Annotated in this window: 54 protein-coding genes (1 of these 54 running past the window's edge); 22 read left to right on the plus strand and 32 right to left on the minus strand. The window is 62.9% G+C overall.

The window, feature by feature from the left end:
- Positions 1-74 precede the first annotated feature (74 nt).
- From CRO48_RS25110 to CRO48_RS25120, 3 genes are all read right to left on the minus strand, one after another.
- On the minus strand, positions 75-710 hold the full coding sequence (locus tag CRO48_RS25110) for an LbetaH domain-containing protein (protein WP_097142512.1): 636 nt from the start codon (positions 708-710) through the stop codon (positions 75-77).
- Between the two features lie 182 nt (positions 711-892).
- Positions 893-3643 (minus strand): glycosyltransferase, encoded by a 2751-nt coding sequence (locus CRO48_RS25115; RefSeq protein ID WP_097142513.1) that lies wholly within the window; start codon positions 3641-3643, stop codon positions 893-895.
- A gap of 5 nt (positions 3644-3648) precedes the next feature.
- Positions 3649-4617 (minus strand): FkbM family methyltransferase, encoded by a 969-nt coding sequence (locus tag CRO48_RS25120; protein WP_176526887.1) that lies wholly within the window; start codon positions 4615-4617, stop codon positions 3649-3651.
- Positions 4618-4905: 288 nt separating this feature from the next.
- Between CRO48_RS25120 and CRO48_RS32400 the strand changes: the two genes are divergently transcribed.
- On the plus strand, positions 4906-5064 hold the full coding sequence (locus tag CRO48_RS32400) for a hypothetical protein (RefSeq protein ID WP_176526888.1): 159 nt from the start codon (positions 4906-4908) through the stop codon (positions 5062-5064).
- A 710-nt stretch (positions 5065-5774) separates the two neighbouring features.
- Here the strand turns inward: CRO48_RS32400 and CRO48_RS25125 are convergent.
- Complete coding sequence (locus tag CRO48_RS25125; RefSeq protein ID WP_097142515.1) at positions 5775-7856, minus strand: glycosyltransferase family 2 protein; 2082 nt, start codon at positions 7854-7856, stop codon at positions 5775-5777.
- Positions 7857-7914: 58 nt separating this feature from the next.
- Here CRO48_RS25125 and CRO48_RS25130 point away from each other — a divergent pair, with 58 nt between their 5' ends.
- Positions 7915-8781, plus strand: coding sequence for a transporter substrate-binding domain-containing protein (locus tag CRO48_RS25130; protein WP_097142516.1), 867 nt, complete (start codon positions 7915-7917; stop codon positions 8779-8781).
- Between the two features lie 142 nt (positions 8782-8923).
- Here CRO48_RS25130 and CRO48_RS25135 read toward each other — a convergent pair whose 3' ends face one another.
- The 5 genes from CRO48_RS25135 to CRO48_RS25155 form a co-directional block, all read right to left on the minus strand.
- The gene (locus CRO48_RS25135; protein WP_097142517.1) at positions 8924-9337 is read right to left on the minus strand and encodes a tellurite resistance TerB family protein; all 414 of its coding nucleotides are present in this window, start codon (positions 9335-9337) and stop codon (positions 8924-8926) included.
- Between the two features lie 13 nt (positions 9338-9350).
- Complete coding sequence (locus CRO48_RS25140; protein ID WP_097142518.1) at positions 9351-10178, minus strand: thermonuclease family protein; 828 nt, start codon at positions 10176-10178, stop codon at positions 9351-9353.
- 16 nt (positions 10179-10194) lie between these two features.
- Positions 10195-10860 carry a S24 family peptidase gene (locus CRO48_RS25145; RefSeq protein WP_097142519.1) on the minus strand — a complete coding sequence of 222 codons (666 nt, stop codon included), beginning with the start codon at positions 10858-10860 and terminating at the stop codon, positions 10195-10197.
- Positions 10861-10959: 99 nt separating this feature from the next.
- Positions 10960-11850 (minus strand): DMT family transporter, encoded by an 891-nt coding sequence (locus CRO48_RS25150; protein WP_097142520.1) that lies wholly within the window; start codon positions 11848-11850, stop codon positions 10960-10962.
- A gap of 91 nt (positions 11851-11941) precedes the next feature.
- Positions 11942-12376: a hypothetical protein gene (locus CRO48_RS25155; protein WP_097142521.1), complete on the minus strand. Its 435-nt coding sequence runs from the start codon at positions 12374-12376 to the stop codon at positions 11942-11944.
- A 385-nt stretch (positions 12377-12761) separates the two neighbouring features.
- Between CRO48_RS25155 and CRO48_RS25160 the strand changes: the two genes are divergently transcribed.
- Positions 12762-13652, plus strand: coding sequence for a DMT family transporter (locus CRO48_RS25160; RefSeq protein WP_097142522.1), 891 nt, complete (start codon positions 12762-12764; stop codon positions 13650-13652).
- Positions 13653-13717: 65 nt separating this feature from the next.
- Here CRO48_RS25160 and CRO48_RS25165 read toward each other — a convergent pair whose 3' ends face one another.
- From CRO48_RS25165 to CRO48_RS25175, 3 genes are all read right to left on the minus strand, one after another.
- Entirely contained in the window at positions 13718-14071 is a 354-nt protein-coding gene (locus CRO48_RS25165; RefSeq protein WP_097142523.1) for an EF-hand domain-containing protein, read from the minus strand.
- Positions 14072-14088: 17 nt separating this feature from the next.
- A complete protein-coding gene (locus CRO48_RS25170; protein ID WP_097142524.1) occupies positions 14089-14337 on the minus strand; it encodes a hypothetical protein in 249 nt (82 codons plus the stop codon).
- A gap of 362 nt (positions 14338-14699) precedes the next feature.
- Positions 14700-15860 carry an acyl-CoA dehydrogenase family protein gene (locus tag CRO48_RS25175; protein ID WP_097142525.1) on the minus strand — a complete coding sequence of 387 codons (1161 nt, stop codon included), beginning with the start codon at positions 15858-15860 and terminating at the stop codon, positions 14700-14702.
- A 134-nt stretch (positions 15861-15994) separates the two neighbouring features.
- Between CRO48_RS25175 and CRO48_RS25180 the strand changes: the two genes are divergently transcribed.
- The 5 genes from CRO48_RS25180 to CRO48_RS25200 all read left to right on the plus strand — a co-directional run bounded on the left by CRO48_RS25180 (position 15995) and on the right by CRO48_RS25200 (position 19871).
- A complete protein-coding gene (locus tag CRO48_RS25180) occupies positions 15995-16687 on the plus strand; it encodes a winged helix-turn-helix transcriptional regulator (RefSeq protein WP_097142591.1) in 693 nt (230 codons plus the stop codon).
- A gap of 111 nt (positions 16688-16798) precedes the next feature.
- Positions 16799-17845 (plus strand): Tim44 domain-containing protein, encoded by a 1047-nt coding sequence (locus tag CRO48_RS25185; RefSeq protein WP_097142526.1) that lies wholly within the window; start codon positions 16799-16801, stop codon positions 17843-17845.
- Between the two features lie 257 nt (positions 17846-18102).
- The gene (locus CRO48_RS33300; protein ID WP_097142527.1) at positions 18103-18237 is read left to right on the plus strand and encodes a hypothetical protein; all 135 of its coding nucleotides are present in this window, start codon (positions 18103-18105) and stop codon (positions 18235-18237) included.
- A gap of 173 nt (positions 18238-18410) precedes the next feature.
- Positions 18411-18893 carry a DUF6790 family protein gene (locus CRO48_RS25195; protein ID WP_141402122.1) on the plus strand — a complete coding sequence of 161 codons (483 nt, stop codon included), beginning with the start codon at positions 18411-18413 and terminating at the stop codon, positions 18891-18893.
- 51 nt (positions 18894-18944) lie between these two features.
- Positions 18945-19871 carry a hypothetical protein gene (locus CRO48_RS25200; RefSeq protein WP_097142529.1) on the plus strand — a complete coding sequence of 309 codons (927 nt, stop codon included), beginning with the start codon at positions 18945-18947 and terminating at the stop codon, positions 19869-19871.
- Positions 19872-19932: 61 nt separating this feature from the next.
- Here CRO48_RS25200 and CRO48_RS25205 read toward each other — a convergent pair whose 3' ends face one another.
- The 6 genes from CRO48_RS25205 to CRO48_RS33545 form a co-directional block, all read right to left on the minus strand.
- Positions 19933-20268, minus strand: a complete 336-nt coding sequence (locus CRO48_RS25205; RefSeq protein WP_097142530.1) for a hypothetical protein — start codon at positions 20266-20268, stop codon at positions 19933-19935.
- Positions 20269-20450: 182 nt separating this feature from the next.
- Positions 20451-22661, minus strand: coding sequence for a 3-hydroxyacyl-CoA dehydrogenase NAD-binding domain-containing protein (locus CRO48_RS25210; RefSeq protein ID WP_097142531.1), 2211 nt, complete (start codon positions 22659-22661; stop codon positions 20451-20453).
- Between the two features lie 30 nt (positions 22662-22691).
- Positions 22692-22832 carry a hypothetical protein gene (locus CRO48_RS32405; RefSeq protein WP_176526889.1) on the minus strand — a complete coding sequence of 47 codons (141 nt, stop codon included), beginning with the start codon at positions 22830-22832 and terminating at the stop codon, positions 22692-22694.
- A 93-nt stretch (positions 22833-22925) separates the two neighbouring features.
- The gene (locus tag CRO48_RS25215) at positions 22926-24134 is read right to left on the minus strand and encodes an acetyl-CoA C-acetyltransferase (RefSeq protein ID WP_097142532.1); all 1209 of its coding nucleotides are present in this window, start codon (positions 24132-24134) and stop codon (positions 22926-22928) included.
- A 210-nt stretch (positions 24135-24344) separates the two neighbouring features.
- Positions 24345-26141, minus strand: a complete 1797-nt coding sequence (locus CRO48_RS25220; protein WP_097142533.1) for an acyl-CoA dehydrogenase C-terminal domain-containing protein — start codon at positions 26139-26141, stop codon at positions 24345-24347.
- 3021 nt (positions 26142-29162) lie between these two features.
- Positions 29163-29579 (minus strand): IPT/TIG domain-containing protein, encoded by a 417-nt coding sequence (locus CRO48_RS33545; RefSeq protein WP_407071955.1) that lies wholly within the window; start codon positions 29577-29579, stop codon positions 29163-29165.
- Between CRO48_RS33545 and CRO48_RS33550 the strand changes: the two genes are divergently transcribed.
- The 3 genes from CRO48_RS33550 (at position 29464) to CRO48_RS25235 (ending at position 32600) form a co-directional block, all read left to right on the plus strand.
- Positions 29464-30486 (plus strand): peptidoglycan-binding protein, encoded by a 1023-nt coding sequence (locus tag CRO48_RS33550; RefSeq protein ID WP_407071956.1) that lies wholly within the window; start codon positions 29464-29466, stop codon positions 30484-30486. The genes CRO48_RS33545 and CRO48_RS33550 overlap by 116 nt on opposite strands.
- 393 nt (positions 30487-30879) lie before the next feature.
- Positions 30880-31806 carry a sulfite exporter TauE/SafE family protein gene (locus CRO48_RS25230; protein WP_097142535.1) on the plus strand — a complete coding sequence of 309 codons (927 nt, stop codon included), beginning with the start codon at positions 30880-30882 and terminating at the stop codon, positions 31804-31806.
- Positions 31803-32600, plus strand: coding sequence for a TIGR02186 family protein (locus tag CRO48_RS25235; protein ID WP_097142536.1), 798 nt, complete (start codon positions 31803-31805; stop codon positions 32598-32600). Before CRO48_RS25230 ends, CRO48_RS25235 begins: the two co-directional genes overlap by 4 nt.
- Positions 32601-32615: 15 nt before the next feature.
- Here CRO48_RS25235 and CRO48_RS25240 read toward each other — a convergent pair whose 3' ends face one another.
- Entirely contained in the window at positions 32616-33122 is a 507-nt protein-coding gene (locus CRO48_RS25240) for a winged helix-turn-helix transcriptional regulator (protein ID WP_097142537.1), read from the minus strand.
- Between the two features lie 104 nt (positions 33123-33226).
- On the opposite strand from CRO48_RS25240, the gene CRO48_RS25245 reads away from it, so the two are divergent.
- Positions 33227-33787: a dihydrofolate reductase family protein gene (locus CRO48_RS25245; RefSeq protein WP_097142592.1), complete on the plus strand. Its 561-nt coding sequence runs from the start codon at positions 33227-33229 to the stop codon at positions 33785-33787.
- Positions 33788-33809: 22 nt separating this feature from the next.
- On the opposite strand, the gene pdeM is transcribed toward CRO48_RS25245, so the two are convergent.
- The gene (pdeM, locus tag CRO48_RS25250; RefSeq protein WP_097142538.1) at positions 33810-34541 is read right to left on the minus strand and encodes a ligase-associated DNA damage response endonuclease PdeM; all 732 of its coding nucleotides are present in this window, start codon (positions 34539-34541) and stop codon (positions 33810-33812) included.
- Between the two features lie 7 nt (positions 34542-34548).
- Entirely contained in the window at positions 34549-37131 is a 2583-nt protein-coding gene (locus tag CRO48_RS25255) for a ligase-associated DNA damage response DEXH box helicase (protein ID WP_176526890.1), read from the minus strand.
- 160 nt (positions 37132-37291) lie between these two features.
- On the opposite strand from CRO48_RS25255, the gene CRO48_RS25260 reads away from it, so the two are divergent.
- Both CRO48_RS25260 and CRO48_RS25265 read left to right on the plus strand, forming a co-directional pair.
- Complete coding sequence (locus CRO48_RS25260) at positions 37292-37792, plus strand: RrF2 family transcriptional regulator (protein ID WP_097142540.1); 501 nt, start codon at positions 37292-37294, stop codon at positions 37790-37792.
- Between the two features lie 23 nt (positions 37793-37815).
- Complete coding sequence (locus CRO48_RS25265; RefSeq protein ID WP_097142541.1) at positions 37816-38277, plus strand: carboxymuconolactone decarboxylase family protein; 462 nt, start codon at positions 37816-37818, stop codon at positions 38275-38277.
- Between the two features lie 44 nt (positions 38278-38321).
- Here the strand turns inward: CRO48_RS25265 and CRO48_RS25270 are convergent, their stop codons facing one another.
- Entirely contained in the window at positions 38322-38957 is a 636-nt protein-coding gene (locus CRO48_RS25270) for a YitT family protein (RefSeq protein WP_097142542.1), read from the minus strand.
- Between the two features lie 72 nt (positions 38958-39029).
- On the minus strand, positions 39030-39971 hold the full coding sequence (locus CRO48_RS25275) for a class I SAM-dependent DNA methyltransferase (protein ID WP_097142543.1): 942 nt from the start codon (positions 39969-39971) through the stop codon (positions 39030-39032).
- Between the two features lie 96 nt (positions 39972-40067).
- On the opposite strand from CRO48_RS25275, the gene CRO48_RS25280 reads away from it, so the two are divergent.
- From CRO48_RS25280 to CRO48_RS25290, 3 genes are all read left to right on the plus strand, one after another.
- The gene (locus tag CRO48_RS25280; RefSeq protein WP_097142544.1) at positions 40068-40334 is read left to right on the plus strand and encodes a DUF6460 domain-containing protein; all 267 of its coding nucleotides are present in this window, start codon (positions 40068-40070) and stop codon (positions 40332-40334) included.
- Position 40335: 1 nt separating this feature from the next.
- A complete protein-coding gene (locus CRO48_RS25285) occupies positions 40336-40836 on the plus strand; it encodes a CAP domain-containing protein (protein ID WP_097142545.1) in 501 nt (166 codons plus the stop codon).
- Between the two features lie 91 nt (positions 40837-40927).
- On the plus strand, positions 40928-42280 hold the full coding sequence (locus tag CRO48_RS25290) for an MATE family efflux transporter (protein WP_097142546.1): 1353 nt from the start codon (positions 40928-40930) through the stop codon (positions 42278-42280).
- Here CRO48_RS25290 and CRO48_RS25295 read toward each other — a convergent pair.
- The gene (locus CRO48_RS25295) at positions 42256-43338 is read right to left on the minus strand and encodes a quinone-dependent dihydroorotate dehydrogenase (protein ID WP_097142547.1); all 1083 of its coding nucleotides are present in this window, start codon (positions 43336-43338) and stop codon (positions 42256-42258) included. The two genes, CRO48_RS25290 and CRO48_RS25295, sit on opposite strands and share 25 nt — an antisense overlap.
- A gap of 1 nt (position 43339) precedes the next feature.
- A complete protein-coding gene (locus tag CRO48_RS25300; protein ID WP_097142548.1) occupies positions 43340-43684 on the minus strand; it encodes a DUF952 domain-containing protein in 345 nt (114 codons plus the stop codon).
- A gap of 121 nt (positions 43685-43805) precedes the next feature.
- Here CRO48_RS25300 and CRO48_RS25305 point away from each other — a divergent pair, with 121 nt between their 5' ends.
- Positions 43806-44228 (plus strand): hypothetical protein, encoded by a 423-nt coding sequence (locus tag CRO48_RS25305; RefSeq protein WP_176526891.1) that lies wholly within the window; start codon positions 43806-43808, stop codon positions 44226-44228.
- 73 nt (positions 44229-44301) lie between these two features.
- Complete coding sequence (locus CRO48_RS25310) at positions 44302-44955, plus strand: response regulator (protein WP_097142550.1); 654 nt, start codon at positions 44302-44304, stop codon at positions 44953-44955.
- A 137-nt stretch (positions 44956-45092) separates the two neighbouring features.
- On the opposite strand, the gene CRO48_RS25315 is transcribed toward CRO48_RS25310, so the two are convergent.
- The gene (locus CRO48_RS25315) at positions 45093-48596 is read right to left on the minus strand and encodes a hybrid sensor histidine kinase/response regulator (RefSeq protein ID WP_097142551.1); all 3504 of its coding nucleotides are present in this window, start codon (positions 48594-48596) and stop codon (positions 45093-45095) included.
- 202 nt (positions 48597-48798) lie between these two features.
- Here CRO48_RS25315 and mscL point away from each other — a divergent pair, with 202 nt between their 5' ends.
- From mscL to galE, 3 genes are all read left to right on the plus strand, one after another.
- Positions 48799-49230 carry a large conductance mechanosensitive channel protein MscL gene (mscL, locus tag CRO48_RS25320; RefSeq protein ID WP_097142552.1) on the plus strand — a complete coding sequence of 144 codons (432 nt, stop codon included), beginning with the start codon at positions 48799-48801 and terminating at the stop codon, positions 49228-49230.
- Between the two features lie 146 nt (positions 49231-49376).
- Positions 49377-50543 (plus strand): pyridoxal phosphate-dependent aminotransferase, encoded by a 1167-nt coding sequence (locus CRO48_RS25325; RefSeq protein ID WP_097142553.1) that lies wholly within the window; start codon positions 49377-49379, stop codon positions 50541-50543.
- A 71-nt stretch (positions 50544-50614) separates the two neighbouring features.
- Positions 50615-51607, plus strand: coding sequence for a UDP-glucose 4-epimerase GalE (galE, locus tag CRO48_RS25330; protein ID WP_097142554.1), 993 nt, complete (start codon positions 50615-50617; stop codon positions 51605-51607).
- 19 nt (positions 51608-51626) lie between these two features.
- Here the strand turns inward: galE and CRO48_RS25335 are convergent, their stop codons facing one another.
- From CRO48_RS25335 to CRO48_RS25365, 6 genes are all read right to left on the minus strand, one after another.
- Positions 51627-51923, minus strand: a complete 297-nt coding sequence (locus CRO48_RS25335) for a chorismate mutase family protein (RefSeq protein WP_097142593.1) — start codon at positions 51921-51923, stop codon at positions 51627-51629.
- A gap of 887 nt (positions 51924-52810) precedes the next feature.
- A complete protein-coding gene (locus CRO48_RS25345; protein ID WP_141402123.1) occupies positions 52811-53098 on the minus strand; it encodes a hypothetical protein in 288 nt (95 codons plus the stop codon).
- 108 nt (positions 53099-53206) lie between these two features.
- Positions 53207-54376 carry a M20 aminoacylase family protein gene (locus CRO48_RS25350; RefSeq protein ID WP_097142557.1) on the minus strand — a complete coding sequence of 390 codons (1170 nt, stop codon included), beginning with the start codon at positions 54374-54376 and terminating at the stop codon, positions 53207-53209.
- Between the two features lies 1 nt (position 54377).
- Positions 54378-55202: an ABC transporter permease gene (locus CRO48_RS25355; RefSeq protein WP_097142558.1), complete on the minus strand. Its 825-nt coding sequence runs from the start codon at positions 55200-55202 to the stop codon at positions 54378-54380.
- A complete protein-coding gene (locus CRO48_RS25360; protein WP_097142559.1) occupies positions 55199-55930 on the minus strand; it encodes an ABC transporter permease in 732 nt (243 codons plus the stop codon). Before CRO48_RS25360 ends, CRO48_RS25355 begins: the two co-directional genes overlap by 4 nt.
- A 64-nt stretch (positions 55931-55994) precedes the next feature.
- On the minus strand, positions 55995-56093 hold the end of the coding sequence (locus CRO48_RS25365) for a transporter substrate-binding domain-containing protein (protein ID WP_097142560.1). The gene runs 684 nt beyond the window's last position; only the last 99 of its 783 coding nucleotides appear in the window; its start codon lies beyond the right edge, outside the window — the gene reads right to left on this strand; the stop codon is at positions 55995-55997.

Genomic DNA, 56093 nt, shown 5'->3' on the forward strand with positions numbered 1-56093 from the left:
GCCTCGCCAAAACGGACCGGCATCAACGCCAGCGGTGGCCAGCAGGCCAAGCATGCACTAACATTCCAACCGGATCACCCCATGGGGGCAGGCCACTCTCCGATATCAACGTTCTTCATAACCATCGATCTACGCCCCAGCCAAACGTGTCGACCGATGGTTATCGAGCTTCTTTCTTTATTAATGATCTCCCCAGTGGACAAGTCGACTATACCATGCTGATCGGAACCCTGTACGATAACTTCATCAGACCATAGTCCGTTGCAGCCGACGGAAATATCGGAGCTGTTTAGAAATATACGGGCGCCCATTATTGAAGTATTTTCGCCGATGAGCAGCGAGCAGTCATTGATGAGACGGGCTGAAAGTTTCATTGCGGATCGGGAGAGGATTGCGACACGCTGACTTCCGCCACGAATTACAATCTCTACCTTTCCTGCAAGCGGAGAGGAGAGTAGGAATATGGATTTTGAAACTGGACGTATGATTCGGAACCGGTAGTGTTCTGAGAAGGTCTCCACGTCGGACTCCGGTGTCCAGACTTGAATTTCTGACTGATCAAAATTGTCTCGATTGTCAACGATCAATTCATCGGGCGAAAGTCTGCACCATCTTTGCTGGATGGAAAACTGTGCCGAATTGGAATAAATTAACCCCGCCTCCGCGGCGGGGAAGTGGCGCTCCATCAGCGCTTCTAGCGTTTCGTGCATACGACTTCGTTATTCCGCATTGTAGAAAAAACAAACACCACGCTCTGGTGCATATGCCTTAAGGGGGCCAGGTGCAACAAGGTCTGGGTTGTATCGCATTGTGTTTTCTTCTGCGTATCTCATAACGTCAAATTTTCATCTGGCATGCCTCCCCAATTTTCAAAAAAACGGCACTCCCGCCTCTATTTGGTCCTCCTGTATTGAAATATAGTCTCTCCAGCCAAGCGTATCTTCTTAACAATTGAATTCTCATTCGTAACGGTTTTCGCAATTTTTTTATTACTGTCTTCATTTTTTTTCTTTTTGGTCGCAGCGGATTTCTTTAGTTCGGTATAATTTTTCTCAAGGTCCTTGATGGACCTGTAGACCTCATCAACCTTGCCTTTTATGTCGAGCTTCTGGCTGAGAAGTTCGGGAGTAAGGGCTTTTAACTCTGCAAACTCCCTTATTTTCTTTATTTGACTCCTGCTTGCCATGTGCCGGAAACGATGGTCATCATTGACTAGCTCCATGGCGTTGCTGAGCATTTCGAGTTCCGGGGGGATCGGCTTCAATGATTTGAAATTTGCAATTGCCTGTTCGATCACGCCACTGAAAGCAGAGGTATTTCTCTTCGCAGAAAAAATCTCATCTGCCGCGTTAAGGCAAGCATCAGACAATTCTTCGTTTCTGGATTCGTAGAGCACCCAGTTGAGACCGTCCATGAGATCCTTTCGCGCGAACGGGCGCGCAAGGTATCCGGTTTCCTTGTGGCGAAGAAAGCTTTTCAAACCGGACGTTCCAAACGCGACTACCGGTGTCCCGCAACAGATTGAGTCTGACGCCACCACCGAAAGGCTCTCCTGTAGTGCCGGAACAAGGGTGGCATCTACCTCATTGTATATAGCGACCTTTTCTTCCTCCGTCGCCACAAAGCCGAGGGAATGAACGTTAACGCCCTTGGGCCGATGTTTCTCCTGAAGCTTGTCCTGACCCATCGTTAGAAACGTTACGTTGCGGAAGCGATTGTCTTTGGCCAGGGTGTCGAGCGCCAATTTCAGACCCTTGCGGGGATTTGAAAGCGAATGGGCTGCCAGAAGGACCAGTTTGTGGTCCTTACCCAGTCCTAGTCGGCTTCGAATTGTAGACGGTCGGCTTGGTAACCTTCTGACAATTGATAGATCGATTGGATTGCATACAGGGAGAATGTCATTATTTCTAGTAATTGGGGAACTGCGCAGCAGTTCTGCAAGCCAGGGCGAAATTGGAGCCAAAACGATGTCTGAGCGGTAAGACATTACCGCGCGTTTGATTTCGTAACTCGTCCGTGTCTTGCCACTTTCCCTTATGTCTTTCAGTGCTGGACACTCTTGGCAGCCAGCCTTGTAGTGCTCACAGGTTAGACCAGGAAAGAAACCCTCGTATTCCGACGCGAATTCTTCAATTTCGTTAGACGGTAACTTAAAGAGACATCCGCCGGTGTGCGCCCAATTGTCGCGATTAACCCAGACAATTGGATATCGCAATTTCGCGATATCGAACATTGAGAGAATGCCTCGATCGATCGCCCCCAGAACTATGCAGTCTGGGTCAATAGTCGCTACTCTCTCAAGAAGATTGCGAGAGTGCTCCCCATCGGCATAGTTTATCCAAAAGCCCATGTGGGTTCCCGAGCTAGGCTGGTCCACCGGCGCGTCTTTGCGGTCTGGGAAGTCTTCAGTTGCAAGGGTATAGACGTCATATCCGGCTGCCTTTAGCGCCTCTCGAAGACGACTACTGGAGGCGGCAGCACCTGCGCCTATTTTAACATCAAAAGTCGTAGAGATCATCAGAATGCGGGACGCCGTGGTTTTTGCGGCAATGGCCGGTGCCGAACGCAATCTGGCTGACGAGGTCACCAATCTCACCTTGTGAAATGGGGAGAGTTCGTCGATGCGCGCTTGGTCAATCTTAATTCCTGATTGCTTTAGCCACGTGCCTGCATACGGGTCAATCGACGCTATGCGGTCAACTAGAAGCTTGTTCTTGAGCTGCAGGTCGATCTGCAAATTCATTGCGCTTGGGGAAATAAGCTTGTTCGCCTTTTCAAGCGACGCCAAGTGCTTCTTCCCATACACAAGAATATCGTTTTCTGTACAAATTACAGCTTTATCGGCAGCGCTCGCAATGTGCTGAGCCTGTTTCCAGTTGCTTTCCACGAAAAGGTACTCGTCGCGCGATTTGTATACTTCTGCCTTGAATGGCGCGTGCGCTCTAAGGCGTCGACGCTCTTCTGCGCTGGGAAGATCGAGCATTATGAGCTCTCTATATCTCACACCATTTCGCTCTAGCCAGTCTTCAGTTTGCGCCCGATACTTCTCTAGGCGAGATGTTACAATCGCAGAAATTGACTTTGTTGGGATGGTTAGCTGCGCAGCATTGGCAATGAAATTAAGATAAGCTTCGCCATCGTCGTTTTCGTGTTCTTCCGGGTCAACACAAAGGACGCCGTCCATATCAAATAGGGCGTGTTCCGCAACGATGTGGTTGCGGTAGTTCCATTGAAAAAATCTTGGTTGTGGAACGTAACTGAGTATGATGTCAGCGGCACTTGCACGCTCTGTCGGATCGCGGCCATACACTGCACAAAATACAAACTCAAAATCATCATTGAGTGAGCTAAGCCTCGCTCTAACTCTCTCAAATTCGGCGCCCGTGTTGACCGAATCATCAACTACAAGAGCACGCATTTTCGCTGGTGAAGCCGTTCCGTATTTCCGTCTGCCGCTCCGGTTGGAGTAAGCGAATAGGAACGAATCGAGGTCGTAGAATTTAACATTCTTAAACGACGCTATCATTACGGCTGGGACAAGCCCCGATTTCGGAATTCCAACTACGATATCTATTAGCGGCAGCTTTTGTAGATTTCCGGCAATGTCACGGGAAAGGTCATCATAAGACTTATAGTTCAACATTGTTCCTAATATCCGGTGGGAATGCCAATCAGTACGACCTCCTTCATTAGGTCATGAGATACCTTTCTGACAAGGAATTTGTAGTTCAAATTCTCGTTTTCGATGATTGGCTTGATTTCGAAGAAGTCGCGTGCTGTGTGGTAGATTGAAATCAGAAGTACTGGACGGTCACGTTTGAGCGTCTCGAGCGCGCCGAGTACCGCCGCGAGCTCGTTTCCCTCAACGTCGAGTTTTATGAGGCCGACCGATGGAATGGAGAATTCATGCACAATCGAATCAACAGTTGATGAGGGGAGAACATCATACGGGATAGCGTCTTCGCCTTCCTTCTTGAGGGTCGAGGCGCCCACTCCGGTTCCCCAAAGCGCGCCGATTCCTTCGGTGTCGGACAGTAATCTGCGCAACGGCACAATCGCTTCGGATAGATTCCATTGCTCCACCAGTGTGCATAGCGTTTCGTACGATTTCTTCTCCGGCTCGATGGCGTAAATTTTTTCGGGAGAGTAGTAGGTATGGAAAAGCTTCGCGGTGTCGCCAATGTATGCGCCTCCATCGATTACCGCTTTCCCCCCAATTCGATCCCGAGCTATTTGTGAAATATACTTGAGGCCGCTATGAAGAATAAGCTCTGGTAGAGGTTGTTCTGGCAAGTCTAGGTCGCGGTGAAGTTTGTCGAGACATTCCTGCTCTCTCCCAAAGAATCCAGCCTTTTCAAGTGTGTTAGCAGTCTTTATTGGAAGTAATTCTTTTTTGGCGATATCGGAAATGAATAGTTTTTCCAATATCGGATTTGGGAAGAAGTATGGAACTAATTCCACTTGGGTTCGACAGAGTTCTGTAGATTCGGCGTCCAATCCTGATGTGAGCTTGGAAAGGCGAGACTCAATTTGCGCGCGTGTTAGCGCGCCGAAATACTCTTTCCAGGAGTTCCTGTACGCTCCGTTGAACGCGATTGCTTTTTCCAGTGTTCGCATTGTTCTGGAGGCTCCCATTTAGGCATTTTCAACTGCGGTTGGTATTGCAGGTAGATCGGTTGGTTTCCATACGTGGATTTTAGCAGTCTACACATTTTATTGGCTTTGCCGAATGGACAGAGGCGATGCCATTCAAGGAGTTTGTCCGTTGGCGCGGAGTTCGGTTGGCCAGGTGTAAAATGGTCGGGTTTTCGTCGCTGGCGGTGACGCGAATGCCACAATTGTAGGTGTATTTCCGCGGTTATCTACTAGTCTCCGATATGCGGGTCACACCGAAGGAGGGGCGCGATGAGCGAGACACGAGGCGAATACGTTAAGGCGACACTGACCGAGTTGCTGGTCATCGGCCGGAAAGAAGGTGCTAAAGGTGCCATGCTTAACTATCTGCTCTCTATGGCGCTCCAAGAGGCGCATACGGTCTATCGCGGTGAACGAGGGCCAGCCTAACATTAAACCGCCAGGCGTTGGAGGCAGCACGAGCATAAGCGGGTCGTCAGGCAAGAGGCGCTGAAGCCGCTTCGCTTCTTCCCATGGCGCCGTCACCAAGTCTCAGTTTCGTCACCAGGTTGAAGGATCGTAGGCATCGCCCCATCGGCGCTCCCCGTCATATCTCGAAAACATCGGGCCTATCTGCTCGATGTGCTTCCATTGGTATCGGGGGCATGGGCCTTCGTCTGTCATCGCTTCATCCGTGCCCGCTTGATCGACGCGTGCGTCTTCCGGTTTACCTCTATCGCCATCGCCGGCTTCACCGCTAGGTCGGGCACAGCACTACGCCGTCAGCTCGACGCGATTGCGATTTCGAACCTGCCACCGATGTCGGAAAGCGAAAGGGCGTGTTCGTTAAGCCGATCGTCGTGGCGGAGGTGGAGTTTCGAGCGTGGACGGGAAGCTCGTCCACGCTTCATTCAAGGGGTTGAGAGAGGAGGCGGATGCGGCCTCGATCTACCAGATGAAGCAGTAAGCCAGTTTTACAGACGGCTGCTAACCCATTGACGGGACTTGGGGCGCATTTCGACTGTTTTACAGTCAAGCTATTGGCATCATAGCAATGTCCGGAGCTTCCCAAGCTGAACGCGCGGGTTCGATTCCCGCTACCCGCTCCAGCCTCATTTTTCGACAGTTTGGCAGAGGCCGCCCGTTGGCGGAATGAACGGTCACGGGTGGCCTTGCTGTGTCTGTACTGCCTGAGCCCGTGGCGGGGCGGGTATGTCCTGCGTTCCTGAATCTGATCCGGACGGGGCTTTTTCGCAGGGGCAGGTGCCGGCCTCGCTTGCCGTCCGATGGCTTGATTGCGTTTCTCCGCGGACGCCGGTTGCCCTTCCATCGTGGGGCACCGGCCGGTGCGCTGTCTTGTTCCAGAAAAACGGCTTGTTGCGCAGCTCGGCAACGGCCCTCCAGGCGGCGATCGACATCATCATCCAGTAGCCCGCGACCAGCGGCCAGCGACGGCCGACGGCCTTTCGCTCGGCCGCCTTCATCGGAGCGAGCCCGAGCGTGATGAAGACGGCGTAACTGCAGAATATGTTGACGACGTCGATGGTGAACAGGCAGAGCTCGACGGTGCTTGTCATAAACGGGCCGTCGCTGGCCATCGTCCACGCGACGTGGGCGACATAGGCGATCAGCAGCGGATGGGCGAGCGCGGAGAGCAGCATCCCGCCGATCAGCACCTGGAAGACAAGAAACGGCAGAATGCCGATCTCGCGCATGAGCCGCGTCGGCTGCCGCATGTGCACCAGCCACGTCTGCAGCCACCCCTTGAACCAGCGCGTGCGCTGGCCGAGCCATGTGCCTGCGTCCTCCGGCGCGTCTTCGAGCGTCGGCAGGTTCAGCGTGCCGCACGCATAGCCCTGCCGGAAGAGGCGCAGCCCCAGGTCTGCGTCTTCGGTCACGTTGTGCGGATCCCAGCCGCCACAGCGGCGCAGCACGTCGGTGCGGAAATGGTTCGATGTGCCGCCGAGCGGCATGGGCAGGCGGTTTATTGCCAGCAACGGGAGAATTCGCCGGAAGAGACCGGCATATTCCAGCGAGAACATCGCGCTGATCCAGCTCTGCCGCGCGTTGGAAATGACGAGCGGCGCCTGCAGGCAGGCGAGATCGGCAGGGGCTGAGTGGAACCGCGCCCAGGCTTCCTTCAGCTGCCGGGGATGCGGCCGGTCCTCCGCGTCGTATATGACGAGGTATTCGCCGCGTGCTGCCCAGAGCGCGTAGGAGAGCGCCTTGGGTTTCGTTCGCGGCAGCCCGGGCGGCACCTCGACGATCTCGTAGTGTGCCCCCAGATGCAGGCTGCGCAGGACGTTGAGCGTCTCCGCGTCGTCCGCCTCGCAGATCAGCTTGATGTCAAGGCGGGAGTGCGGCCAGTCGAGCTTGTCGAGCATCGCAACCAGCTGTGCGGCGACCGCGCCCTCCCGGTAAAGGGCGACGAAGACCGAATAGACGGGACAGGGCAGTGTGGGAGGCGGAGCGGCGGGCGCCGCCTTGCGCGCGTCGGCGCCGAAGAGCGCCGTGAAACGGACAGACAGGGCGGCAAAGAAAATCGCCGTCAGCACAAGATGCAGGACCAGGACTGCGACGAACGGGGCGAAGGCGAGCGTGAACAGCGTCAGGCACGTCCCGGCCCCGGCATAGAAACCCTGCCGTCCCCAGAAGGTCAGCCTGGCGCTGAACTCCGGCGCGGTGTCGAACAGCCGATTGACGGTGTCGCGCAGGCGGCGCCTGCTTCCAGCACCCCACACGGCCCTTCGGACCGCTTCGGGCGTGGTCGCGGCCATCATGTCACCCATCTCCGGCCTTCGGCATAGCATGTCCTGCAGCCGGGTTATCCGGGCCGCGGCCGGCACGATCGCCACGACCGGCGGCCGGGCCTGCGATGTCACGCGCACCATCTGCGGCTGCAGCAGCTGGCTGTCGATGCCCTCCATGTCGATGACCCGCCCTGGGTCGATATCCGGCATGAAGGACAGTCCGAGCATTTCGGCGAGCGCCTCGTGATAGGTCGCCGAACACGCCGACCCCGAGGCGAGGAGCTCGGCCTCGAGCGAGGTGTGGTTGCGGGTGGCCCTGAGCAGCATCTCGGAGATCAGCGGTTTGCCGAAGCCGAGCTTGCGGAGGATTTTCGCCTCGTCGAGGAGTTCGGGCCGGATGAAGGGCGCCGGATCCGGCATGGCGGGGCCGTCGGCCGCAATCGGGATTGCGGTGGAAAAGGATGCTTGATCGGGATAGTCTGCCAGTCGCATGTGGCTTGCGCCGCATCGTCATGAAGCAGCGTCCCCTCTAAACCCCAAGTTGATATTAATGCGGCAAGCCGGAATTTCTTCAAGGAAAATTTGCGCCGTCATCGCGCTTTGCGTGTCCTGGCTGGCAACTGCGCCTGCCGGGGCGGCCGATGCCGAGGCCCCTGCCGGCCTTCCGGCAAGCTTCGACAGCCGCGAGCGGATCGCAAAGCCGGACCTCGCCGGTGTCGCGCGGCTGCGCTTTCTGACCAGCGTCGATTTCCCCCCATTCAACTTCATCGACCAGGCCGGCAAGCTGACCGGCTTCCATGTGGATCTGGTGCGCGAGATATGCCGCGAGCTCGACCTCACGGCGAAGTGCCAGATCCAGGCGATGCCGTTTGCCGAGTTGCGCGAGAATCTGGAGAAGGATGCGGGGGAGGCGGTCATCGCAGGGGTTGCTGTCACCACCGGCTTGCGCCGCGATTTCATCTTCTCCCGGCCCTATATGCGGCTGCCGGCCCGTTTCATCGTCCGCTCCGACGCCGGACCCGCAAACGTTGCGGTTCTGGCCGGCCGGCCGGTGGGTGTGGCGCGCGGAAGCGTCCACGAGGCAATGCTGTCATCCTACTTCCCAACGCACCGCCCCGTTCCATTCGAAACCCAGGCGGAGTTGCTGCAGGCCGTCAAGGACAAGAAGGTCGATGCCGCTTTCGGCGACGGGCTGCAGTTGGCGTTCTGGAGCACCGGTCCGCTGGCGGACAAGTGCTGCCGGCTGCTTCCCGGCGCCTATCTGTCGGAGACCTTTCTCGGCGAAGGCCTGACGATCATGACGCGCAGGGACGAGCCCGCCATCAGCGGGGCGCTAGACCACGCGTTGCTGTCGCTGTCGCGAAGCGGACGACTGGCTGAAATCTATCTGCGCTATTTCCCCGTCGATATCTACTGACCACCCGTTCCAGGCAGAAGAAGCCCGGGCGGACGGACTCTCCTTGCTCGGATGAGGTTTGACTTGCCCGCAGGACTTTTCGGCGAAGCCCGTCCCCAAGCCGGTTTTTCTTCCGGCGATCATCACCTTGCCGGCGCCGGCTTCAGACTTTCCGGAAGCGGGCGATCGCTGCGCGTTCGATTGCCGCACAGGTGAGTTTGTCGAGGCCGAGCCGGTCGCGCAAGAGCTCGAGCAGGCGGATTTCCTCGTTCCTGATGCGGTGGTCGGCGGCTGCGATCTCCACGGCCAGAGCATAGGCGGTGTCGGCCAAGCGCTTGGGCAGGCGTTCGCGAATGACCTCCAGTGCGACGTCGAGACCCTCCGGTGCAGAAACCAGCGCCGCGCATTCCTGGGCGATGTGCAGGATCAGGTCATCGGCAAAATCTTCGAAGATCGGCAGGCTGCGCACGAGGCGGCCGATGCGTGCAAGCTCTGCATCGGTCATCGCGTTGTCGACGGCGGACATCAATACCATCACCTGGATCAGGGCTTCCTGCGGTGCGTTGTCGTGTGTCATGGGAAGGCTGCTTTCAAGGTTGCTGCTGTTCGTTCGCATCGGCGGGTGTCTCGCCGGTCGCGTCCTGCGAGCGTGCTCTGGTGCGGCGCGGATCGGGGCTGTAGAGGCCGAGACCAGCATTGCGCGCGGCATCTGCCGCCGATTGAAGCGTCGAGCCAGCTTCGACCTCGGCCCAGCCGTTTTCGACGAGCCATTGCGACAGGTCTTTGCCGGCCAGCACGCAGCGTGCCGTGGCCGTCCCGGACCACTGCGCCGAGGGCAGATCGCAATCGATCGTGCGGCCGCGGATCAGGTTGGCAAAGGCCGTACGTGCCATCCGTCCGCAGGGCCAGCCCTCGCCGGTGCTGTCGGTGCACTGCCGTGTCACGGCGACCGGGACGATGCCGTCGAGTTCCAGCACCTTGCCGCCGATGCTGAAGCGGCCCGCCGCAAGCACGATCGGTCGTGACAGGGCGACGGGGTCGGTTACGACGGGAATCTCCGCAGCGTTGAAGGCGGGCGCCGGCGCGGCTGTCGCCGGTTGGGCGGCATTCTGCGTGCCGGCCGCCTGATCGGCGCCACCATCCGTCTGCGGCGCTGGCGGCGTGGAAGGCACGGCATCGCTACCGTCGTCCGACCCATTCTCTCCGGCCGCTGGCGGGTCCATGGGAATATCGTCCTGCGCGCCATCCGGCGGGAACATGCTGGCATCGGGCACTTCGAGGTCGAAATTGCCTCCGCCCGATGCCTCGCGGTCGCGAATCTGGCCGGCGCCAAGCATGACGATCATCACGGTGAACGCGACGCAGGCAATGCCGCCAAGCGCGGCGCGGCGGGGGGAGGCGGTTGCAAACGAGATCACGGCAAGAGGCCCCGCATCATTGGCTCGCCCAGATGATCCGGGCGATCCAGTCGACGTCCTGGATGTCGAACGAGCGATTGGGGTGCTCCGGATTGAGCGACAGGAGTTCGATGGAGCGTGGCGTCTGGCGGTGCAGCACCTTGGCCATGACCTCGCCCTCGCGCGTCCGGACAACGACACGGTCGCCGCGGCGCACCTGCGCACCGGGCTCGACAATGAGCACGTCGCCGTCTCGATAGAGCGGCATCATGCTTTCGCCCTGGACTTCCAGCGCGTAGACCCCCTGCTTTCGTTCAGGCGAGGTGGGGAACTCGACCACGTCCCATCCCTGGCCGGCCGGAAATCCGCCATCGTCGAAGAAGCCGCCGGCACCTGCCTGCGCGAAACCCAGCAGGGGGATCGAGCCTGCCTGCGGCGGGAAGGCGCCCGCGGGCAAGCCGGCATGGCCGTTCGCCGCGCTCTGCAGCCCGATGAACTCGTCGATCGTGGTGCCGGTCGCATCCAGCACCTTGGCGATCGATTCCGTCGAAGGCCAGCGCAGCCGCCCGTCGGCGCCGAGCCGTTTGGACTTGTTGAACGAGGTAGGATCCAGGCCGGCCCGCCGCGCGAGCCCGGAGGGCGAAAGCCTGTGGCGCTCCGCAAGGGCGTCGATCGCCGCCCAGATCCTCTCGTGGGAAAACATCGTCTCTCGTCCTGATCAGAACCCGGACCATATCTTTCCGGTTGCCGCGAGCATAGCGAAGCGTCCGGCGCTAGTAAAGGAAAAAGGAATATAATCCTCTCATCGCGGATCGGTGTCCGCGGACCGGCGGCGGGCGACGACGCTTTCGCGCCAGATGGTAAAGATGCCGGCGCCGACGACGATCATCGAGCCGATGATCATATGGGAGGTGAGGCGCTCGCCGAAGACGGTAACGCCGATCACGGCGGCCAGCACCAGCTGCAGATAGGTCAATGGCTGGACCGCGGCGGCATCGAGGAGGTCATAGGCGCGGATGAGGAAGTAATGGCTTGAGGTGCCCGTGACGCACAGGGCCGCCATCCAGCACCAGTCGATCGGCGCCAGCGGTGCCCAGTAGAAGGGGCCGATGAACGACAAGACAACCGCGCCGGCAACCCCCGTATAGAAGAAGCTCGTCGATGCCGGATCGTCCCGGCTGACGAACCGCGTGGCGATCACATAGAGGGAGAAGATCGCGCCGGCGAAAAGCGGGACCAGCAGTGCCGGGTCGATGCCGTGCGCTCCGGGCTCGAGGATGACGATCACGCCGCAAAGCCCGATCAGGATAGCAGTCCAGCGCCGCCAGCCGACCTTCTCGCCGAGCAGCGGCACGGAGAGTAGCGCCACGAAAATCGGTGTGGCCGCGAAAATCGCCTGGGAATGGGCCAGGCCCACCAGGCTGAACGATGTGATGACCACCACGATCTGCAAGGCCAGCATGGTGCCGCGCAGAATCTGCAGCACCGGCCGCTTCGTCGCGATCGCCTCCCTCAGTCCACCCTTCGCCCGCATCGCCATCAGCAGGCAGAAGACTGCAAAGGCCCAGAAGCGGATCATCGTGATGAAGACCGGCGGGTAGAGCCCGCCGAGATGCTTCGAGATGCCGTCCTGTATGGCGAAGATGCCGATTGCCAGCAGCGTAAAGAGATAGCCGTTGCGTTTTGATTCCATGCGCCCGGCATATACTGCAGCGGACCGTATTGCATCTGCATTCCGTCCCCTGGACTGCTGCGCGGCCCAGAAAATTCCAGCCGGCGCCGCGTCAGCTGCGCCGGTACTCCAGCACGTCGATGCGCATGTTGATGGCATCGATCACCTGGCGGTGCAGCCGCTTGTCGTTGACGCTCATTTTCGACATGCGAACGTCCCCTGCCTGCGCGGACGGCAGGAACTCGCAGCGTGCAATGTTGGCCCCGTCCGGGCCGAAACGCATGATGCGCGTGTTGTCGTCCGGTGTTGCCTCCAAATGGATATTGATGGCGCCAGGCACCAACCGCTTGACGGCATAGGTGCAATAGGCCTCGTGCCGGATCTCCTTCAGGCTGACCTTGCCGCCCGCGATCCTTTCGCCTACCACGCCCGGAAGCCCCGGCCGTGCCGACAGAATGGTGAAGCCGCCGCTGACCGTGACGATCACGGCAAGCAAGAGCCCGCTGACAAGCGCCGCCCTTGCGTCCTTTCTCGAATGGTTTGTCATGTCCGTTCTCCCGCCGCCGGTGGCGCGGAAACGCACCTGCGGATCAATGTTGTTGTTCGATCATGAATCCTGCAATCGGTGATGCCCTCGCGGGGCACGCGTTCATTTGTTTCGCTTTCGGGGCGAAAACCAAAGATGCGAAAGCAATCCGCACCTGCCTTCAACGGGGCTGCCATCGGCTTTATTCGCGTCTTCTAATTTTTATGAAGAGATTTTTTCAGAAATCGTCCATCGATGTTGTTTCCTGAGGAACATTGCGTCAGGAGCATGGCCGGACAAGGTCGAAAATGTAGGTGCGCGGGACATCGGTGCATCTTTCAAAATGCACGCTGCGGCGGTATCAGAATAAAGGCGCCACCATCCTCTGCGCCCGGAGTACCTTCCCGTGAATACCCGAGCGCTTTACGGCATTCTGTTGGCCAGCTTTTCCTTCTTTCTGTTTTCGCTGCAGGACGCTTCCGTCAAATGGCTGGTAGCCGCGCTGCCGGTCTGGCAGGTGCTGTTCGTTCGCAGCGTGACGATCTTTGCAATCTGTGCCGCGTTCGGAAGGGGTTCCGGCTTGCGCCGCGCCTCGACCTCGCCGATCCTCAAGCCGATGCTTGTCCGCAACCTGCTGCTGCTCGCCGCCTGGCTGTCCTACTACACGGCGGCGCGTGATCTGGGGTTGGCGGAGTTGACCACGCTCTACTACGCGTCTCCGATCGTCACGACCTTGCTGGCGGTGCCGTTCCTGCGGGAGGTGGTGCCGCCGAGCCGCTGGGTGGCGGTCGTCACCGGTTTCGTCGGCGTGCTGATCGCCTGCAACATCTTCGCCAACGGCGTCGGCATTTCGCTGCCGGTCTATCTCGCGCTGCAGGCGGCGGTCTTCTGGGGAATTGCCACAATCCTGCTGCGAAAGACGGCTCTCGAGGAGACGACGCTGGTGCAGATGATCATTTCCAGCGGTTTCCTGATGGTGTTCACCGGCGTCGTCGCTCCGTTCGTCTGGCAGTCGCTGGACCTTGCGAGCTTCGCCCTTATCGTCGGCACGGGCGTGTTTGCAGGCGTTGCCCAGTACGCGCTTTTCGAGGCCATGCGCCGGGCCGAGGTGTCGCTGCTGGCGCCCTTCGAATATACGTCGCTGATCTGGGGGTTCGTGCTCGGCTTCCTGATCTGGAACGAGGTGCCAGGCCTCAACGTCTTCGTCGGCGCGGCGATGATTATCTCTGCCGGGCTGATTATCGTTGCCGCAGAACGGCTCGGCCAGAAGGACATGCAGACCACAACCGACGCGTGATGGCGTCGGCCGAAACGTGTTCAAGCGGAGCCGGCCCCGGTTGCGGAGGGCCGGCCCATATCTGCTTACTGCAGCTTCCCGTCGCCGTCCTGGTCGGCAGATACGAAGTCCGCCATGACGCGGTTCATGAATTCGGTCTGGCTGAGGCTCCCGTTACCGTTGACGTCGGTCGCGGTGAACTGCGCCTCGGTCAGGACCGAGCCCATTTCCGACTTGTCGAGCTTGCCGTCCTTGTTCTTGTCAAGATTGGTGAAGGCCGACTGCATGTAGACTTGGTATTCCGAGCGCTCGACGACACCGTTCTTGTTCGTATCGAGCGCATCCTTGTGTCCCTGGCGAAGTGCGGCCGACTGCGCCTGGGCATGCACGAGCGAAATTTGCGACAGCAGAAGTGCCGCGACGAGAACTGCTTTCTTCATCAAAACGTCCTTCCGAATTATCTGCAGGACAGACGGTTGCCGACGACGCCACCGATACCGATGCCGCCGCCGATCGCGGCGATCTGGCCGGTTCCGGCGCCGATCGTGCTGCCGATCAGGCCGCCGACGATCGCGCCGCCTACAGTGCCGGCAACGCAGCCGAATTCCGCGTTGCGGTCGACGACACTCTGGGAGACGGGTTGAGACTGGCAGGCCGACAGGGCGAACGCGGCGCAAACGACTAAAGTTACGGTACGCTTTTTCATGTTACCCTCCAAGTGTACTTCCACATTTCTCACGTGGAGCCGTAGCCGTGCCGCGCTTGTCCGTCTTGGCGAATATTCCTGAATGCGTAGTCCCTATAGCGACGGCATGCGATCGAAAATGTTTGCGGTGAAGCTGGCCGTGAGAAGACTTGCAATACGTGAGCGAACGCTGAGCCTCCACTCTCTTGGCTAGATCCACGCCGGCTGGGCGTGGGTGGAGGCATCCTACAATCGGCCATTGGTGATGGCAACTCCTCCAGAGGGATGCCTTGCACTCCGATTCGTCGACCTTCATCGATCGGCGTCCAACTGGACCCGAGCCCCTCCGGCGCAGGGAGCGGCGAAGGGGCAGGGTGTCCGGGTCAGAAAACGTTTGTGATCGAATGGCCAAGCGCCATTGCGCCGGCATATTGCGCCTGCGGACCAGGCTGAAGCGGATGGAACCGCGCGCCCTGTATGTCGCGGAATCGTCGTTCGAGGCCCGCCGAACGATAGAAGCCGCTGCCGCCGGCAAGCTCCATCGCGAGTTCGACCGCATGGATGGCATGCTGGGCGACAAGCGCACGGCCGATCATCACCTCGTTGACCGTTTCGGCCGAGGGAGCGTTGCGTTCCACCACCTCGATCATCCAGCGGTGGGCAAGCTGGGCTGCCCGCAGTGATGTCTCCAGTTGTCCGGCGAGATCGAGCAGCGTCGAGCGTGGGGCCTTCCGCTTGGCCATTTCGATCGCGATGTCGCGTGCGCTCTCGGCCACGCCGAGGTAGACGGCGTAGATCAGCGGGAAGGCGATCGTGGCGATGATCTGGAAGACCGGGTGCCATTCGCCGGCCCGCCGGGTGAAGGAGACGCCGGCATCGGCGACGAACAGGTTTTCGATCATCACGTCGTTCGAACCCGTGCCGCGCATGCCCATTGCCCGCCACGTATCGATGATGCTGACCTCCGGCGCCTTCATCGGCGCTGCGAAATGGATCACCGCATCCGGCCCTTCGGCCGTTTCCAGCACCGCACCCGTCATCAGCAGGTCGCCGATGTTGGCGCCTGATGTGAACACCTTTCGTGCCGTCACCCGGTATCCGCCCTCGACCTTGACGGCCTTACCCGACCCGCCGATCCAGTCCGAACCGCCGCTGGAAAGCATTATCAGCCTTTCGGCTGCAATGCGCTTCAAGAGCGCCTCGACGGGTGCGACCTGCTGGTGCTTCCAGCGCCAGGCGGGAATGGCGACCTGGTGCGTGTGCATGGAAAACGCCAGCGCAGTCGAAGAGCAGGCATGCGCCATGACGCGCAGCATCTCGGCAAGCATGCGCACATCCGCGCCCCCTCCGCCCAGTTCCTGGGGTACGCCGGCCTCGACGAGGCCGTTCTGCTTGAGAAGTTCGTAGTTTTCCGCGACGAACAGGTCGCCCTCGTCGAAGCGCTCCGCCCGCTCGGCAAGGATGGGCGCGATGGTTTGCACGATCTCCACGGGTGCCGGCCGTGCGCCGGCGTCGGTCGTCGCTGCATTCGTAGCCTTGTTCATGGGTTCCTCCTGTTGATTGTGCTTACGGTCCTCCCAATCGCCGTCATCGTCCAGTTCACGAACTGTACTACCCCTTGGCCGCGGCGCCCAGCTTGCGGTAACATCCCCGCGGAACGATGCTGCCGGTGACGAACATGGAAGAGCATGGAAGCTACGGCCAGTTCTGCCCCGTATCGATGGCCGCCGAAATCCTCTGTACGCGCTGGACCGTGCTGGTCCTGCGTGAGCTTCTGTGCGGAACGACGCGCTTCAACGACCTGCGTCGCGGCGTGCCGCGCATGTCTCCGGCGCTGCTGTCCAAACGGCTGAAGGAACTGGAGCGCGCTGGCGTGATCGAAACGGCCGCCGGCGAAAAGGGAACGACCGAGTATCGCCTGTCGGCCGCAGGCAGGGATCTGCAGCCCATCATCATGGGCATGGGGTTCTGGGGCCAGCGGTGGGTGGAATCGGACCTGTCGCTGAAGAATCTCGATCCGTCGCTTCTGATGTGGGACATGCGACGCAATCTCGATCCCAGGCCGTTACCCGGTCGTCGCTGCACGATTCAGTTTCTGTACCCCGAACTGCCGCCGACGCGGCAGAACTGGTGGCTGGTCGTCGATGGCGACGATGTCGACCTGTGCGGGTTCAACCCCGGCTTCGACATCGACCTGCTGGTGACGACGTCATTGCGGGCGATGACGGCCATATGGATGGGGCTTTCGGCGGTTCGCCGCGAGGTCGAAGTCGGCAATCTCGAACTGGACGGCGATCCGGAGATTGCCCGGGCCATGCAGCAATGGCTTGGGCTCAGCAAATTCGCCCCCCAAGCGCGCACGGTTTCGTGATCGGAACTGTCAGAAATTGTCCGCTTGCCCCTTAGACTCGACATGCCGCGTATCTATATGCAAGCGAGTGTGTCCGCCGTGGGCACGGGATGAGAGAGCGGAAGGTTTGGAATGCAGCGTTTTGGGAAAGTTTTCGCGATGATCGGCGTCGCCATCATGATGATGGTCACCGCGGTGGACGTGGCGGAGGCACGCCGGGGGGGCGGTGGCTTCGGTAGCCGCGGCACCAGGACATTCTCCACCCCGCCCGCAACGCGCACCGCGCCGAGCCAGCCGGCTCCGATTGACCGTTCGATGACCCAGCGCCCGGCCGGCCAGCAGGCGAACCAGCCGCAGGCGGGCCAGCAGACTCCCGGCGTCAATCGTCCGGCCGGCCAGCGCCCGGGCATGTTCGGCGGCCTTGCCGGCGGTCTGCTCGGCGGCCTAATGCTCGGCGGCCTTATCGGCATGCTGATGGGCAATGGCCTGGGTGGCGCCATGGGCTTCCTCGGCCTTCTGTTCCAGGCCGCGCTGATCTTCGGCGTGATCGCGCTTGCCATGCGGTTTTTCCGTCGCTCCCCGCAGCCGGCTTTCGGCGGCGCGGGTGGCTCGTCCGCCCCGACTTACCGTCAGTCCGATAACGCTGCTCCCTCCTTCAGGATTCCGAGCATCGGCGGCGGTGCCGGCCTGGGTGGTCTCGGCGCAGGGGCAGGTGCAGCGGCTGCAAGTGCGCCTGCCGCCACCACTGCATCGGATGCCGATGAAATTGGGGTGAAGCCGGAGGATCTAGAGCGGTTTGAGGCGATGCTGAAGGAAGTCCAGGCGGCCTACGGTGCCGAGGACTACGCCACCCTGCGCAAGCTCACCACTCCCGAGGCCATGTCGTGGCTCGCCGAAGAGTTGAGCGACAACGCCACCAGCGGTGCGAAGAACGACGTACGCGACGTCCATCTCGTCCAGGGCGATGTCGCCGAGGCGTGGCGCGAGGACGATGGTTCCGAATACGCTACCGTGGCAATGCGCTATGAGAGCATCGACGTGATGCGGGACCGTGCAACCGGCCGCGTCATCAGCGGCGACCCGGACAATCTGAGCGAAACCGTGGAGGTCTGGACCTTCGTCCGCAAACCCGGTTCCGACTGGCTGGTGACGGCGATCCAGGGCACTGAAGCCGCCTGATTGGCGAAGGCGGCATTGGTCGCCCGACCGTTCGTCCCGTTGGGGCGAGGATGAGCCACCATAAAGAGGGCATGGCTGCTGCCGTGCCCTTTTTTGCGTTTTGGGTCGCGAACGCTCCTTTCGGCATGGCGTGCTAGTGCGGACAAGTCTGCATCGAGGGTTGCCATTACAGGCGAACTGCCGTCATCTGACAGGGCTGGCGGACGTCGGATATTCTAAACGCGTCCCGTTCCGCCGAGCCTGCATCGGAGACCTCAATGCCGTTGAAATCCCTTCTGACTGCCTCGCTTGTCCTTCTCGCCCTCGCCGGCTGCACCTCAGGTGCCGCAAACAACACCGACTATGCGCGACCTGCCGATACCGGCGGCGGGATCCGTATTCCGATCAACTGATTGCAGACGTAGCCGGATCGCCGCGGCAGGCTTGACCCCGCCGCGCCGACCGGTCTCCGCCTGTTCATCTCGGGCTCGTGCCCTTCAATTCTTTCGCGCGCCCTTGGGGGATTGGCAACCATGGCGCGCTCTGGCACCGTACGCCCATTGATTTGGGTCGTCCGGGGGGCACAATGGCAGACGCGATACGCTTGATATTGACGAACCTGCCAATCGTGCTTTTCGTCGCTGCGATCGGTATCGCCTTCTTTCGAAAGGTCGGGCCAACCGCGCAGCGCTATCTCTCCTGGCTGCTTCTGATTTCGGTCGGTGCCGAAATGATCTGGGGCGGTTTCTTCCATGTCTTCCTGCCGCAGGTGGCCGCTGCGCAGATCGGCTGGCAGGTCAGCCCCTTCCAGTTCGAGATCGGCGTCGCCGATCTGGCGATGGGCATCGTCGCGGTGCTTTCGTTCTGGTGCAGCCTTTCGTTCAAGGCGGCCGTCGTCATTTATATTATCCTGTTCAACTTCGGAGTGGCGATCGGCCACGTCCGCGAGGCGATCGTCAACGCAGATTATGCACCCGACAACTTCGGCGTGCTCCTGATTTTGACGGTCGTAAAGATCCCGCTGCTCGCCTGGCTGCTGTGGAAGGCTTCCGAAGAAAAGCGCGCATAGACCTTCTTTTGTGCGTAACGCCGTTCGTGGAAATTAACCGTCTGTAATACAATGAATTTTGTCGACCATCCCGGCGCCGCGGTCAGCAATCTGCGCGCCTATTCGATCCAGGATCTGCTTTCGATGGAGCGCTTTTTTGATTGCGTCTCCTCAGCCGTCGAGGATCTGCTGGAGACGCATCGCCTTCTGCCGCGCAAGGTGCGCTACGTTGCGGATATCCAGAAATGGATGCTCAGCCAGGCGACGCTGGCATTGCATTTCGAAAACACCCTCGATCCGACGCGCCCGGCCATCACGCCCAGCGATCTCGTGCGCTATTTCGGCAAAACGCCGGCGGCGAGCAAGAACACCGTTCTCGCCTTCCTGATGGAAATGCGCCACTACAGCTTCGTGGAGCCGGTCGAGGTGGGGGACCGGCGGCGGCGCGGCTTTCGGGCGACCGCGGAATCCGAAGCGCTGATCCGGCGCTACTTCGATATTCATATGCGGGCACTGGATCTCCTCGACAACGGGTCGAGATACCGTCTGTCTTCCGCCGAGCCGAAGCTCTTGCACCACGCCCAGCCGAAAATGACGCGACTGCTGTTCCAGCGTACGGAATGGTGGCATCCGCCGGAGACCATCGCCACCTTCGTCAAATCGGACGCCGGCAGCAACATCGTCCATGATCTCGTATCGCGCGTGCCCAAAATCGCCTTGGAGACGGATCGGCTCTGGATCGGTCCAGTCTCGCCGACGGAACTCTCACGCCGCTTTCACCTTTCCCGAACCCATGCCGTTCGGCTGTTCGCCCGCGCGCGCCGGGACGGTCTGCTTGGCTGGCAGCGAAACGACAATCGCGGCGATTGCTGGATCGCGCCGCAGCTGGTGCACGACTATCGGTTTTGGCAGGCGACCAAGTTTGCCGCGATTTCCCAGGCCGTCCACGACGTGTCCGTCTCTGTGGCCGACTTCATAGCGCAATTGCGGATGGAGTGACGTTCGCAATGGGGGCAAGGGGGGTAGAGACGCACGTTGCCATGCGCCTCCTCGATCCGGTTCACTCGTGGATCGTGTAGGAGCCCATTTCGCACAGATCCTGTGTGTCCGTGGTGGTGTCGAGATCGGACTCTTCCTCGAACTCGAACTTCATGTCGTACTTGCACTGCCGGCGACCGTCAGCGATCGTGATTTCCATGCTTTCGCCCGGGTTCAGCACCTGGCGGCCGAAAACGTCGTCTTCCCAGCTGTCGACGCCGACAGGCGACGTATAGAAGTTGGTCAGCACGGACCCGGTGCCGTTCTTCAGGGTGAAGACGAGATCGTCGGCGTATGCTGCGGCCGAGAAGCCGAGGACGGCTGCGGCTGTCGTAATGAGTACCTTAAAATTGCGCATAGTTTTCAGTTCCTTACTGGAATATTGCAACGGCAGATTCCTAAGAGGAGAATCGTGAACGGCAAATGAATTCCAGTACTTGCCGCCGACCCATTTCTGGGTGGAACCATGCGTTCGCAGGCGGACGCGTCGAAACGCGCCCGCAACGCCAGTTCGCAAGCGAAAATCTTGCCGCCCGACCCTTAAGCGGCTTGCGGCTTCGCGTAGGGATCGAAGCGGCTGTAGAACGTCTCGCCCTTCGCCGCCATGTCGAGCAGAAGCGGCGTCGGCTTGAAATGGTCGCCGTATTTCGCCGCCAGCTTCTCGCACAGCGCCACGAAGGCCTTCACGCCCATGCCGTCGATGTAGGAGAGCGTGCCGCCGGTATAGGGGGCGAAGCCGAAGCCGAGGATCGAGCCGACGTCGGCCTCGCGCGGATCGGTGACGATGCCTTCCTCAACCGTGCGGGCAGCCTCGAGCGCGATCGTCGTCAGCAGGCGCTCCTTCAGCACCTTCACGTCGACGTCGTCGGGCTTCTGTTGCGGATAGAGCTCCTTCAGGCCCGGCCAGAGGCGCTTCTTCGCCGGCTTCGGCGGGTAGTCGTAGAAGCCCTTGGCGCTCTTGCGGCCGAGGCGACCGTCCTCGACGAGCTTCGTTACCAGTTCCATATGCCGCGGATCGACCGACTGCGGGCCGAGATCGGCGAGGGCTGCCTTGAAGATCTTGTAGGATAGGTCGACGGCCACCTCGTCGTTCAATGAAAGCGGTCCGACCGGCATGCCGGCCATCTTCGCCGCGTTCTCGACCATCGCCGCCGGCACGCCCTCGATCAGCATGTCGTAGGCCTCGCCGATGTAGCGGAAGACGCAGCGGTTGACGTAGAAGCCACGCGTGTCGTTGACGACGATCGGCGTCTTCTTGATCGCGGCGACGTAGTCCAGCGCGACAGCGAGCGCCTTGTCGCCGGTCTGCTGGCCGAGGATCACCTCGGTCAGCATCATCTTTTCGACGGGCGAGAAGAAATGGATGCCGACGAACTGGCTCGGCCGCCCGGAGTTCTGCGCAAGCCCGGTGATCGGCAGCGTCGAGGTGTTGGAGGCGAGGATGGCGCCTTCGGGCAGAACGGCCTCGATCTTCTCCGTGACGGCCTTCTTCACGTCGCGGTCCTCGAATACGGCCTCGATGACAAGATCGGCGTCGGACAGGGCGGCATAGTCGGCCGTGGGGGTGATCAGCGACAGAAGCTTCTCGCCGTCTTCCTTGCTCATCCGGCCCTTGGAGACGCTGCCGGAAACGAGGCCCTCGCAGACGGACTTGCCCTTGTCGGCCGCCTCCTGGTCGCGGTCGATCAGGACCACGGGGATGCCGGCCGCCGCCGTGACATAGCCGATCGAGGCGCCCATGAAGCCGGCGCCGACGATGCCGACCTTCCTGAACTCGGTCTTCGGCACGCCGGCCGGCCGGCGCGCGCCCTTGCCCAGCTCCTGCATGGAGATGAACAGCGAGCGGATCATCGAGAAGGCTTCGGTCGTCTGCAGGATATGGGTGAAATAGCGCTGTTCGATCTTGAGCGCCGTATCGAACGGCACCTGCAGGCCCTCATAGACGCATTTGAGGATCGCCAGCGCACCCGGATAGTTGCCGGCGGTTTCTCGGCGCAGGATGGCGGGTGCTGCCGGCCAGAGCTGGGCCGCAGCCGGCGTCCAGATGCCGCCGCCGGGCACCTTGAAGCCTTTTTCGTCCCAGGGTGCGACAGGCTTCAGGCCGTCGAGGATCATCTTCTTCGCTGCCGGGATCAGTTCCTCCGGCGCGACCACCTGGTGAACGAGGTTCATCGCCTTGGCGCGCGCGCCCGTGAGAGACGATCCGGTGGTCATCATCTGCAGGGCGTCCTGCGCGTTTGCCAGACGCGGCACGCGCTGGGTGCCGCCGGCACCGGGGAAGATACCGACCTTCACTTCAGGCAGCGCGATCTTCACCGACTTGGCGTTCGAGGCGACGCGGCCATGGCAGGCGAGCGACAGTTCGAAGGCACCGCCCATGCAGGTGCCGTTGATCGCCGAAACCCAGGGCTTGCCGCAGGTCTCCAGCTTGCGGAACAGCCCGCTCATCCGCCCGGTCAGCGCAAACAGCTTCTCGGCTGCCTGTGCCGGGTCCTTGGCCCTCTCCTCGGCCTGCAGCGTAAACATCGACTTGATCATCGAAAGGTCCGCGCCGCCGGAGAAGGTCGATTTGCCGGAGGTGATCACCACACCCTTGACCGCGGCATCGGCGACGGTGGCATCGATGATCGCCTCGAGTTCGTCCATCACCTCTGCCGTGATGACGTTCATCGACTTGCCGGGCATGTCCCAGGTGAGAAGCGCAATGCCGTCGGCGTCGGTTCCCAGGGTGAAATTCGTGTATGCACTCATAATGGGATTCCTCTCCCTTGAACATTGTCCCTACCAGAGGAGGACGATCGCGACACCTGTGATGCCAACGACTAAGGCGGTGAGAAGCATCAAGCCACGAAGTTCGGCTTGGTGCGCACGGACCTCCTCCTTGGTTTTCGGCTTGATGAAGGCCTCATAGTCGTCCTTCATATCTCTCTCTCGATAGATATGGGCGAGTTCTCGCTGCCATCCCTCCCGCTCTCTCCTATAGGTCTCGCGATCCGGCTGCGGGGCGGTCATAAATCACACACGCTCGATGACCGTGGCCGTGCCCATGCCGGCGCCGATGCAGAGCGTCACCAGCGCGGTGTTCAGGTCGCGCCGCTCCAGCTCGTCGAGTACGGTGCCGAAGATCATCGCGCCGGTGGCGCCGAGCGGGTGGCCCATGGCGATGGCGCCGCCGTTGACGTTGATCCGGTCGTGGGGGATGTCGAACGCTTGGCAGTAGCGCAGGACGACGGCGGCAAACGCCTCGTTCAGCTCGAACAGGTCGATGTCGGAAAGCTTAAGGCCGGAGCGCTTCAAAAGCTTCTCGGTCACATCGACCGGGCCGGTCAGCATCAGCGCCGGGTCCGAGCCGATATTGGCGAAGGCCCGGATGCGCGCGCGCGGCTTCTTGCCGAGGATGGAACCGCCCTCTTTCGAGCCGATCAGCACCGCAGCCGAACCGTCGACGATGCCCGAAGAATTGCCGGCATGGTGGACGTAGTTGATCGCCTCGATCTCCGGATGCGCCTGGATGGCGACGGCCTCGAAGCCGCCCATCTCGCCGGGCATCTGGAATGACGGGTTGAGCTGGGCCAGCGCCTGCATGTCGGTGCCCGGCCGCATGTGCTCGTCCCGGTCGAGGATCGTCAGCCCGTTGATGTCCTTCACCGGGATGACCGAGCCTGCGAAGTAACCCTTCTCCCAGGCATTGGCCGCTCGCTTCTGGCTCGCCACCGCATAGGCGTCGACGTCGTCGCGGGAGAAGCCGTACTTGGTGGCGATCAGGTCGGCCGAGACGCCCTGCGGCATGAAATACGCGGGGAAGTTCACCGAGGGATCCATGTACCAGGAGCCGCCGGACATGCCCATGCCGACGCGCGACATGCTTTCCACGCCGCCGGCAATCACGATGTCGTCCGCCCCTTGTGCGATCTTGCCGGCGCCGAAATTGATGGCGTCGAGCCCGGAGGCGCAGAAGCGCGAAATCTGCATGCCCGGCGCCCTGGTCGAATATCCGGCTTCGAAGGCGGCTGCCTTGGGGATGACGGCACCGGCATCCATGACGGGATCGACGCATCCCATGATGATGTCGTCGACCTTCTCCGTGTCGAGCCCGTTGCGGTCGCGCAGTGCTTCCAGCACCTTCGCGGCGAGGCGGACGGACGGCACCTCGTGCAGCGCCCCGTCCTTCTTGCCGCGTCCGCGCGGGGTGCGCACATGATCGTAGATGAAGACGTCAGTCATGCTTTTCTCTCCCTGGGCGACGCAGAAGCGTCGTCAATCACCTGTCTGCCAATCTCCTGGCATAACGGCCTCTTTGGCCGCGCGCTCGTCATTCTATCCCTCATTCGCCGGCCGGCACCTCTGCCCGCGGGGGCGCGGACAAGGAGGCGAGTTGCGGCGACTGTACGCCCTCTCCGCACTTGCGGGGAGAGGGCCGGGTGAGGTGCATCCTTAGAAAGCCTCTGACGGCAGCGCCATCATCGTTTCCGCGCCGCTCTCGATCCGCGCCTTGCGCAGCGCCGTCTCCGGCATGATGCGCTCCATGAAGAAGCGCGCGGTGATCAGCTTGTTGCGCAGGAACGCCTCGCGCTCGCCGGTGCCCGCGGCGAGCCCGGACTGCGCCGCCTTGGCCATTTTCGCCCACATATATCCGACGACGACGAGGCCGAAGAGGTGCATGTAGTCGGTCGAGCCGGCGCCGGCATTGTCGGGCTTGGCCATCGCATGCTGCATGAACCACATGGTCGAGGCCTGCAGGTCGTTAAGCCCCTTCTTCAGGTGCTTGGTGAAGAAGGACAGGCTCTCGTCGCCGCGGTTCTCCTCGCAGAAATCGCCGATCTCCTTGAACAGTGCCATCACCGCGCGCCCGCCGTTCATGCCGAGCTTGCGGCCCACAAGATCGAGCGCCTGGATGCCGTTGGCGCCTTCGTAGATCATGGCGATGCGCGCGTCGCGCACATACTGGCTCATGCCGTGCTCTTCGATGTAGCCATGGCCGCCGAAGACCTGCTGCGCCATCACCGCGTGGTCGAAACCCTTGTCGGTCAGCACGCCCTTCAGGATCGGCGTCGCCAGCCCCAAAAGGTCGTCGGCCGCCTGCCGCTCCTTGTCGTCGGATGCACGGTGCGCGATGTCGGACTGCAGCGCCGTCCACAGAAGGAACGCGCGCCCGCCCTCGTTCCACGCCTTGATCGTCAACAGCGACCGGCGGATGTCGGGATGGACGATGATCGGGTCTGCCCGTTGCTCTGGCGCCTTCGGCCCGGAGAGCGAGCGTCCCTGGATACGCTCGCGCGCATAGCTGGCGGCGTTCTGGTAGGCGGCCTCCGCGACCGCCAGCCCCTGCAGGCCGACGCCCAGACGGGCCTCGTTCATCATGACGAACATGGCGTTCAGGCCCTTATTCTCTGTGCCGATGAGATAGCCGGTCGCCTCGTCGTAGTTCATGACGCAGGTTGCGTTGCCGTGGATACCCATCTTGTGCTCGATCGCGCCACAGGATACGCCGTTGCGGGCTCCCGGCCTGCCATCCGCGTCCGGCAGGAGTTTCGGCACGATGAAGAGCGAGATGCCCTTGGTTCCGTCCGGCGCGCCTTCGATGCGTGCCAGCACCAGATGGATAATGTTCTCCGCCATGTCGTGTTCGCCGGCGGAAATGAAGATCTTCTGGCCGGTGATCTTGTAGGAGCCGTCCTGCTGCGGTGCCGCCTTGGTGCGCAGCAGGCCGAGGTCGGTGCCGCAATGCGGCTCGGTCAGGTTCATCGTGCCGGTCCAGGTCCCAGCGACCATCTTCGGCAGATAAGCCTTCTTCTGCTCATCCGAACCGTGCACGAGGATCGCGGCGATCGCGCCCTGCGTCAGGCCGGGATACATCATCAGCGACATGTTGGCGGACGACATGTACTCGCCCACGGCGGTGTGCAGCAGGTAGGGAAGACCCTGGCCGCCGAACTCTTCCGGCACCGCCAGGCCGAGCCAGCCGCCTTCGCGGTAAAGGTCGAAAGCTTCGCGGAAGCCCTTCGGAACGGTCACAGAACCATCCTCGCCGCGCTTGCAGCCCTCCTGGTCGCCGGAAAGGTTGACGGGAAAAAGCACTTCTTCGGAAAGTTTCGCGGCCTCGCCGGCAATCGCCTCGACCATGTCCGCCGTTGCATCGGCAAAGCCCGGCAGGTTGTTGTAGCGTTCCAGTCCGAGCACGTCGTTGAGCACGAACAGCGTTTCGTTCACGGGGGCTTTGTAGATGGGCATGTTGCTCGAGTTCCTCGCCTTCTCGATGGAAGATTGTCCGACCTGTTGAAACGATACTAGAAAACTTTGACGTTTGCGTAAACGTAATATTTGCGTGAACGTGAACTTCATCGAGCATGGCTGTGGGCGCGGCGGGGATCGGAAACGGGTAAACGCCCGACCGGGCCTGCCGGCATCGCAGGTCTGCGGCCTAGGCGGCCGAGGTGTGCCGCCGCGCGGCAGTATGAGCAAATCGTTAAAAAATTTTAGCCGAATTAACCGCTTGTTTACCATGTTCCGTGAATTGTGGCGATCGAGGGCAGCCCACGAAATAGTTTTGTCGTTCCACTTTTCGCCTGCCATTCGGAGCGTCAGGTCCGGGAAAGCTGCGCCCTCTAGGCTGCAACATCGATCTGCGCGTGAGTTACGACAATGCCGGCGCACATCATGTCGGCGAAATGCAACAGGTGGCGTCTCGCGGCATGAGCGGCGGACGTGATGCGGGTTCTCACGGCGAGCCGACGGGCTCCCAATCGAGGCTAGGAACATGAGCGGATCGCGAGCAAATCCTCCCCGGTATGGCGACAGGTCGTCGTTCGATGCTCTGAACCGGACGATCGAAGGCCTAGAGGCGCGGATCGAAGGTCTGATGGGCACACGCGAGCGCAGCCGCGACGGTGCGGACCTCCGGCGTGAACCGCAGCGACCCGATCCGGTGCGCACCGCGCCACTGCGCGACGATCCCGTCGGCGAGATCATGCAGCGCCAGCGCGCACTCGATGCGGTTCGGGAGCGCGCGGCCCAGCGCGGTGAACGCCGCTCCCCGGCATTTGACGCTCCCCTTCCGCCGCAGCCGGCCGCGGAACGTCCGGCACCCGATTCCGCCGCGCCCAACTTCGCCGCCAAAGAGATCGCCCAGGCGCTTGTCGGCCTGCGCCAGGATCTCAAGCGCGACATCGCCGACGGGTTCGGGCGGGAGATGGACACGCTGCGCGCCGAAATGCGCGCCATTCGCCAGGCGGCGGAAATGCGCGGTCATGACGACGACATTCGCGACGATCTGCAGCGGCTGGCGCAGAGCGTCGGCCAGCTCGGCCGCCAGCCGGCGCATTCCGAAGCCGAAAGCCTGCGGGTGGAGTTCGACGAACTGCGCTCGGTCCTGGACGGCCTCGCCCGCGAGGATTCCGTGCGCCGCATGGAAAATCGCTGGAACGGGGTGGAGCAGCGGCTCGCCGCCTTCGATCAGAGCCGCGACGACGAACTGCTGGCGCTCGCCTATCGGCTGGACGAGCTGAAGACCCAGATCCAGACCGTCAGTGCCACGCCCGCCCTTCGCGATCTAGAAGACAAGCTCCATACGATGGCCCAGGCCGTCGAGGTGCTTGGCCGCAACGTCCAGCCGGACGATCGCCGGCTTGCCTCCCAGTTCGAAGGCCTCGACCTGCGCCTCGACGAGATCAGCCGTGCGATCGCCGCCAGCGGCCGTGCGCAGGCTTCCGCCGCCGATGCCACGCTGTTCCAGCGCATGGAAGGCCGGATCGCCGATCTCGCCGGCCAGCTCGATGCCATTGCCCGTCGCCCGATGCCCGAACAGGGTCTCGGCCAGCGGCTGGAGGCGCTTTCCTATCGCATCGACGAACTGGCGCACGAGAAGGCGGCACTTCGGCTCGAAGAACGGCTGGAACAACTGTCGGCGATGATCGAGCAGGGCCAGCGGGCACCGGCCGCGAGCGCCGACCTGACCCGCTACCTGACGGACATCTCGCGAAAGATCGACGCGCTCGATCAGGGCTCGGTCAACGAAGCGCTGGCCGAGCGCCTCGATCACCTGGCCCGCCGGATCGAGGATCTCGACACTCCGGCCGAAACGCCGTTTTCCGGCGACCGCTTCTCGGCGATCGAAGGGCGCCTGCAGGCGATCGCCGAAAGGCTCGACCGCACCAGTGCCGCGCCCGTGGACGACAGCGGCGCACTGCGCAGCCTTGAGGCTCAGATCGCCCATCTTTCCACATTGATCAGCGCGCCGCAGCCGCAGGGTGGTTCTACCCTGCCGGAAGACTTCGACAGCCGCATGGCAACGATCGAAGACTACATGGCCACCAACGACGAATATATCATCGAAGCGGCCCGACAGGCCGCCGAAGCGGTGATGCAGGCCTACCAGCACACTGCCGACGGCGGTATTGCGTCTTCCTCCGACATGGCGGCGATCTCCGCACTTGCGGAAGATCTGCGCGCGCTGGAAGACATGATGCGCTCCAGCGAGGATCGCACCGCGCGCACCTTCGATGCACTCCATGATACGCTGGTGCAGATCGCAGGCCGCCTCGAACAACTCGACGCACCGCGCGACGATGATCGCCGGAACGGCCGCCGGGACGAGCGTGCGTTCGCATCCGCTACGCCGCGGACGCTGGCCCAGGCTGTCGACGAAGAGGAATACCCGTTCGTCGACGACGGGTTCGAGACGGCCGCAGCACAACAGGATCGCGCGCCGTTGCCTGCCGAAGTGGAATCCGGTGAACGTGAATTCGAGCTCGCGGGCGAAAGCGCGCAGGCCGTCGCCACGTCGGTCGCCGAAGCTGCCGCCCCGGCTCCGGCCGGACAGAAGGGCAGGACCAGCCTGATCGCGGGCCTTGCCCGTCGCTTCGCGCCTGCCCGCAAGGAGGCGCCCGAAACGGTCGAGCGCCAGCAGATCGATCCCGCCCCGTCGCTCGACCCGGGCGACGAAATCGCGCCGGAAGTGGCCAACCAACTGCTGGAGCCGGGCTCCGGCGCTCCAGACGTCCGCAAGATTCTGGAGCGTGTCCGCGCCGGCCAGGCGGCGGACGGTCGCGGTCAGGCCGCCGACGCCCAGAAGTCCGATTTCATCGCCGCCGCGCGTCGGGCAGCCCGCATGGCCGCCGAAGAAACCGATACGCTGTCGCGCATCGCGCCGGAGAAGAAGCCGGCGTCGGGCGCCGGCGCAGCCGCATCTGCGTTCGGCCGCCACCGCCGGCCGATCCTGATGGCCGTCGGGGCCATCCTGCTTGCCATCATGTCCTATCCGCTGGTCAATACGCTGGTTCGCGGGGACGAGGCTCCGAAGCCGGCCCGGCAGGAGACGGCGCAGGCGGTGATCGCGGCGCCCGCAGCCGTCGAGCCCAAGGCCGCGGCTGGCGAGGCGCCGGCCCCGCAGCAGATGGCGCAGGCTGTGACGGCCGGAAGCCAGCCGGTCGAGGTGATCGAGGGTGACGAACCCACCGTCGATGCGTCGCCCGCCGAGGAAATCGCAACGCCGACCGTCGAGGATACCGGAATGAATACCGGTTCGCCGGCGCTTGCCGTAACCGGCGCCGAGCAGATGACACAGCCGGCAGACACTGCAACTGAGACGGGCGGCTTCGAACCGATCCTGACGGATCCGTCGGGCGAGGTGAAGGACGTGCCGGTGATCGAAAACGAAGGCAGCGAGGCCATTATCGGCGCCGACAACCCTTCGCAGGGCACGGCGGAACTGATCAGCGTCCCGACCGCACTGGACCCGGCCTCACTGGCAAAGGCGGCCGGCGAAGGCGACAAGCTGGCGCTGTTTGAGATCGGCGCACGCTATACCGATGGCCGCGGCGGCGTCGCAATCGACATGGCTGAGGCCGCCAAGTGGTATGCGAAGGCGGCCGAGCGCGGCTTTGCGCCGGCGCAGTACCGCCTCGGCAACCTCTACGAAAAAGGGCAGGGCGTCGAACGCGACCTCGAAAAGGCATGCAGCCTCTATGAGGAGGCTGCCAGACAGGGCAATGCCAGCGCCATTCACAATCTCGCCGTGCTGCTGGCGACCGGCGGTGGTAAGGCCCCCGATTTTGCCGCTGCTGCCGAATGGTTCAAGAAGGCGGCCGACCTCGGCGTCCGCGACAGCCAGTTCAACCTCGCAATTCTCTATGCGCGCGGCAACGGCGTGAAGCAGGACCTTGAGGAATCCTACAAGTGGTTTGCAGTCGCTGCCCGCGACGGCGACCGCGATGCCGCCGAAAAGCGCGACGAGGTCGCCAACGCCTTGAAGCCGGAGCAACTGGCAAGCGCCAAGGCGAAGCTGGACCTTTGGAAGCCGCAGCCGCTCGACGAGAAAGCAAACTCCGTGGACCTGCCGGACGAATGGATCGGCAAGGGCACCAAGACTGCCTCCGTCGACATGAAGAAGGCGATCCGCAACATCCAGGCGATCCTGAACAACAACGGCTTCAATGCCGGCACGCCGGATGGTGCGATGGGGCCGAAGACGGTCGAGGCGATCAAGGCGTTCCAGAAGTCCGTCGGACAGACCGAAACCGGCAAGATCGACGACAAGCTCATCAATGAGTTGCTCAAGCGCAACAAGCCGCAGGGATGATCCCGGCCGCGACTGCCGCGACCGCATAAAGCGGCAGTCCGGGCCGTTCCGCTGTTGACGGCACGGATGGCCAAGGGCATGACGGACCATGAAAAAACCACAAGCCGCTCAGAATGATACCGGGAGCGGCGAAGCGGAGCGCACCGGTGTGACCGGACGCTCGGCTTGATGTCGCGCCGGCACCCCGAACCCTGTCTGCAGGGCAGTGGGGGTACCGGCAAGATGCTGGGGGACTGTCGAACCGGGCATGCGTTCCGCCTGCCCGGCGCTTACCCATATGCCGTGCCTGGAATTTTGGATCCGGCGTTCACCGGATCGCGTCGAGAATTGTGCTGAACGGGCGGCGACAGGGGCGCCGCAAGATCCGGGCCGACGGCCCATCGGGGTAATGCTGTGACGGTTTATCTGCCCATCGCCGAGCTGTCGGTGAACATCTTCATCATCCTGGGGATGGGGGCGGCTGTCGGTTTTCTTTCCGGCATGTTCGGCGTCGGCGGCGGCTTCCTGATCACCCCTCTGCTGATTTTCTACAACATCCCGCCGATCGTGGCGGTTGCGACCGGCGCCAATCAGGTCGTCGCCTCGTCGATCTCCGGCGCCATTACCCACTTCCGACGTGGCTCGCTCGACATGAAGCTCGGCACCGTGCTCCTGGTCGGCGGCCTTCTGGGGGCCACGGCGGGCATATGGCTCTTTGCGCTGCTGCGTCGGGTCGGCCAGCTCGACCTGGTCATTTCGCTGCTCTACGTGGTCCTGCTCGGCGTCGTCGGCGTGCTGATGCTGTTCGAAAGCGTCAACGCATTGCGGCGCGCGGCGAAGAACCAGCCTGTCAACCTGCGCAAGCCGGGCCATCACAACTGGGTGCACGGGCTGCCGCTGAAGATGCGGTTCAAGAAGTCCAAGATCTATCTCAGCGTGATCCCGGTTGTCGCCCTCGGCTTTGCGATCGGCGTGCTCACGTCGATCATGGGTGTCGGCGGGGGCTTCATCATGGTGCCGGCGATGATCTACCTGCTGCGCATTCCGACCAACGTCGTCGTCGGCACCTCGCTGTTCCAGATCATCTTTGTCACCGCCTATACGACGGTGATGCAGGCGGCGACGAACAATTCCGTCGATATCGTGCTGGCCTTCATCCTGATGGTGGCCGGCGTCATCGGCGCGCAATACGGCGTGCGCGTCGGCCAGCGCCTGCGCGGCGAACAGCTGCGCGCGCTGCTGGCCCTTCTCGTCCTTGCCGTCGGGCTGCGCCTTGCGGTCGATCTGGTGGTGACGCCGGAGGACTTCTATTCGATCGTCAGCGCGGGGACAGGACGATGAGGAAGCTCGCGCGCACGCTTCTCGCCGCTCTCGTCCTGGCATCGGCCGCACCAGTCCTTGCCCAGGAGGACAAGCGGCCGGAAATAACCGAGCGGCTGGAGATCGGCATCTCGACCGACGAGATCGCCATTTCCTCGGACTTCCGCGGCGCCGACCTGACGATCTTCGGCGCGATCGAGGGCTACGATCCCAACCTCCTGGCCCAGCGCAAGTACGATATCGTCGTGGCGCTGGAAGGGCCGAAGGACGATCTGACGGTGCGCCGCAAGGAGCGGGTGCTCGGCATCTGGGTCAACCGCCGGTCGATGACGTTCGAACTCGCGCCCGAGTCCTATTCGCTGTCGAGCACGCGCAATGTCGACGACATCGCACCTGCCGCGGTGCTGAACAGCATCGGCGTCGGCCTGCAGCACATACGCCTCGATCCGATCGGCTATATCGGCGACGGCAGCAACATTTCCCAGTTCCGCGATGCCTTCCGTCGGCTGAAGGAAACCGGCGGCTTCTACCAGCGCGATCCGGGCGGTGTGCAGTTCATCAGCGCCAGCCTGTTCAAGGCGACCGTCAGACTGCCAGCCAACGTGCCGAACGGCACGCATGTCGTCCGCGCCCATCTCTTCCGTGACGGGGTCTTCATCAGCGAAAAGGCGCTTCCCCTGCGCGTCGTCAAGACCGGGCTGGAGCAGATGATTTCGAATGCGGCCTACGCCAACCCGGTCTCCTACGGCATTCTCGCCGTCGTGCTCGCCGCGCTGACCGGCTGGATCGCCAGCGTCGTCTTCCGGAAGGACTGATCCGGACGCCACCCGTCAGGCGATAAGAGCCGCCTTCTGTGCCGCAACGACGGCCTCGTAGGCGGCCTGCAATTCGGAAAACACGGAGCGATCCGGCGTTGGCCCACCCATGTGGATCGCACGCAACTCCGCCATGAAGGCGTCCCACATGTCGGGGCCGCCCTTTTCGAGCAGTTCCGCCCGGATGCTCAGCTCCTTGCTAACCGGCAGATGCCGCCGTCCCCAGGCGCCCATATGGGCGAAAAGGGGGACGAGGCCGATGGCCATCTCGGTCAGGCTGTAGAGCGCCTTCTGCTTATGGCTCGGATCGTCCGCCCTGGTGATCAGACCCTTTTCCATGAGCCGCTTGAGCCGGTCGGCGAGAATGTTGGACGCGATCCTCTCCTCCGAATGGGTCAGCAGTTCGCGGAAGTGGCGGCGGTTGCCGAACATCATGTCCCGGATGACGATCAGGCTCCAGCGGTCCCCGAGGATCTCGAGCGTGAGATTGATCGGGCAGCCCGAGCGGTATTCTTCCTTCATGTTCGTCTCCGAGATTCTGCTTGCACTTTGCCATCGGTCTGCATAGCCTTCAACTGATTTCAAAGTGCAATCGGATGGCCGCCGTCAATCAAAGGGAGGATGCGATGAGCAGGGTGATCGTTTGGAATCTGGTGTCGCTCGACGGCTTCTTCGAGGGAGAGAAGAAGTGGGACCTCGACTTCCACGGTCATGCCTGGGGGGAGGAGCTGGAGCGTATCAGCGAGGACTTCGGCGAGCGCGCCCGCATGCTCGTCTTCGGCCGGGTCACCTATGAAGGCATGAAGTCCTACTGGACGACCACGCAGGACGAAACGCGCATCAAGGCCTTCATGAACGCCATGCCGAAACTGGTCGCCTCGCGCACGCTCAGCCAGTCGGACTGGAACAACACGACGATGACGTCCGATATCACGGGCGATCTGCGCCGCCTGAAGCGCGAGCCCGGCAAGGACATTTGCATATTCGGCAGCGCCGAGCTGACGGACACTCTGCTGGGCGAAGGCCTCGTCGACGAGGTGATGCTCGCGCTCGTGCCGACGCGGCTCGGCAGGGGAACCCCGTTCTTCAAATCGGCCCAAAGCCCCAAACGTTTCGAACTTGCGGAGGCAAGGCCGCTTTCCAACGGTACGGTCATCCTGCGCTACACGCCCGGACCGGCCGCCTGATCGCCACGGCCGCTCGCTCGGCTCAGGCCAGCAGGTTGGAGAAGCGAACGGAATAGACCCGGTCGCGGCCGAGCAGATGGGCGACGAGGTTTTCGCGTTCGAACAGGCCCGCCATCGCGCGGTGGCGCAGGTCCAGCCCGCCGGTGGTGACGCCGAAAGCGGGCATCAGCATCCGGCGGCCGTCGGTCGCAAAGCACGGGCGGCGCACCGATTTGTCGCGGCGGCGGACGGTGGCGGACGGGTGGAGATGGCCGGCGATCTCGCCATGGCCGGCGCTCAGCGATGGCTCGTGGCGAAAGACGAGGCCGGCATAGTGCAGTTCGTCCGCCGACTGTCCCGGCAGCCCCGTCGCACCGTCCGGATCGTGGTTTCCGTTGATCCAGATCCAGTCGCGCCCGCGCGCCATCTCCGCGATCTCCCGGCGGAACATATCCGGCAGGTGAGCCGATCCGACCCGGTCGTGAAAATTGTCTCCGAGGCTGACGACGATCGCCGGATCGTGCCGGGCGATGACAGCCGAAAGGATCTTCAGCGTCGCAAGCGTATCGTAGGGCGGCAGCAACATGCCGCGGCGTGCGAAGGCGGCGCCCTTTTCGAGATGCAGGTCGGAAATGACCAGCAGCCGCGTCTGCGGGAGATAGAGCGCGCCGAAGGGGTCGCACAGCGCCTCGACGCCGGCGACGACCGTCCGGGCCGTCAGCGAACCGAAATCCTCGATCTGTGCAGCCGCCAGCGCCAGCCTGTTCATTTGCATTCCAGCTTCAATGTTGTCTCTCCGCGCTGAAATCGTCCGGCCATTCCCCGCGCGATCCCTCGCGCATCTCCACGTCACCCATGGCCTCGGCGATCAGGTCCTCGGCGGCTTCGGCGAGAACGGAATCGTGCGCCTCGCCCGAAACCGGTTCCTTGCCGATCTCCAGCATCACCGGAACGGCGAGCGGGGAGATCCGCTCGAGCGCCCGATGGGTGATGTGGCCCTTGATTCGCATCAGCATAGCGCCGAGCCGGGCGATGTCCAAAAGCCCCGATGCCGCATCCTGTCGCGTCGCTTCCAGCAGGATATGGTCGGGCTCGTGGCTGCGCAGCACGTCGTAGATCAGGTCGGCCGACACGGTCACCTGCCGCCCGCTCTTCTCCTTGCCGGGGTGGCGTTGGTCGATTAGCCCGGCAATCACGGCGCAATTGCGGAAGGTCCGCTTCAGCATCCAGCTTTCGTCGAGCCAGGCCTCCAGGTCGTCGCCGAGCATGTCCTCGTCGAAAAGTTCTCCCAACGACGGCCGGCGCGACTTGAAGGCGCCTGCCAGATCGTCCAGCGCCCAGACGGCGAGCGAATAGTCGGTAGCCACGAAACCGAGCGGTTTCAGCCCGGCCCGCTCCAGTCGCCGCGTCAGCAGCATGCCGAGGGTCTGGTGCGCCAGCCTGCCTTCGAAAGCGTAGATGACCATGTAGTGGCGGCTGCCCCGTGGGAAGGTCTCGATCAGCAGTTCGTCGCGTTTCGGCACCATGGAAACGTCGCGCTGGATCGACAGCCAGTCGCGCACCTGGCCGGGCAATGCCCTCCATTGGTCCGGATCGGCCAGCATGGCGCGCACCTGCTCGGCAAGATAGGTGGAAAGCGGGAACTTCCCGCCCGCATAGACCGGCACCTTCGGATCGAGCGAGAAGGCCTGGCTGACGAGGCATTCGTTCTCGCGGATACCCTCGAAGCGCAGCACCTTGCCGGCGAAGAGGAACGTGTCGCCCGGCGACATGGTCTCCAGGAAATACTCCTCGACCTTGCCGAGCGAAGCTCCGCCACGGCCGGTCGAGCCGCGCGCATTGCGCTTGACGAGCCGCAGGTTGAGCATCGGCATCTCCACGATCGTGCCGAGGTTCAGCCGGTACTGCTGGGCGACCTGCGGGTTGGAGACACGCCAGAGCCCGTCTTTCGTCTTGCGGATCCTGGCGTAGCGCTCATAGGTGCGAAGCGCGTAGCCGCCGGTCGCGACGAAATCGACCACGCGCGAAAACGTCTGCCGGGGGAGCGCTGCATAGGGGGCTGCCGAGGTGATCTCGGCAAAGAGCGCCTCCTCGTCGAAGGGGGCCGCACAGGCCATTCCCAAAACGTGCTGCGCCAGCACGTCCAGCGCCCCCTCTGTCATCGGCGGCGTGTCCTGCGCGCCGATGTAGTTGGCGTCCAGCGCCGCCTGGCATTCCATCACCTCGAAGCGGTTGGCCGGCACCAGGATCGCCCGGCTGGGCTCGTCCATGCGGTGGTTGGCACGGCCGATGCGCTGGGCGAGCCGCGAGGCGCCCTTTGGCGCGCCGACGTGGATGACGAGATCGACATCGCCCCAGTCGATGCCGAGGTCGAGCGTGGAGGTCGCGACGACGGCCCGCAACCGGTTTTCAGCCATTGCCGCTTCCACCTTGCGCCGTTGCGCAACGTCGAGGGAGCCGTGATGCAGCGCGATCGGCAGCGTCTCCTCGTTGATGTTCCACAGCTCCTGGAACAGCAATTCCGCCTGGCTGCGCGTGTTGACGAACAGCAGCGCGGTGCGGTGCTCGCGGATCGCCTGGTAGACCTCGGGCATGGCATAACGTGCCGAATGGCCGGACCAGGGGACGCGCTCTTCGCTCTTCAGGATGGTGATGATCGGCTTGGCACCCTCCGGCCCCAGTACCAGTCCGGCATGATGGTCGGTACCCGCCACCTGTTCCACCAGCCAGCGCCGCAGGTCCATCGGTTCGGCGACCGTTGCCGAAAGCCCGATCGTGCGCAGGCCGGGCGCCAGCCTGCGCAGCCGGGCGAGGCCAAGCGACAAGAGGTGCCCGCGCTTGGAGGTGACGAGCGAGTGCAGCTCGTCGAACACCACGAACTTGAGATCCTTGAAGAAGCGCTCCGCCTCGCCGTTGGCGATCAGCAGCGCCACCTGCTCGGGCGTCGTCAGCAGGATGTCCGGCGGATTGAGCCGCTGTCGCTGGCGCTTCGATTGCGGCGTATCGCCCGTGCGCGTCTCGATCCGGACCGGCAGCCCCATCTCCTCGACCGGTATCGTCAGGTTGCGCTCGATATCGACGGCCAGTGCCTTCAGCGGCGAGATGTATAGCGTGTGGATCCCGGTAAAGGCCGACCCCGGCTTGATGCGGCCGCGCGCGTAAAGATCCGTGAGGGACGGCAGGAAACCGGCGAGCGTCTTGCCCGCACCGGTCGGCGCGATCAGAAGCAGGCTTTCGCCGGCGCGCGCCCGCGTCAGAAGTTCGAGCTGATGCGCGCGCGGAGCCCATCGCCGCGCCGCAAACCAGTCGGCAAAGGGGCGCGGCAGGGCATCGGCCCCCGGCTGGCTGGAATCGTTCGCGTTCACCAGGGCGAGGCTAGCGCAGTTCCTCCCGGTGGAAAATGCTTTTCCCGCGCGATCGCGCGCCAATTCAAGGCGTTACGGCTGCTCCGCGGCGGTCAAATCATGCGGCCTTGACATATGCGATTATCATGGATAAAAAATATCCACGAATAAGGAGGCGATCTTGAAACTCGGCGACGGCGTTGAACAGGCGATCCATAGCGTGGCAATGCTGTCCGGCCTTTCGGCCGATGGCGTGCTTTCCGCGGCAGCCCTGGCGGAATTCCACGGCGTGTCCACCAGCTACCTGCTGAAACATCTGCAGGCTCTGTCGGGAGCAGGGATCCTTCAAACCGTTCCCGGCCCGCGCGGCGGCTACCGGCTGGCGCGCGGGGCCGACGAGATCACGCTTCTCGACGTCGTGCTTGCGGTGGAGGGGCGGGAGCCCGCCTTCCGCTGCAAGGAGATCCGGCAGCGTGGCCCGAACCCGCTGCCGCAGCGCTACATGACCCGGCCCTGCCAGATCAACGCGGCGATGCTGAGGGCGGAGCGCGCCTACCGGGCGGAGTTGGCAAAGACCACCATCGCCGCGGTCCTCGGCGAACTGGCCGAGCAAGACATGGATGGCGCGGTCGTGGCACGCGGCTGCGCCTTCCTCGAACAGCATGAACGTAAATCGAGCTGAAACAGGAACCGAGAGGAAAGACCATGCAACCGCGTTTCAACTTCTTCAAAGCATCCCCCGAATCCTACAAGGCCGTGGTGGCCCTGGAGGAGTTCGTGCAGAACTGTGGGCTGGAGCGCCACTTCATCCATCTGATCAAGCTGCGCGCCTCGATCATCAACGGCTGTGCGTTTTGTGTCGACATGCACGTCAAGGAGTCCCGCCACGACGGTCTCTCCGAACAGTGGATCAACATGATGTCGGTGTGGAAGGAATCCCCGGTCTACGACGATCGCGAACGCGCGCTGCTCGGCTGGGTCGATGCGGTCACCGACATCGCCCGCACAGGGGCTCCGGACGAGGCCTACGAGGTGTTGAAGGCGCATTTTTCCGAAGAGGAAATGACGAAGGTGACCGTCGCAATCGGCACGATCAACATCTGGAACCGCCTGGCGGTGGGCTTCCGCTCGCAGCACCCGGTCGACAAGCCGGCAAAGGCTGCCTGACGCGGTCTGTGAAATACAGAGGGGGCGGCGATGTGCCGCCCGCTTTACATGGCGATGTAGCGGTCGGCGCGATGGTTGATCGTCAGAAACAGGTTGAGCACGATGGCGCCGATCACCGAACATAGCACGATATAGGGCGCGGCAACGGCGAAGGCCGCGGCGAGCACGACGAGATCGAAGCCCAATTGCACCAGCCCGGCCCGGATCCCGAAACGATCCTGCAGGTAGACGGCGAGGATGCCGAGCCCACCGAGGCTTGCGCGATGGCGATACAGTGCCAGCAGCCCGAACCCGAGCAGAACGCCCGCAAGCAAGGCCGCCCAGACGGGATCGAGCGTCTCGATCTTGAGATATCGCGGCTGGATTTCCGTGATCAGCGAGGTCAGGCAAATAGCGAGAAACGTCTTGATCGTGAACGCCTTGCCGAGCCGCGACAGGGACAGCGCATAGAACGGCATGTTCAACACGATGTAGTAAAGGCCGAAGCTGTAGCCCGTAAGGTAGTGCAGGATGAAGGCGACGCCCGCAACCCCGCTTGCAACGAGCCCGGCGCTGCCGATCAGCGTCAATCCCAGTGCGGCGACCATGCTGCCCGTTGCAATGCCCTGCGCGTCCTCAAGCGCGGAATGGCGCGTGGGAGCAGGGTTCCAGAAGCCGAAACGCCGATTGTCGCCGCTCATCGAAGTCTCCGCGTGGATGATGAATCTGTTTTATATTGCGCCGCAGCGTAAGCAAGGCGGAAGCTTGCTGCGTCAGCGACGCTGGGCGAGATAGAGCCGGCCCGTGACCGGTGCGCCGGCATCCATGCGGATGACCGTTTGCCGGCTCCGCAGCAGCTCGAATCCGGCTTCCTCTGCCCGTCGACGCACATAGGCCTCGCCGTGCGCATAACGCAGCGATGAGCGCAGCACATAGATTTCTTCCGCCCCTGCATCCTCGACCGAGAAAGCGAAGTGGCCGCGCGGCGCAATCAGGCAAAATGCAATCTCGAAAACGGGGGCCAGCTCCCCGAGATACATCAGCACGTCGGCGGCGCTGGCAAGATCTGCGCGACCGGGCGCGAGGTCGGCTGCGAACACGTCGCTCTCCGATGGGGGCAGCGACAGGTCCGCTTGCGCCAGGCGGTCGTAGACCTGCTTTTCCCGTGCCTTGGCCAGCATGTTTGCCGAAAGGTCGAAACCCTCGAGAAAACCGGCGCGCCCGCGAATGCGCGCGCCGAAGAGGCCGGTGCCGCAGCCGAGATCGGTCACATGCGCAAAGCGCTCGCTCGCAATGCCGTCTGCGACCAGCGCAGCCAGTTTCTCCGGCACGCTGTAGTCCAGCTTCTCGACCAGCGCGGTGTCGAAGCGCTGCGCGTAATCGTCAAACAATTGTTCGATATAGCGCGTCGGCGGCGTGGCCGGCACGTCCGCAGCACCCAGCACCGCCAGCCGAAGCCCGGCGCCGAACGGATCCTCCGGGGCAAGCTCCAGCACGCGGCCCAACGCGGCTGCGGCTGTCGGAACGCTTCCCGCCTTCTCGGCATACTCCGCCAGCCGGAACCAGCCGGCGGCCCAGCCGGGCGATATCTCCAGCGCCTGCTCCATAAGTTCGGCGGCGCCCGAAAAATCGCCACCTTCGGCGAGCATGCGGGCGTAGTCGGCGCGGCGGTCGGCGAGGATGTCGCCGGAGGAATGCTGCGAAGCGATGGTCATGGTTGCGTCTTTTTGCGTGAGGTGGCATCGCTATTCGGCAAGCACGGGCAAAACGCAAGCAGATTCGTTGCGGCGAACAGAACAGGAGCAGGCAGCATGTCGGACGGCGTCAACAGGTTTCTCGGCGATACGCCGTTTCGCATCGTCGTCAAGCTACTGATCCTTTCGGTGGCGCTCGGCTTCCTGATGTCCGTCCTTGGCTTTTATCCGGACGATATCCTGCGCGCCGTCCGTGATTTCGTCATCAATCTCTGGGAAACGGGCTTTGCCGCACTCGGCCGCGTCGGCGACTATCTGATGCTGGGCGCGGTGATCGTCGTGCCGGTCTTCATCCTTATCCGCGTCCTGAGCTACAAGCGTTGACATGACATCGAACGAAAAGAACCTCATTGCCCGCAGGACTCTTCTTGCGGCCTCCCTTGGAATGACGGCTGCGACCATTGCGGGGTGTTCCACCATCGGCGACATCGCGTCGGACGCCAGCGACCAGACCGATCCCACGCTTGCCCTGATCAACAAGCTGCGCGGCGATCGCGGGCTCGAGCCGCTTTCGCGCGATCCCGCGGCGGCCCGGGCAGCAGCTGACCAGGCGAGCCGCATGGCCGCCGCCGGCAAGATGGAACACAACATCGGCATCGGCGCCAACTTCGCCAAGCGCATGAAGGGTATGGAGGTCCCGCTGCCGGCGGCCGAGAACATCGCCGTCGGCCAGAGCGACGCGGCGCGTGCCTTCCAGGCCTGGGTGGATTCCCCCAAGCACCTCGCCAACATGCTGGGCTCCGGCTATCGCGGGCTGGGTGTGGCGGAGGCGAGAAATTCCTCTTCCGGTAACAGGCCCTATTGGGCGATGGTACTGTCGAGCTGACGCTCTGCACGGTTTGACGGCGGGTGACTTGGGGGCCTTGCCAGAGGCGCGGCGCCGGTCGCCGGCCTTTGGCTGACGCGGGGGCGGTCGGATGGTGGTATCTCAAAGGTCGAACGAAGAAGGCGGGGCCTTCGAGGTGACACACCGCCTCGTCCTTTCGATCGCCGTTCCGATGACGCTCGGCTTTTTGACGACACCGCTTCTCGGGCTGACGAATACGGCTGTCGCCGGCCGCCTCGGCTCGGCCGATGCGCTGGCCGGGCTCGCAGTCGGGGCCGTGCTTTTCGACCTGCTCCTCGGCAGCTTCAATTTCCTGCGCGCCTCGACGACCGGCCTCGTCGCGCAAGCGTTCGGCAGGGGAGACCATTCAGAGCAGCAGGCCATCTTCTGGCGATCGCTTGCCATTGCGCTCTGTTGCGGCCTTGCCATTGCCGCAGCTTCCCCGCTGCTTTCCAGCGCCGGGCTTGCGGTGATGGCGCCGCCGCCGGGCGTTGCCCAGGCGACGCTTGCCTATTTTGCCATCCGCATCCTCGGCGGGCCGATGGCGCTCGCGAACTACGCGATCCTCGGCTTCGTGCTCGGTCGCGGGCAGGGGACGACGGGACTGCTGCTGCAGGCCACGATCAATGGCGTGAACATCGCACTCGCCATTTTGCTGGGGCTATATTGGGGTTACGGTGTTGCCGGCATTGCCGCCGGCGCCCTGATCGGCGAGAGCGCGGGCATGCTCCTGGGGCTTTTAGTGGTCGTCCGGGGCTTCAAGGCCTCCAACAGGCCCGCGCGGGGCACTATTTTCGCGCTGCCGCGCATGCGGGCGCTGTTCGCGCTCAATCGAGATATCCTGATCCGCACCTTCGTGTTGCTGGCCGCGTTCACCGTGATGACTCGCATCGGCACATCCTTCGGTCCGGTTGCGCTGGCCGCCAATGCCGTGCTGATGAACATCTTCCTCGTCGCCAGCTACTATCTGGACGGGATCGCGAATGCGGCCGAGCAGATTGTCGGCAGGGCGATCGGCGCCCGCTGTCGGTCGGCCTTCGATCGTGCCGTCCGGCTGACACTTGTGTGGTCCTTCGGATTGGGCATCGCGTCAGCGGTCCTTTTTCTGGTCTTTGGCCCGGCCGTGATCGGCCTGCTGACCACGACGCCGAGCGTGCGCGCCGAGGCCGAAACCTATCTACCGTGGGCGGCACTGACGGCGATCACCGGTGCGCTCGCCTTCCAGATGGACGGCGTCTACATCGGTGCCACCTGGTCGGCCACGATGCGCAACATGATGCTGCTCGCGTTCCTCGTCTACCTGGCAGCGCTTGCCGTGTTCGTGCCGTTGTACGGCAATCTTGGCCTCTGGCTGGCGCTCAACCTGTTCCTCGCCTGCCGCGGGCTTTTTCTGGCCGCCCGCGTGCGCCGTCTGGCCGCTCAGAGGTTCTGCGCGGCCCAGTAGTGGGTGCGCGTGCCGCGGAGGTCGCGAATCGAGGCCAGCCGCTCCCGGTCGCAGAGCGCCGAGAGGCCCTTGACGATCGAGGCCGGCAGGCCGGGACCGGCATAGACCATGCAGGAATAGAGCTGCACGAGGTCGGCGCCGGCGCGGATCTTCTCTGCTGCCGTTTCCGCCGAATTGACGCCGCCGACGCCGATGATCGGCAGGGCCTCGCCAACACGCTTGCGCATCTTGGCAAGCACGGCGGTCGACCGGGCAAACAGCGGCTTGCCTGATAGGCCGCCGGCTTCGTTCGCGTGCGTGCGGTCGGAAAGGCCGTCGCGTGACAGCGTGGTGTTGGAGACGATGAGCCCGTCGAGGTCATGTGCCAGTGACACCTCGGCGATGTCGTCCAGTCCCTCTTCGGCAAGGTCGGGCGCGATCTTCAGGAACACGGGAACGCGGCGGCCGCTTTGCGCTGCCTGCTCGGCACGGGCGGCAAGCACCGCCGAAAGCAGTGCTGCGAGGCTTTCCCGCGCCTGCAGGTCGCGTAGGCCGGGGGTGTTCGGCGAGGAGATATTGGCGGTGAAGTAGCGCGCCACGTCATAGAAGGTGCTGATGCCGGCCACGTAGTCGGCGATGCGATCCTCGCTATCCTTGTTGGCGCCGATATTGACTCCGACCAGGGCATTGCGGTCGCAAGACTTCAGCCGTTCAAGCGCGGCGGCATGGCCTTCGTTGTTGAAGCCCAGCCGGTTGATCACCGCTTCGTCGCCGGCCAGCCGGAAAATGCGTGGCTTCGGATTGCCGGACTGCGGCTTCGGCGTGACGGTGCCGATCTCGGCAAAGCCGAAGCCGAGGCGCAGCAAGGCTTCGGGCACTTCCGCATTCTTGTCGTAGCCCGCAGCCATGCCGAGCGGATTGGGAAATTCGAGACCGGCGATGGTCTGCCGCAGGCGCGGGTCGGGCTTCTGGGCGCAGGCGGGCACCAGGCCGCTCTTCAGTGCCGTAATCGACAGCCCGTGCGCCGTCTCCGGATCGAAAAGGAAAAGACCCCTGCGGGCCAGATCTGCCAGCGCCATGTCAGTTCATCTCCGGAAACTGGTGGGTGCCGTTGGCGTCGAGCGGAAGGGCCTTTTCCCAAAGCACCGCATCCAGCGGTAGCGCGCCGTAGAGGTGGGGAAAGAGCTGGCCGCCGCGCGATGGTTCGTAAACGAGGGCCGCTCCCAGGGCTGCACCGTCGATCGCGACCAGAAGCAGGTCCGACTGGCCGGCGAAGTGCTTCGCGGCCGTCTCCGGCGCCTGCGCGGCGGTGGAGAAATGGATGAAGCCGTCGGCAAGATCGACCGGCGCCCCCTCGAAGCTACCCCTCTCGCGTGCCGATTGCCACAGACTTGTCGGAACGATCTTGTATATTACTTCGGACATGGCGCTCTTCCTGCTCGATGCGGGTGGCTTCCCGGCTAGCGCTTGCAGCATTGCGGCAGGAAAGTCCACGGTGAATTCGCGATCCGGCAGCGCTTTTTGAGGAGGATATTGCATGAGCAGAATGATTGTCGGTTTGGTCGCGCTCACGCCGCTTCTTATGCCCGCATCAGGCTTTGCCGAAGGCGAGGGGCGTTACCAGATGGAGCGTACTGCCGATGGATTCGTGCGGCTCGACACCGTTACCGGGGAAGTCTCGATCTGCAAGGAGAGCGCCGGCCAGATCGCTTGCCGCATGGCGGCCGACGAACGCAGAGCCTTCGAAGATGAGCTCGATCTGCTGACGCGTCGTGTGGAAGCGTTGGAAAAGGTGCAGGAATCCACGCTTTCCGTACCCAAACCACGCCTTCCGACGGATGAAGAGATTGACCGGACCATGGGCATCATGGAAAGAATGGTGCAGCGCTTTATGGCAATCGTTAAAAATCTGGAGGGCGAGGAGGATAAGACCGCTCCCCAGACGGAACCGCTGCCGGACAGGACGTGAGCGCGCCGCCGTTGTTTCTGCCATTGCTATTCCGGCGGACCTTTCGTGACCGTGCTCTTGGGAGGGAGCCCGCATGACGACAGGCATGACGATCATCATCGCTGACGACCATCCGCTGTTCAGGGGCGCTCTGAGACAGGCGCTGCTCGGCATGGCGGCTCACCCCGTCATCCTCGAAGCCGGCGATTTCGAAACGGCGCGCGCCTCCGCTTCGCAAAATCCGGATGCCGATCTTATCCTGCTGGATCTCTCCATGCCGGGGGCAAGCGGGCTCTCCGGCCTGATCACGCTCAGGGCCGAACATCCGGGCCTGCCGGTGGTCATCGTCTCGGCGAGTGACGATTCGGCCACGATCCGTCGCGCCCTCGATCTCGGTGCATCCGGCTTCATCTCCAAGTCGGCTTCGATCGAGGAGATCCGCGAGGGAATCACAGCCGTGCTCGACGGTAACATCTACACGCCCGGCGGCTATCAGCGCGGCGCCGAGCCGGACGCGGAGATCGGTGAGTTGATCGGTCGCCTGCGCACGCTGACCCCGCAGCAGTCGCGGGTGTTGTCGATGCTGGCGGAAGGCCTGCTCAACAAGCAGATCGCCTACGAGCTCGGCGTCTCCGAGGCGACGATCAAGGCGCACGTATCGGCGATCCTTCTGAAACTCAACGTCGACAGCCGCACCCAGGCCGTCATCCAGCTCGGCAAGATCGGCGCGCCCGCCGCTGCCGCCTGATCCACCGACAGGCCGCCCACGGTCCGTCGGGGTGTATTCTGAGGCAGGGGAGGCGTAGGCGTCGCGTTTAGAAGTGCGCCGACATGGCCGGGCCACCTCGGCATTTCGGAAACGATCTCAGCCTTCACGGATCCCGGCTATTCCGCCGCTGCCTTTTCCAGGCTTGCCAGACGTGTCAGCCAGGCGCGCATCGAAGCCGGGCGGACGGGTTTGTTTTGCAGAACGATATCCCGGCTCTCCGAAAGCGCCCGCACTTCGGCCGACCGGTCCGCGGTGACGAGCAGGCCGGGCAGTTCCGCCCCGAAGGCCTTGCGAAGCCGGTCGATCGCGTCGATCCCAGTGCCCTCGCCGAGATGATAGTCGGCGATCACCGCATGTGGCGGGTCGACGGGCGTGGAAATCAGCGCCTCGACCGCTGGCAGTGAATCGGCCGTAACGACCTCGCAGCCCCAGCCCGAAAGCAGCACGCGCATGCCCTCCAGGATCGCCGGTTCGTTGTCGATGCAGAGAACCCGCAGGCCGCGCAGCGGTTCCGCTACCGGCACCGCCTCGTTCGGCGCAACCGCCTTTTTCCCGCTCGCTCCCGCCTCGACCGGTACCCGCACCTTGAAGCTGGTGCCGCGCCCAGGAACCGATTGCAGATCGACGGCGTGGCCGAGAACGCGCGAAATGCGGTCGACGATGGACAGGCCGAGACCGAGGCCCGGCGCATTCCTGGCGCCCTCGTCGAGCCGGGCGAACTCCTTGAACACGGTGCGGAACTTCGACGGCGGAATGCCAATGCCGGTGTCGAGCACCTGAATGAAGGCGCTACCTCCCTGTCGGCGCACGCCGACAAGCACCTTGCCGCTATTGGTGTACTTGATCGCGTTCGATACCAGGTTCTGTACCAGCCGCCGCAGGAGGTTCGGGTCGCTCCGCACGGCGAGCGACGTGGAAACGACCTTCAAGGAAAGGTCTTTTGCGCGTGCCATGGGTGCAAAATCGGTTTCGATCCGTTTGAACAGCTCGTCCAGCCGGACGGCCTGCATGCGCGGCTTCATGGCGCCGGTGTCAAGTCGGGAAATGTCGAGCACGGCACCCAGGATCGTCTCCACCGATTCCAGAGAGGAATCGATGTTGCGTACCAGCATGTGGTTGTCGGTGTCGCCCAGGCGTTCGACCAGCGAGGAGGAGTAGAGCCGCGCCGCGTTCAGTGGCTGCAGGATGTCGTGGCCGGCGGCGGCGAAGAAGCGCGTCTTGCCGAGATTGGCCTCTTCGGCCGCCGCGCGCGCCTCGGCCAGTTCCTTGTTGACCCGGGTGAGTTCCGCCGTTCGCTCGGCCACGCGCAATTCCAGCGTCTCGTTGGCAAGCTTGAGCGCCCGGTCGGCCTCGACGCGTTCGGTGATATCGGTGAAGGTGGCGACGAACCCGCGCGCCGGCATGGCATTGGAGAGGACTTCCACGATCCGGCGTCCGCCCGATAGCACGAGCTGGAACGGCTGGTCGAAATTCATAACGCCATCGAGGATCGCACGCCGTTCACTGGCGGCGATGTGGCCTTCCGCAACGAGGATGTCGATCATTTCACTAAGTGCGAAGCCGACCTGCCCGACCTGCTCCGGCAGGTCGAGAAGTTCGCGGAAGCGCCGGTTCCAGACTGTGAGGTTGCCCGAGCTGTCGAATACGGCGATGCCCTGGTCCATCTGGCCGAGCGCGGTCTGCAGCATGCCCTGGTTGTATTGCAGCGCCTCGCTGGCCTGGTCGAGCAGCCAGCTCGTATCCGCCGCCGTCTCGTCGATCCGCTGCAGCGTCAGGGACAGGACGAGGCGCGCGGACGAGGAACCGATCGCACTGCCGAGGACCTGTTCGGAGAAATGCACCAGCGCGATGTCCGCCGGCGCACTGTCTTCCAGCCAGCGGCCGAGTTGGCGTTCATAGGTGTGGAACGAGCGCTCCGTGCGCTCCTCGCCGAGATAGGTGGAGACGGCGTTTTTCAAGTCGCGCACCGTCACCTTCGTCTTGCTGCCGCGAAAGGCACGCTCGAGCTGTGGCCGGGTGCGGATGAAGATGTTGGCCTGCAGGCGCTCGATATTGGTGGTGCTGCGCGACAGAGAGCCGATGACGAAGGCTGAGACATTGACCATCAGCGAAAGGACGGAGGCAGCCACCAGCGGATCGGCCTGTTCGCCGGAAAGAATGGTCGCACCGGGTAGCAGGAAGCCGAGGACCGTCGATGCGATGCCGGAATTGTCGCTGACGCCGAGGCTTGGCAGAAACAGCAGATAGCCCCAGACGAGGAGACCGGACACCATCCCCGCAATCGCGCCCCGCGCGTTCGCCTGCCGCCACACCAGCCCCCCGAGCAGGGCGGGCGCAATCTGCGCAATGGCTGCGAACGCCAGAAGGCCGATGGAGGCAAGCCCTGCGCTCGAAGTCGAGAACCGGTAGTAGGCGTAGCCGAGCAGGAGTACGAAGAAGATCGCGAAGCGCCGGATCAGAAGCAGCGTGCGCGTCAGGTCTTCGTGCGGTTCGCCGCGCCCGATCAGGTTTCGCCGCAGTACCACCGGAATGACGATGTCGTTGGAGATCATGATGGACAACGCAACGCATTCGACGATGACCATGGCGGTTGCGGCGGAAAAGCCGCCAATGAAGGAGATGAGCGTCAACAGGGGCTGGCCCTGCGCGAGCGGCAGCGCCAAGACGTAGAGGTCGGAATCGCCGAGCCCTTGGAAAGCGATGAGGCCGCCGATGGCGACGGGCAGCACGAACAGGTTGATCGCCAGAAGGTATAGCGGGAACAGCAGCCCGGCCGTGCGCAGTTCGCCGTCGGTGCGGTTCTCCACCACCGTCACATGGAACTGCCGCGGCAGCATGACGATGGCAAACGCTGAAAGTACGACGAGAAGCAGCCAGCGCGCGATCGGGGTCTCGTGGGTAAGCGCCGCAGTCACGTGCTCGTTCTCGGCAGCGCGCAGCCAGAGGTCGCCGAGGCCGTCGAACATGAAGTAGACGACGTAGATGCCGACGGTGGCGAAGGCGAGCAGCTTGACGACCGACTCCATCGAGATCGCCAGGATCAGGCCGTCCTGATGTTCCGTCGCATCCGTATGGCGGGTGCCGAAGACCACCGCGAAACAGGCCAGGCAGAGCGACACGATGAGCGGCAGGTCGATGAAGGCATGGCTTTCGCCGAAGCCGTACTCGTAGAAATCGACCACGACCTTGACCGAACTCGAAACGGCCTTCAACTGAAGCGCGATATAGGGAACGGCGCCGATCAGCGCGATCAGCGCCACGATCGCCGCGACACCCGGGCTCTTGCCGTAGCGCGCACCGACAAAGTCGGCGATCGACGTCAGCCGCTCGGACTTGGCGAGGCTGACGATGCGTCGGATCAGCGGCAGGCCGAGCGTGAACATCAGGATCGGCCCGATATAGATCCCGAAGAACTCCAGCCCCTGCGCGCTTGCGAGCCCCACGCCGCCGAAATAGGTCCAGGAGGTGCAGTAGATGGCAAGGCTCATTGCATAGACCATCGGCCGCCCGCGGCTTGCGGCATCCGGGGTGCGCGACCGTCGGTCGCCGTAGGTGGCCACGGCGAAGAGCAGCAGCAGATATGCGAAGGCCGCGGCAAAAATGGTCCAGCCAGATAGCATGGGGTCTCCGGAACCGGCGGGCCTCCCCGCCCGCCTGCGCGGCACCATAGGCCATTCGAACCACGAAGAAAATCCGACGCGGCTCAGCCTTAAGTCCGAAAGCTCCGCACGATTGCATAAACTGCGGTTGATCGCGCCTGAGTGGTTCCATCCGGACAAAAACTCAACTAGTTTGAACCGCACGCAGCAACAGGAGAGGCGCATGCTCAACGAATTCAAGGCGTTCATCGCCCGAGGCAACGTCATGGACCTTGCCGTCGGTGTGATCATCGGTGCCGCTTTCAGCAGGATTGTCGACTCGATCGTCAACGATCTGGTGATGCCGGTCGTCGGCGCGCTGACGGGTGGCGGGTTCGATTTCTCGAACTACTTCCTGCCGCTTTCGTCGAACGTGACCGCCAGCACGCTTGCAGCCGCCCGTGAGCAGGGGGCCGTCTTCGCCTACGGCAACTTCATCACCGTCGCGCTCAACTTCGTCATCCTCGCCTGGATCATCTTCCTCATGGTCAAGGGCGTGAACCGCGTCCGCGCCAGCGTCGACAAGCAGAAGGCCGACGAGGCCGCGCCCCCGCCGGCGGATGTGGCGCTGCTGACGGAGATCCGCGACCTTTTGAAGAGCCGCCCCGCGGTCTGACCGGATACGGCCCCGGTGTGCCGCTCGCCGGGGCCTCCATTTCTCATCACCGAAATCGATCGGAGCGTCAGATAAACTGGCGTGAAACCGCTGCCATTTGTCGCTAGATATGGGCTGGTTTGGCGGCGTTCCCCGACGGAGACAAGATGGACATTCTCGGCAATGTGAGCCCCCGTGCGCTGCAGGCGCCCGAAAGCGGCATCGTAGAACTGGTCAACTATGCGCGCGGCCGCGATGGGCTCATCCCGTTGTGGGTCGGGGAGGGCGATCTTCCCACGCCCGCTTTCATCTCCGACGCCGCGATGGCAGCGCTGAAGGCCGGCGAAACTTTCTACACCTGGCAGCGCGGCATTCCCGAATTGCGCCAGGCCCTGTCGCGCTATTACGAACGCCAGTTCGGCCACAGCCTCTCCCAGGAACATTTCTATGTGGTCGGTTCCGGCATGCAGGCGATCCAGCTCGCGGTGCAGGCGCTATCCTCGCCCGGCGACGAGATTGTCTATCTGTCGCCGGCCTGGCCGAATTTCGCCGCCGCCGCATCGCTTGCGGGCGCTCATCCGCGCGCCGTACCGCTGCAGTTCGCCGACGGTCGCTGGCGGCTGGACCTTGAAAGGGTGGAAGCTGCGATCACCCCGCGCACCAGGGCGCTGTTCGTCAACACGCCTTCCAACCCCACCGGCTGGACCGCAGCCCATGACGATCTCCGGGCGATCATCGAGCTCGCGCGCCGGAAGGGTCTGTGGATCATCGCCGACGAAATCTATGCGCTTTATCACTATGCCGGCGGTCGGGCGCCGTCCTTCCTCGACGTGATGGAAGACGGCGACCGTGTCGTCTTCGTCAATTCCTTTTCCAAGAACTGGTCGATGACGGGCTGGCGCGTCGGCTGGATCGTCGCGCCGCCGCAGATGGGGCAGGTGATCGAAAATCTCGTCCAGTACTCGACGTCCGGCGTCGCGCAGTTCATGCAAAAAGGCGCGATTGCGGCGCTCGACGATGGCGACGACTTCGTGCGCGCCAATATCGACAAGGCGACCCGCGCCCGAGATCTGCTCTGCGACGCGCTGATTGCGACCAACAGGGTGGAGACGCTGAAGCCGGACGGTGCGATCTATGCCTTCCTGAAGATTGACGGGGTGCAGGATGCCCGCAGAGCCGCTCTCGACATCGTCGACAAGACCGGCGTCGGCCTCGCGCCCGGCACTGCGTTCGGCGAAGGTGGATCGCTGTTCATGCGCGCCTGCTTCCTGCGCGACAAGGGGCAGGTGGCGGAAGCGGCCGAGCGCCTGTCGCGCTACATCGCCGCCCTCTGATCGCCACATTTGCTTCTTTGCTTCGGGCACGCTTTTATGCGCCGGCTTTGAACAGATTCGGGGGACATCGGATGGCGGTACTGGTAACGGGCGGAGCGGGCTATATCGGCTCCCATATGGTCTGGGCGCTCTGCGATGCGGGCGAGGAGGTCGTGGTCATCGACCGGCTGTCGACCGGCTTTCGCTGGGCGATCGCGCCTGAAGCCCGCTTTTACGAAGGCGACATCGCCGATCGTGACCTGCTCCGGCAGATCTTCGCCGAGAACGCGATCGATGCGATCATCCACTTCGCTGGCTCCATCATCGTTCCGGAATCCGTCGCCGATCCGCTGAGCTATTACGAGAACAACACCGTCAAGTCGCGCGCGCTGATTGCGGCCGCAGTCGAGGCGAAGGTGCCGCATTTTGTCTTCTCCTCCACCGCTGCCGTCTACGGCACCCCGCAGACCGCCGACCCGGTCGTCGAGACCGAACCCCTGCGGCCCGAATCGCCCTACGGCTCCTCGAAGCTGATGACGGAGATCATGCTGCGCGACACGGCACTTGCGCATGACTTCGCCTATACGGCGCTGCGATATTTCAACGTCGCCGGCGCCGACCCGCGGGGCCGCACCGGCCAGTCGACAAAGGGTGCCACCCATCTGATCAAGGTTGCCTCCGAGGCGGCGCTTGGCAAGCGGGATGGCATGGACGTTTACGGCACGGACTATGCGACGCCGGACGGAACCTGCGTTCGCGACTACATTCACGTGTCCGACCTCGCCAACGCCCATCTCAAGGCGCTGGAGCGCATGCGTGCAGGCGGCGGTTCGATCGTCGCCAATTGCGGCTATGGCCGCGGCTTCTCGGTTTTCGAGGTATTGAATCGGGTCAAGGAGGTTTCCGGCGTCGATTTCCCGGTGCGTGTGGCCGGCCGCCGGCCTGGCGACGCGGTGTCGATCGTCGCCAACCCCGCGGTGGCCATGAAGGAATTGAACTGGCAGCCGCAATACGACGACCTGGCCTTCATCGTGCGCACGGCGCTCGACTGGGAAGAGCATCTCGCCCGCCGCAACCAGATGTGAGGGCTTGCTCTGCTCGTCGCTACTCGCCGAGCTTCTCGGCTTCGTGGGCGATCGAATGGCGGATGAGCCGGGCCCACAGGTCGTCATAGAAGTCTTCGTCCAGGCCATGCGCCTTGGCGTTCTCTCGGGCATTGGCGCGCACTTCGTCGACGCGTGCCGGAATGTCAGCCTTCAGTCCCAGGCCGACCTTGATCTCGGCGGCGCGGCCGATGAAGGTCCAGCGCTCGGCAAACAGCGCCATCAGCTCCTTGTCGATCCGGTCGATGTTTTCGCGGATATCCGCCATGGTTTGGCATTCCGCTGCTTTATCGGGCATTCCCGTCTCCGCTTCTCTGACCTGCATTGCATCCGCCGTCACGGACATCGCCGTGGCTGTAACAAAGCAGAAGCGGAGAGAAAAGGTCAAAGCCGCGCGGGCGGCGCTGTGCCACATCGGGACCGCGAAAAGACAGGGAGGGTGCGGTCCTGTTCCTGAACTTTCTGCGGTCCCGTATGCTGGCCAAGTGCAAGCTAGATGACGAAGCTTGAGTGAGGCTTAAATTAAAAAGCACTAAATAGTTGCGGCGACGGGTCTTGGCTTACCTTAGGTGAGGCGCCGCGGGGCCCTGACGAAGGGACCCGCGAACGGTCACGGGTTGCGCCATTTCTCTGCCGGTTCTGCAACGCCTTGCTCGTCCGTTGCTCACTTCCGGGGCATGGCATTGCGAAGGGCCCTGCCTTCGGATTCCGGACACCGCAATTCACTGTGCGGCTGATCGCAGGCGTGCCGTCCGATCGATCCCGTCACGGATCGATCGGACCGGACATCGCCAAGCCATCCGTCGTCAATCTGCACGAAATGCGGTAAGCCGAAGCTGCTCGGAATGGCGGCGGCGGTCGTGGCGGAAAGCGCCAGGACGGCGGCCGATAGCGCGAATTTTTTCATGTCGAGGTCCTCGGATATGACGGACAGTCCGTTCGATCCCTCACGCCCCTCTGGCGAATATAGGCCTCGCATTTCGTATTTTAAGTATCGCTAATATAAATGTCCAACGCTCTGGCCGGACGAGCGCGTCGTGCCGGACCTCGCGGCCTCAAGCACAAAGCCAGCCGTCGCTCTGAAAAGGTCTGATGTCGGGGTATCGGCATTCGCGCCGCAGGAGCACCACCCGCCTGACCGCCCGCCGCATGGGCGGTCATCTGGGGGCCTCATAAATGTTTGGGTCAGTCCTTGCGGACGCCTTCTTCTATCGGTTTGGCCGATGGATCGACGCAACGGCGAACCGTCTTGACGCCGAATTTGCAAATTGGCTCATCGACCGAACCGGTCACGGTGAGGTCGATCATGCTTTCGTTGGACGCAATGATCGGGTCACCGAACCGTGCGCGGTCGAAAGTCGTGGTGGCTGCAAATGCACTAAAGGCCGAAAAGGCCATGACAGCGATCGATACAACGAATGTCTTCATGTTGAGGTCCTCTGATTGCGGGGAACATCGGACATCCTCGTGCATGCAAGAAGATCATATGGGGCATCGTGGCCCCGTGTTAAGTGGCCGCCGCCGAAAAATCGTCACATTTTGTTTAAGTCGGTGCCGAGCCGTGGTGACAGCTGATTCGGTTCAGGCCGGCTTGAGATAGGTCTCGACCACTTCGGTCCAGAAAGCAGCCCCGATCGGCAGCAGGTCGTCGTTGAAATTGTAACCCGGATGGTGGAGCGGACGGTCCTTTTCGGATGCGCGCGCACCGAGGAAGAAGTAGCTGCCAGGGCGTTCCTTCAGCATATAGGCGAAATCTTCGCTGCCCATGAAGGGGCGTGGGAGGTCCGCCACCTTCTCCGGACCGGCAAATCGAATGGCGATATCCCGCAGAAGATCCGTCTCCGCGCTGTGATTGATGGTGGCGTCGTAGCTTCTGAGGTAGTCGACCGTGGCCGTCATCTCGTAGCTTTCCGCCTGGCGCTCGGCAATCAGGCGTATGCGCCGTTCCAGCTCGTCCCGCACGGCCGGATCGAAGGAGCGGATGCCGACGACGATCTCGGCCCGCTCCGGGATGATGTTGCTGGCCGAACCCGCGTGGAAGGAACCGACGGTGACGACGGTCGGATCCAGCGGGTGGATGTTGCGCGAAACGACGGTCTGCAATGCCATCACGATCGACGCCCCCGCCACGATCGGATCGGCCGTCTCCTGCGGCTCCGCGCCATGACCGCCGCGTCCGTTGAGCGTGATCCGCGCCTCGTCCACCGCGGCCATGATCGCGCCGTCGCGAAAGGCGAACTGGCCGAAGGGCAGCCCGGGCTCGTTATGCAGCGCAAAAACCGCGTCGCACGGGAAACGGTCGAACAGGCCCTCCTCGACCATGATCTTCGCGCCGCCGAAATTCTCCTCGGCCGGCTGGAAGATCAGGTGGACGGTGCCGTCGAAGTTCCGCCGCTCCGCGATGGCGCGGGCGGCGCCGAGAAGCATTGCCGTATGTCCGTCATGGCCGCAGGCGTGCATGAGGCCGGGCGTCTTGCTGGCATATGCAAGGCCCGTCTCTTCAAGGATGGGCAGGGCATCGATATCGGCGCGGATCCCGACGGAGCGGCGGCCCGTGCCGTGGGAAAGGGTTGCGACCAGCCCGGTCCTGGCAAGGCCGCGACTGACCTTGTAGCCGTAGGCCTCCAGATGCCGGGCGATCACGTCTGATGTGCGCACTTCCTCCAGCCCCAGTTCGGGATGGGCGTGCAGGTCTTGGCGGATGGCGACCAGTTCGGGAATGGCGTTGGTAAGGGAAGCGCGAACGTTCATGTCAGGCACCACGTGTGGGGATCTTGTTTTCGAGGGCGCGGAACGCCACGACGAGAATGGCGGTCAGGCAGAGATAGATGAGCGCCAGCAAAAGCAGCGGCTCGTAGGTCAGGTAGGTCATCTGACGGATCTTGGAGACGACGGCATAGACGTCGATCACGGTGATCGTCGCGACGAGCGGCGTCGCCTTGAGCTGCAGCACCGTCTCGCCGTTCAGCGTCGGCAGAGCCCGGTGGATGGCGCGGGGCAGCCAGATGCGGCGAAACACCTTCCAGCGGCTCATCCCATAGGCGCGGCCGGCTTCAAGCTCGCCCGCCGGCACGCCGGCAAAGGCGCCTCTCATCACCTCGCCCTCATAGGCGGCAAACGACATGGTCAGTGCGGCGACGCCATAGGGCCAGGCCTCGCGCAGATAGGGCCAGAGAAACGACTGGCGGATTGCCGGGAACTGCGGGAAGAGCGAGCCAAGGCCGTAGTAGAGCAGCCAGAGCTGCAGCAGCAGCGGTGTACCGCGGATGACCGTGCAGAAACCCCGCGCCAGCATTTTCAGCGGCCATGGGCCTGTCACCTGTACCAGCCCGAGCGGCACGGCGAAGAGGAAGCCGAGGATGCAGGTGCTGACCAGCATCAGGAGGGTGACCCCGACGCCCTGCGCCAGCCGCCAGCCGTATTCCGGCAACCAGTCCCAGCGCATGAACCAGGCGGCGCAGAAGACCAGCACGGCGGCGATCGCCATCAGGATGATGCGGTGAGGCTTGAGAAAGCCCTTGCGGTCGGGCAGCTCGGTCAGCGCCATCGCGCCTATGGTGTTGTCCTCGCTCGTCATGCCGGCGCCGCCATGCCGCGCCGCGCGCGCGCTTCGATCAGCCGGATGATGACGTTCGATACCAGCGTCAGCGCCAGGTAGAGCGCACCTGCGGCGCAGAAGAAGAGGAGATAGGCCTTGGTGCTGCCGGCGGCCTGCCGCGTCACCAGCGTCAGTTCGCTGAAGCCGACGACGGCGAGAAGGGCCGTATCCTTCGTCGAGATCAGCCAGAGATTGGAAAGACCGGGAATGGCATGCGGCAGCATGGCCGGCATGGTCACCCGACGCATGATCTGGCCAGACGACATGCCGAAGGCGCGCGCAGCCTCGATCTGCCCGGCCGGAACGGCCTTGATCGCCCCGCGCAGCACCTCTGTCGAATAGGCGCCCTGGACGATACCGATGACGAAGATGCCGGCGGCAAGGCCGCTGATGTCGACGGGGCCGTAGCCGATCGCCGCCATCAGCTGGTTCAGGAGGTCCGTGCCTGCATAGTAGAGCAGCAGGATCAGCACGAGTTCGGGCACCGCGCGCACAAGCGTCGTGTAGACCTCGAGCAGGTCCTTCAGCACGGGTCCGCCGTAGAGCTTGCCGAAGGCGCCGCCGGTGCCGAGGATCAGCCCGAGCGAATAGCCGCCGACCGCGATCTTGATCGAATTCATCAATCCGGCCAGCAGCACGCCGCCCCAGCCGGGAGGTTCGAGCGCCAGCAGGCTCCAGTTGATCAGGGAAGCAGGATCGGCAGCCATGGATGCTTCTTTTCTAAGATGAGGAAGGGCCGGCGGTATTGCCGCCAGCCCGGCTCAGCCTTAATCAGCCGCCGTAGATGTCGAAGTCGAAGTACTTCTTCGAGAACTCGTCATAGGTGCCGTTGGCGCGGATCGCCTTGATCGCCGCGTTGATCTTTTCCTT

Origin of the sequence: Rhizobium subbaraonis, from assembly GCF_900220975.1 — a bacterium.
Classification (GTDB): domain Bacteria; phylum Pseudomonadota; class Alphaproteobacteria; order Rhizobiales; family Rhizobiaceae; genus Mycoplana; species Mycoplana subbaraonis.

Bases quoted from the DNA above. Each gene is read 5' to 3' on its own strand.
- CRO48_RS25110 (WP_097142512.1), bottom strand. From the start codon at position 710: ATGCACGAAACGCTAGAAGCGCTGATGGAGCGCCACTTCCCCGCCGCG.
- CRO48_RS25115 (WP_097142513.1), bottom strand. From the start codon at position 3,643: ATGTTGAACTATAAGTCTTATGATGACCTTTCCCGTGACATTGCCGGA.
- CRO48_RS25120 (WP_176526887.1), bottom strand. From the start codon at position 4,617: ATGCGAACACTGGAAAAAGCAATCGCGTTCAACGGAGCGTACAGGAAC.
- CRO48_RS32400 (WP_176526888.1), top strand. From the start codon at position 4,906: ATGAGCGAGACACGAGGCGAATACGTTAAGGCGACACTGACCGAGTTG.
- CRO48_RS25125 (WP_097142515.1), bottom strand. From the start codon at position 7,856: ATGCGACTGGCAGACTATCCCGATCAAGCATCCTTTTCCACCGCAATC.
- CRO48_RS25130 (WP_097142516.1), top strand. From the start codon at position 7,915: ATGCGGCAAGCCGGAATTTCTTCAAGGAAAATTTGCGCCGTCATCGCG.
- CRO48_RS25135 (WP_097142517.1), bottom strand. From the start codon at position 9,337: ATGACACACGACAACGCACCGCAGGAAGCCCTGATCCAGGTGATGGTA.
- CRO48_RS25145 (WP_097142519.1), bottom strand. From the start codon at position 10,860: ATGTTTTCCCACGAGAGGATCTGGGCGGCGATCGACGCCCTTGCGGAG.
- CRO48_RS25150 (WP_097142520.1), bottom strand. From the start codon at position 11,850: ATGGAATCAAAACGCAACGGCTATCTCTTTACGCTGCTGGCAATCGGC.
- CRO48_RS25155 (WP_097142521.1), bottom strand. From the start codon at position 12,376: ATGACAAACCATTCGAGAAAGGACGCAAGGGCGGCGCTTGTCAGCGGG.
- CRO48_RS25165 (WP_097142523.1), bottom strand. From the start codon at position 14,071: ATGAAGAAAGCAGTTCTCGTCGCGGCACTTCTGCTGTCGCAAATTTCG.
- CRO48_RS25170 (WP_097142524.1), bottom strand. From the start codon at position 14,337: ATGAAAAAGCGTACCGTAACTTTAGTCGTTTGCGCCGCGTTCGCCCTG.
- CRO48_RS25175 (WP_097142525.1), bottom strand. From the start codon at position 15,860: ATGAACAAGGCTACGAATGCAGCGACGACCGACGCCGGCGCACGGCCG.
- CRO48_RS25180 (WP_097142591.1), top strand. From the start codon at position 15,995: ATGGAAGAGCATGGAAGCTACGGCCAGTTCTGCCCCGTATCGATGGCC.
- CRO48_RS25185 (WP_097142526.1), top strand. From the start codon at position 16,799: ATGCAGCGTTTTGGGAAAGTTTTCGCGATGATCGGCGTCGCCATCATG.
- CRO48_RS33300 (WP_097142527.1), top strand. From the start codon at position 18,103: ATGCCGTTGAAATCCCTTCTGACTGCCTCGCTTGTCCTTCTCGCCCTC.
- CRO48_RS25195 (WP_141402122.1), top strand. From the start codon at position 18,411: ATGGCAGACGCGATACGCTTGATATTGACGAACCTGCCAATCGTGCTT.
- CRO48_RS25200 (WP_097142529.1), top strand. From the start codon at position 18,945: ATGAATTTTGTCGACCATCCCGGCGCCGCGGTCAGCAATCTGCGCGCC.
- CRO48_RS25205 (WP_097142530.1), bottom strand. From the start codon at position 20,268: ATGCGCAATTTTAAGGTACTCATTACGACAGCCGCAGCCGTCCTCGGC.
- CRO48_RS25210 (WP_097142531.1), bottom strand. From the start codon at position 22,661: ATGAGTGCATACACGAATTTCACCCTGGGAACCGACGCCGACGGCATT.
- CRO48_RS32405 (WP_176526889.1), bottom strand. From the start codon at position 22,832: ATGAAGGACGACTATGAGGCCTTCATCAAGCCGAAAACCAAGGAGGAG.
- CRO48_RS25215 (WP_097142532.1), bottom strand. From the start codon at position 24,134: ATGACTGACGTCTTCATCTACGATCATGTGCGCACCCCGCGCGGACGC.
- CRO48_RS25220 (WP_097142533.1), bottom strand. From the start codon at position 26,141: ATGCCCATCTACAAAGCCCCCGTGAACGAAACGCTGTTCGTGCTCAAC.
- CRO48_RS33550 (WP_407071956.1), top strand. From the start codon at position 29,464: ATGACACAGCCGGCAGACACTGCAACTGAGACGGGCGGCTTCGAACCG.
- CRO48_RS33545 (WP_407071955.1), bottom strand. From the start codon at position 29,579: ATGGCCTCGCTGCCTTCGTTTTCGATCACCGGCACGTCCTTCACCTCG.
- CRO48_RS25235 (WP_097142536.1), top strand. From the start codon at position 31,803: ATGAGGAAGCTCGCGCGCACGCTTCTCGCCGCTCTCGTCCTGGCATCG.
- CRO48_RS25240 (WP_097142537.1), bottom strand. From the start codon at position 33,122: ATGAAGGAAGAATACCGCTCGGGCTGCCCGATCAATCTCACGCTCGAG.
- CRO48_RS25245 (WP_097142592.1), top strand. From the start codon at position 33,227: ATGAGCAGGGTGATCGTTTGGAATCTGGTGTCGCTCGACGGCTTCTTC.
- pdeM (WP_097142538.1), bottom strand. From the start codon at position 34,541: ATGCAAATGAACAGGCTGGCGCTGGCGGCTGCACAGATCGAGGATTTC.
- CRO48_RS25265 (WP_097142541.1), top strand. From the start codon at position 37,816: ATGCAACCGCGTTTCAACTTCTTCAAAGCATCCCCCGAATCCTACAAG.
- CRO48_RS25270 (WP_097142542.1), bottom strand. From the start codon at position 38,957: ATGAGCGGCGACAATCGGCGTTTCGGCTTCTGGAACCCTGCTCCCACG.
- CRO48_RS25275 (WP_097142543.1), bottom strand. From the start codon at position 39,971: ATGACCATCGCTTCGCAGCATTCCTCCGGCGACATCCTCGCCGACCGC.
- CRO48_RS25280 (WP_097142544.1), top strand. From the start codon at position 40,068: ATGTCGGACGGCGTCAACAGGTTTCTCGGCGATACGCCGTTTCGCATC.
- CRO48_RS25285 (WP_097142545.1), top strand. From the start codon at position 40,336: ATGACATCGAACGAAAAGAACCTCATTGCCCGCAGGACTCTTCTTGCG.
- CRO48_RS25290 (WP_097142546.1), top strand. From the start codon at position 40,928: ATGGTGGTATCTCAAAGGTCGAACGAAGAAGGCGGGGCCTTCGAGGTG.
- CRO48_RS25295 (WP_097142547.1), bottom strand. From the start codon at position 43,338: ATGGCGCTGGCAGATCTGGCCCGCAGGGGTCTTTTCCTTTTCGATCCG.
- CRO48_RS25300 (WP_097142548.1), bottom strand. From the start codon at position 43,684: ATGTCCGAAGTAATATACAAGATCGTTCCGACAAGTCTGTGGCAATCG.
- CRO48_RS25305 (WP_176526891.1), top strand. From the start codon at position 43,806: ATGATTGTCGGTTTGGTCGCGCTCACGCCGCTTCTTATGCCCGCATCA.
- CRO48_RS25310 (WP_097142550.1), top strand. From the start codon at position 44,302: ATGACGACAGGCATGACGATCATCATCGCTGACGACCATCCGCTGTTC.
- CRO48_RS25315 (WP_097142551.1), bottom strand. From the start codon at position 48,596: ATGCTATCTGGCTGGACCATTTTTGCCGCGGCCTTCGCATATCTGCTG.
- mscL (WP_097142552.1), top strand. From the start codon at position 48,799: ATGCTCAACGAATTCAAGGCGTTCATCGCCCGAGGCAACGTCATGGAC.
- CRO48_RS25325 (WP_097142553.1), top strand. From the start codon at position 49,377: ATGGACATTCTCGGCAATGTGAGCCCCCGTGCGCTGCAGGCGCCCGAA.
- galE (WP_097142554.1), top strand. From the start codon at position 50,615: ATGGCGGTACTGGTAACGGGCGGAGCGGGCTATATCGGCTCCCATATG.
- CRO48_RS25335 (WP_097142593.1), bottom strand. From the start codon at position 51,923: ATGCCCGATAAAGCAGCGGAATGCCAAACCATGGCGGATATCCGCGAA.
- CRO48_RS25345 (WP_141402123.1), bottom strand. From the start codon at position 53,098: ATGCACGAGGATGTCCGATGTTCCCCGCAATCAGAGGACCTCAACATG.
- CRO48_RS25350 (WP_097142557.1), bottom strand. From the start codon at position 54,376: ATGAACGTTCGCGCTTCCCTTACCAACGCCATTCCCGAACTGGTCGCC.
- CRO48_RS25355 (WP_097142558.1), bottom strand. From the start codon at position 55,202: ATGACGAGCGAGGACAACACCATAGGCGCGATGGCGCTGACCGAGCTG.
- CRO48_RS25360 (WP_097142559.1), bottom strand. From the start codon at position 55,930: ATGGCTGCCGATCCTGCTTCCCTGATCAACTGGAGCCTGCTGGCGCTC.